The following is a 48,928-nucleotide window of genomic DNA, read 5'->3' on the forward strand; positions in this document are numbered from 1 at the left end:
TGGCCTGGGGGCTTGCGCAGGCCCAGGTGGGGGAGGAGGTGGGGGTGAGCGCGGGCGAAGCGTTCCACGCCGCGCAGGGAGTCCACGCGGCTGAGGAAGGCCACCAGGATGAGGGCCAAGAGGCCCCACAGGGGGTATCGCCGGTTGCGGGCCCTAGGGTCGGGGACTTGGGACAAGGCTTCGCGCAAGGTCATGCCCTTTGTATACCCGGGGGATACATATCGGTCAAGTCTGCTTGGCCCAAAATAGACCCGGTGCACCGTTGCAGTGAAGTGGTATAATGCCCTCGTCCGGGCACCCGGACGGGGATCTTGAAAGCCAGTTTTTCCCTTGGGGAAGGCGAATATGCGTTTTTACCTTCTCATCGCCCCTTTCTCCTGTGGCTTTCCATCGGCCTAAACCCCTCAAAACCCCCGTTATTCGCCGTGTGCATATTCCAAGCTTCATCTTTCTCACAAACCCCCCCCTCCGGGAGGCCTCTCCAGGACGAGGTTCTTAGGGGGGTACAGTTGCAAACCACTTAGCCCCGCAAGGGGATTGCGACACCGGGTGGTGGCGCGGGTCTACCGCCGGACCCTGGTTGCAAACCACTTAGCCCCGCAAGGGGATTGCGACAGCCTACCGTGTCGGTAGACAGTACCGCATTCCGCAGGGTTGCAAACCACTTAGCCCCGCAAGGGGATTGCGACTGGAGCCCCCCCCTTCGGCGATATCCCGCCCGTACTTGTAAGTTGCAAACCACTTAGCCCCGCAAGGGGATTGCGACTCTGCCCCCCTGAGGCGGGTACCGGGTTGGTGACCGCGTGTTGCAAACCACTTAGCCCCGCAAGGGGATTGCGACTCTTGGTTTGGGAGATGCGCCTGCCGCACCGCCATACGGTTGCAAACCACTTAGCCCCGCAAGGGGATTGCGACAGGGCCGCCCGCGCCAGGGGCTCCCCTTCCTCCCGCCACCTGTTGCAAACCACTTAGCCCCGCAAGGGGATTGCGACCAGAGTAATTGCGAGAGCACCTTTCGATACGCTATAACACAGTTGCAAACCACTTAGCCCCGCAAGGGGATTGCGACTCTCCATTCTGCAGGACTAGCTCGTACCCCTTGCCAACCTGGTTGCAAACCACTTAGCCCCGCAAGGGGATTGCGACCCCATGCGCCCGCCCGGTGAGGGGGATGGGCGCTTGGGGCCGGGCTTCCCCGTCCCGCGGCCCCCCTTGGGCTCCCCGCCGCGTGGCGGCCAGGCCCGGGGCCGGTGGGGGCTTGGGTAACATGGGGCCATGGAGATCCTGGTGTCCACCCTCGAGGCCCTTCCCGGCTACCGCGTCCAGGTCCTGGGCGTGGTGAAGGGGAGCACCGTGCGCGCCAAGCACCTGGGCAGGGACCTCTTGGCGAGCCTCCGGAACCTGGTGGGCGGGGAGCTTCGCGAGTACACGGAGATGCTCCAGGAGGCCCGGGCGGAGGCGGAGGCCCGGATGCTGGAGGAGGCGAGGAGGCTCGGGGCCCACGCCGTCTTAGGCGTGCGCTACGCCACGGTGAGCGTCACGCAGGGGGCGGCGGAGATCCTGGCCTACGGGACGGCGGTGCGGCTGGAGCCCGTCCGAGAGGGGTAGTGCGCCTCGCCGCCTTCTTCCTCATCCTCCCCTTCTTCCTCCAGCTTCTGGGCCTGGGGGACACCCCCTTGGGCGGAGGGCTTTGCGGGGAGGTATTCCGGGCACAAGACCCCGCCCTGGCCCTGAAGACCCCGGGCTTCTGGTACGGCCTCCTCTTCATGGTCCTCTTGGCCCTGCAGCTGGGCTATGGCCTCTCCCTCCTCCTCCTTCCCCTCCTCGAGGTGCCCCTGGGCCCGGGGTGGCTCCGGGGAGGGCGGTACCTGGTGGGGACGCTTTTTGTCCTCTTCCTCCTCACCCGCACCACGGGCCTGCCCGCCCCCGGGCCCGGGGGCCTGGTGCTGGAGCGGGCCCCCCTTGACCCCCTCTCCCTCCTCCTGGTGGGCCTCTCCCTGGCGGGGGGCCTCCTCCTGAAGGAGAATGGGGGGCATGGAACGCCTGCTTGAGGTGATGCGCCGCCTGAGGGGACCGGGGGGGTGCCCCTGGGACCGGGCCCAGACCCACGAAAGCCTCGTCCCCTACCTCCTGGAGGAGGCGAGCGAGGCGGCGGATGCCCTCCTCCAAGGGGACCCCAGGGCCATGGCCGAGGAGCTCGGGGACGTGCTCCTGCAGGTGGCCTTCCACAGCGTCATCGCCGAGGAGGAGGGGCGCTTCACCTACGGGGACGTGGAGCGCGCCATCGTGGAGAAGCTCGTCCGCCGCCACCCCCACGTCTTCAAGGCCCGCTTGGGCGTGACCGGGGAGGCCACCGCCAGGACCCCCGAGGAGGTGAAGGCCCGCTGGGAGGACCTCAAGGCCCAGGAGGGCAAGAGGGAGGACCCCTGCGGCCTGCCTAAGGGGCTTCCCACCCTGCTTCGGGCCTACGAGCTCCAGAGGAAGGGGATAGACCCGGGAAGCGAGGAGGGCCTGAGGAAGGCCCTGGAAGCGGGCGACCTGGAGGAGGCGCTTTGGCACCTGGTGGGGCTTTTCGCCAAGAGGGGCCAGGACCCCGAGAGCGCCTTAAGGCGGCGCTCCCTCAGGGCCTGCCGCCAGGGCTGACCCTTCCCCAGGGGTTCCGCCTGGCGGCGGTGGCCGTTCCCCTCCTGGGGGCGCACCTCCTCTTCACCCGAAGAAGCCCCCACCTCCCCACCCACGCGGGCCAGGTGAGCTTCCCCGGGGGGGTGGTGGAGCCGGGGGAGAGCGTGGTGGAGGCGGCCTTGAGGGAGGCTGAGGAGGAGGTGGGCCTGGTGGGGGTGGAGCCCTTGGGCTTCCTCTCCCCCGCCTACTCCCCCCAGGGCTTCCTGGTGCAGCCCGTGGTGGTCTACCGGGGGGACCTTCCCCCCCTAAAGCCCAACCCCCAGGAGGTGGCCGAGGTCCTCCTCGCCCCCTTAGGGGAGCTCCTCGGGGTGGAACCCTGGAAGGAGGTGCGCCTGGGCCGCACCGTGTGGCACTTCCCCTGGCGCGGGGTGGACATCTGGGGGGTCACGGGGAATATCCTGAGGGAGTTTCTGGAGGTGTGGCGTGGAGCGCATCGGGATTCTCCTGGCGGACCCCTTTGACGAGCGGGAGTTCCTCCCGACCTTTATGCGGGCCTTCCTGGACCTATTCAGAGGGTGAAGCGGGTTCCCGCCTCCCCGGCGAGCACCCGGGCGAGAACCCCCCTTTCCCCCTTGGCGATGGCGGCCCAGGGGGCGCCCGCCCGGAGGGCGGAGAGGGCCGCCTCCACCTTGGGGATCATGCCCCCCTGGATCACGCCCTCCTCCTTTAGGGCCTCCACCCCCTCCGGGGTGAGGTGGGGGAGGCGGCTTTGCGGGTCCTTGGGGTCCCGGTAGACCCCCTCCACGTCCGTGAGGAAGACCGCAGGCCAGCCCAAGGCCCCGGCCACGGCCCCGGCGGCGGTGTCCGCGTTTACGTTGAGGGGGCCCTCCGCGTCCAGGGCGATGGGGGCGAGAAGGGGGGTGTAGCCCTTCTCCAGGAGGTCCAGCAAGACCCGTACCCCCACCCCCACCACCTCGCCCACCCGGCCAAGCCCCGGGAGGGCCCGCCCCTCGAGGCAAAGGGCGTCCCGGCCCGAGAGGGCCACTGCCTTCCTCCCCCTGCGGGATAGCCCCTCCGCCAGGCGCTTTCCCGTGAGGTAAAGGGCCATCTCCACCACCTCAAGCTGCTCCGGGGGCGTCACCCTAAGCCCCCCCACGAAGCGGCTCTCGTACCCCAGGCGCTTTAGCCAGGCCCCGATCTCGGGGCCACCCCCGTGCACCAGGGCCAGGGGACCGGGGTACTGGGCGAGCTCGTCCAAAAGGGCCTCGGCCCCCCTCAGGCTTCCCCCCACCTTCACCAAGAGGGCTTCACGCAAGGTAGACCACCTCCTCGGGCAAGGCCCCTTCCTCCTCGGCCTCCAGGAGGTCCAGGAAGCCCAGAAGGGCGTGGTCGGGGTGGAGGCCGAAGTGGGCCGCCAGGGCCTGCACCGCGCTTAGGGGAGGCATGGCGGAGGCCCTTTCTAGAAGGGGAAGGAGGTCCGGGGGGGCCTGGAGGGCTTCCCCAAGCTCCGGGCCCCTTCGGAGTTCCGCCTTCTTCGCGCCCCCTTCCGCCAGGAGGAAGAGGAGGTCCTCCTCGGCCAGCACCAGAAAGGCCAGGGCCCGGCCCAGGCGGGAAAGCTCCAGGGTAAAGGCCCGGATGGCCTCCGGGTCCTCCGCCGCCTCGAGGTCCTCGTGGTAGAGGCTCGTCCACGGGGGGTCGGGCACCAGGTAGACCCCGGCCCCCCCCGTGCGCCCCTCGGCCCAGGCGGCCACCCCCTCCAGGGGGGCCTCCACGTGGAAGGAGAGAAAGCTCCGCACCAAGCCCTATACTAGCCTCTGTGAGCGCCCTCTACCGCCGCGTGCGCCCCCTCACCTTCCAGGAGGTGGTGGGCCAGGAGCACGTGAAGGAGCCCCTGCAGAGGGCCATCCGGGAGGGGAGGCTGGCCCAGGCCTACCTCTTCTCCGGGCCCAGGGGGGTGGGCAAGACCACCACGGCGAGGCTCCTCGCCATGGCGGTGGGGTGCCAGGGGGAAAGCCCCCCCTGCGGGGCCTGCCCCCACTGCCAGGCGGTGCAGCGGGGAGCCCACCCCGACGTGGTGGAGATTGACGCCGCCAGCAACAACTCCGTGGAGGACGTGCGGGAGCTAAAGGAGAGGCTCCACCTCGCCCCCCTCGCCGCCCCCAAGAAGGTCTTCATCCTGGACGAGGCCCACATGCTCTCCAAAAGCGCCTTCAACGCCCTCCTCAAGACCCTGGAGGAGCCCCCGCCCCACGTCCTCTTCGTCTTCGCCACCACGGAGCCCGAGAGGATGCCCCCCACCATCCTCTCCCGCACCCAGCACTTCCGCTTCCGCCGCCTCAGGGAGGAGGAGATCGCCTCTAAGCTCCGGCGCATCCTGGAGGGGATGGGCCGGGAGGCCGAGGAGGAGGCCCTCCTCCTCGTGGCCCGCCTGGCGGACGGGGCCATGCGGGACGCGGAAAGCCTCCTGGACCGCCTCCTGCTCCTGGAAGGCCCCCTGACCCGGGAGGCGGTGGAAGCCTCCCTGGGCCTTCCCCCCAGGGAGGCCCTCCGCCGCCTGGCGGAAAACCTCCTCCGAGGCCGCAGCCAGGAGGCCCTGGAGGAGGCGAGGCGGCTCTACGGGGAGGGCTTTGCCCCCAGGAGCCTGGTGGGGGGGCTCATGGAGGTGCTGCGGGAAGCCCTCCACGCCGCCTACGGCCTTGGGGGGAGGCCCCTTCCCGCTTCGCCCGAGGCCCTCCTCGCCGCCCTGGGGGACCTGGATGAGGCCCTGGAGCGCCTCTCCAAGCGCTCGGACCTCCTTTCCCTGGAGGTGGCCCTCCTGCGGGCCCTTGCTCCCCCGGCCTCCCCGGCCAGGGACCAGGAGCCCGCACCCCCCCCGTCCGAAGCCCCCAAGGCCCCGGAGGCCCCCCAGGCCCAGGCCGACCTCTCCGGGCCGTGGCGGGCCTTCCTGGAGGCCCTTAAGCCCACCCTCAGGGCCTTCGTGCGGGAGGCGAGGCCTCACCTGGAGGGCACCACCCTGGTCCTCCGCTTTCCCGAGGACAAGGCCTTCCACCACAAGAAGGCCGAAGAGCAAAGGGCCTCCCTTCTCCCCCTGGCCCAGGCCCACTTCGGGGTGGAGGGGCTGGCCTTCGTCCTGGAAAAAAAAACGCCGGTCCCTAGCCCGGCCGAGGCCCCAGGGGGGGCCAAGGCCGTCCCGAAGGGACCCTCTCCGCCCCCACCCAGGCCGGTCCCTCCCCCGGAGGAGGACGTTCCGCAAGACCCGCCCCCAGGGGGGGAACCGGGGGAGGGTGATCCCGGCCAGCGCCTGGCCCAGATCGCCCGCCTCCTCGGGGCCAAGCTCCTCTGGGTGCGTGGGCCTAAGGCCCAGGAGGTGGAGGAACCCGTGAGCGAAGACGAGATAGGGGGTACTGGTATATAATGCCCCCATGACCAAGACCACCGAGCTCGGGCAAGAGACCGTGGAGAACATCCTGAAGCGGCTACGGCGCATAGAGGGGCAGGTGCGGGGCTTGCAGAAGATGGTGGCCGAGGGCCGTCCCTGCGACGAGGTCCTCACCCAGATGACCGCCACCAAGAAGGCCATGGAGGCGGCGGCCACCCTGATCCTGCACGAGTTCCTGAACGTTTGCGCCGCGGAGGTCTCCGAGGGCAAGGTGGACCCCAAGAAGCCCGAGGAGATCGCCACCATGCTGAAGAAGTTCGTCTAGGGGCTTGAGGGGTTTCGGCCGGAAGCTAAGGAAGCGATGGCTCCGCCTCCTCCGCGCCCTTTCCCCCAAGGGGGAGGCGCCGGACGATGCTTTCGCCCTGGCCTTTCTCCAGGGGGAGGAAAGGGCCCTTTACCTGGCCATGGACCCCCGGGACCGGGCCCATGCGGTGCGGGTAGCCAAAGGGCTCCTTAGGGACCACCCCAGCGCCCCGGCCTTCGTGGTCCGGGCGGCCCTTCTCCACGACGCGGGCAAGGCCTTAAGGCCTTACCGCCTCCTGGAGCGGGTGCTCACCGGCCTCTACGCCCCTCCCGTACCTCCCTACCCCTTGCGGCGGGGGCTCCTCGGGGCTTTTCAGGTGCGCCGGCACCATCCCCTCTACGGGGCGGCAGGGATCCAGGACCCCGAGGTGCGGGCCCTGGTCCTGGAGCACCACGCCCCCCGAAGCCCCTGGGGGAGGCGGCTCCACCAGGCCGACCAGGAGGAATAACGGGGCCTGTCCTGGAGGCAAGGGGGTAAATGCCCCTAGTCAACCCCGGCCCATTAGGAGTAGGGTATCGGAGAACGGAGGAGGCCTTATGGACGAGTTCACCTGGCGAGTCGGCGGCCCCCAAGGGGGCGGCATAGAGACGGCGGCCACCCTCTTCGCCCGGGCGGTGGGCAAGGGGGGCTGGTGGGTGGCCACCAAGCGGGAGTACCACTCCAACATCATGGGGCGGCACTCCTACCTGGACGTGCGGCTAGGGCGAAAACCCGTGCTGGCCTTCCGAGAGCAGGTGGACTTCCTGGTGGCCCTGGACGGGGAGACCCTGGCCCGCCACTTAGGGGAGGTGCGGGAGGGGGGGGTGCTCCTCTACGACCCCCGGGTCTTGGACCTCACCCTGCACAAGCTCCCCATGCTGGACCACCGGGTGGCGGACGCCCTCTCCCAGCGCTTCGGCAAGGCCGACCCCGGCCTGAAGGAGATTCTCCAGGCCCACGTGGAGGCTGGGGTCCAGCCCCTGCCCTACCCCTTTGAGGAGGTGGCGGACCGGATCGGGGCGGAGCTCGGGGTGCCTTCCCTGCAGGCCCGGCGCACCCTGAACACCATCGCCGTGGCCGCGAGCCTGCACCTTTTGGGTTTTCCCTTAGAGCCTCTCCTCGAGGCCCTGGCCCTCCAGTTTAGGGGCAAGGTGCTGGAGCTGAACCAGAAGGTGGCCGAGGCCGTCTACAAGGAGGAGGTGCCCCGCCTCTCCTTCCAGCTCAGGCTGAACGGGTACGAGCCCGGCCGGGTCTACCTCACCGGGGCCCAGGCGGCCGCCCTGGGCAAGCTGGCCGGGGGCCTCCGCTTTCAGACCTACTACCCCATCAGCCCGGCCACGGACGAGAGCGTCTACCTGGAGGCCCACACCGCCTTCCAGGGGGCGGACGTGGCCGTGGTCCAGACTGAGGACGAGATCGCCGCGGTGACCATGGCCGTGGGCGCCGCCCTCACGGGGGCCAAGGCCGCCACCGCCACCAGCGGCCCCGGCTTCAGCCTCATGGCCGAGGGGCTGGGGTTCGCCGGGATGATCGAGGCGCCCTTGGTGGTGACCCTCTACCAGCGAGGGGGGCCCTCCACGGGCCTGCCCACCCGCACGGAGCAGGGGGACCTGATGTTCGCCCTAAGGGGCGGGCACGGGGAGTACCCGAGGCTCGTCCTGGCCTCCGGGGACATCCAGGACGCCTTTTTGGATGCCCAGAAGGCCTTGGCCTGGGCCTGGCGCTACCAGACGGTGGTGGTCCACCTTTTGGATAAGTTCCTGGCCTCCATGGCCCAGAGCCTGCCCAAGGAGGCCCTAGAGGTGCTCCGGCTGGACGGGGAGAAGCGGGCCCTGCCCCGGGGCGAGGGCTTTGGCCCCTACGAGCGCTACGCCCCTTCCGAGGACGGCATCTCCCCCTTCGTTCCCCTCGGCACCCCCGGGGGCTTTTACTGGATGACCTCGGACGAGCACGACCTTGTGGGCCACATCACCGAGGACCCCGCCCTCCGGGAGTACCAGATGGAAAAGCGCATGCAGAAGCTCCTCACCGCCCGGAAGGAGATCCCCCTTGCCGACCAGTACACCCTCTACCGGGACGGGGAGGTCCTGGTGTTGGGCTTCGGCACGGTGAAGGGCACCCTCCTCGAGGCCCTGGACCACCTGGAAGGGGTGGGCTACCTCCACCTCCGCCTCCTCTGGCCCTTCCCCGAGATCGGCCACCTCCTGGAGGGGAAGCGGCTGGTCACCGTGGAGCACAACTACTCGGGGCAGCTGGCGGACCTGGTGCAGCAGGAGACCCTGAAGCGGGTTCACCACCGGGTGGTGAAGTACAACGGCCGCCCCATCACCCTGGACGAGGCGGTGGGGGCCTTGAGGCAGGTGCTCAGGGCGGAGGCGCCGGAGCGCCTGGTCTTGCGGAAAGGAGTCTAGGATGCTGGAGCTGAAACTTGCCGATTACAAGGCGGAGAAGCAACCGGACTGGTGCCCGGGCTGCGGGGACTACGGGATCCTCTCCGCCCTGCAGATGGCCCTCTTCGAGCTGAAAAAAGACCCCAGCCAAACCGCGGTCTTCTCGGGCATCGGCTGCTCGGCCAAGACCCCCCACTACCTGAACGTCTACGGGGTCCACACCCTCCACGGGCGGGTGCTCCCCACCGCCCAAGGGGCCAAGCTCGCCAACCCCCACCTCACGGTGGTGGCGGTGGGCGGGGACGGGGACGGCCTGGGCATCGGGGCCGGGCACTTCGTGGCCGCGGGCCGCCGGAACGTGGACATGCTCTACATCCTCTACGACAACGAGGTCTACGGCCTCACCAAGGGGCAGGCGGGGCCCACCTTGGGCCTGGGGGAGAAGACCAAGAGCCTGCCCAAGCCCAACCCCCAGGGGCGCATCAACCCCCTCCTCCTGGCCTTCGCCTCCGGCTACACCTGGATCGCCCGGGGCTACGCCTACGACGTGAAGGGCCTGAAGGAGCTCATCAAGGAGGGGATCCAGCACCGGGGCCTGGCCTTCCTCCACGTGCTCCAGCCCTGCCCCACCTACAACGACCTGCACACCAAGGAGTGGTTCGCCCCCCGCCTCTACAAGCTCCAGGACGAGGGCTATGACCCCCATGTTCCCGAGGGGATTTCCCCGGAGGCCTTGGACCAGAAGATGGCGAAGTTCCAGGAGAAGGCGGCGGAGTGGGGGGAGAGGATCCCCGTGGGGGTTTTCTGGAAGGCGGAGGTGCCCACCTTTGAGGAGCGGCTTAAGGCCTACCTCCCCCGCTACCCCGAGGTGTACCCCGCCTTGGGGCAAGGGGAGGCCTTGGACCTCGAGGGGCTCCTGAAGGAGTTCGCCCTCTAAGGCCGGACCAGCCTTTGAGGGGTGGCGATCAGGTCCACCCGCCTTTCCGGCTCCACGGGGAGGCGGGGGTAGACCATCACCGGGTGGGCCAGGGTGGCGAAGGGGGCCTCTACCCGGAGCCAGCCCTGGGGGAAGCCGTAGCCCTTGCCCACCCACCCCCCCTCCTCGTCCACGGCCACGGCCCCGATGAGGACCAGGTCAATGGCCTGGCCCTCCAAGGGCACCCGGACCCCGAAGCGGTAGGCCTCCCGCACCCGCCTGAGCCGCCTCGGGTCCACGTCCTTGAGGAGGAGGAACTCCCCCGGGCGGTCGGGGTGGGGGAGGAGGAGGGCCTTCCCCTGCCGCAGGGCCTCCTCCCTGAGGGGCTTTAGCACCGCGTCCAGCCCCGCCAGGATGAGGCGGGCCCCCTGGAACTCCGGGGTCTTGAGGAGTTTTTCCGCCGCCCGCCTTGCCCCCAGGAAGTTGGGGTGGTGGCCGTGGGGGGGCGTGGGGTGGAGGGCGAGGTCGTAGCGGGCCAGGGTGTTCCAGACCTCTTCCCGAAGTTCGCCCAGGGTCATGCTTCCAGGAGGTGAAGGGAAACGCCGGGGAGGAGGCCTTGGGCCTGGCCCTCGAGGGCGCTTTGGTGCAGCCTTTTGTCGGCGGTCCAGAAGGCCCCCCGAAACCCCTCGGCCAGGGCCAGGTAGTGGGCGTCGTAGGCGGCCTTTAGGCCCAAGGCCCAGGCCAGTTCCAAGGCCCGGGTGTGGGTCCAGGGCTCGGCGAAAAACCGGATCCCGAGCCTCTGGAGGTGCCCCAGGAGGATCTCGGCCTCGGCCAGGGTCATCTCCCCGGCGAGGGCGTAGCGGTAAAGGGCGTTGGCCGCCTCATACAGGGCCAGGGTGGGGGCGGCGAGGGGGCGGTCTTCCTGCCTCCAGCCCCGGTAGAGGCGTACGGCTTCGGCCTTTGGGTCTGCTGCCAAGAGCAGGCGGAGGAGGAAGCTAGCGTCCAGCACCACCCAGCTCACGGTCCCGCTCCTCCCTCAGGGCGGAAAGCACCTCCTCAGGGGGTGTGAGGGGCCTGCCCAAGCGGGCGCGGATGGCCCGGTTAAGGGAGAGGACGGCTTCCAAGGGGTCCTCCTTCCCCCCGGTGAGGTGGGCGTAGGCCTTCAGGGAGAGGATGACCGCCCGTGGCCTGCCCCGCCCCTCCACCACGATCACCTCCCCTTCCTCCACCCGCCTCAGCACCTCGCCGAAGTGGACGCGGGCCTCGGTGGCGCTTAGGGTGCGCTTGCGATGCATCATTTCATGCATTAGTTTACCTGCCCTGGTCCCTTCCCGCAATAAACTGAAGGGCATGGGCCGCAAACTCCGCTTCGCCCACCTCCACCAGCACACCCAGTTCTCCCTCCTGGACGGGGCGGCGAAGCTTTCCGACCTCCTCAAGTGGGTCAAGGAGACGACCCCCGAGGACCCCGCCCTGGCCATGACCGACCACGGCAACCTCTTCGGGGCGGTGGAGTTCTACAAGAAGGCCACCGCCATGGGCATCAAGCCCATCCTGGGCTACGAGGCCTACGTGGCGGCGGAGAGCCGCTTTGACCGCAAGCGGGGGAAGGGCTTAGACGGGGGCTACTTCCACCTCACCCTCCTGGCCAAGGACTTCACGGGCTACCAGAACCTGGTGCGCCTGGCGAGCCGGGCTTATTTAGAGGGTTTCTACGAAAAACCCCGGATTGACCGGGAGATCCTGCGCGAGCACGCGGAGGGCCTCATCGCCCTCTCGGGGTGCCTGGGGGCGGAGATCCCCCAGTTCATCCTCCAAGACCGCCTGGACCTGGCGGAGGCCCGGCTCAACGAGTACCTCTCCATCTTCAAGGACCGCTTCTTCATAGAGATCCAAAACCACGGGCTTCCCGAGCAGAAAAAGGTCAACGAGGTCCTGAAGGAGTTCGCCCGCAAGTACGGCCTGGGGATGGTGGCCACCAACGACGGCCACTACGTGAGGAGGGAGGACGCCCGGGCCCACGAGGTCCTCCTCGCCATCCAGTCCAAGAGCATCCTGGACGACCCCGAGCGCTGGCGTTTCCCCTGCGACGAGTTCTACGTGAAGACCCCGGAGGAGATGCGCCAGGCCCTTCCCGAGGCGGAGTGGGGGGACGAGCCCTTTGACAACACGGTGGAGATCGCCCGCATGTGCAACGTGGAGCTTCCCATCGGGGAAAAGATGGTCTACCGCATCCCCCGCTTCCCCCTCCCCCCGGGGCGCACTGAGGCCCAGTACCTCATGGAGCTCACCCTGAAAGGCCTCCTCCGCCGCTACCCGGACTGCATCACCGAGGGCTTTTACCGGGAGGTCTTCCGCCTTTTGGGCAAGCTTCCCCCCCACGGGGACGGGGCGGCCCTGGCCGAGGCCCTGGCCCAGGTGGAGCGGGAGGCCTGGGAGGGGCTCATGAGGGCGCTTCCCCCCCTGGAGGGGGTGAAGGAGTGGACGGCGGAGGCCATCCTCCACCGGGCCCTTTACGAGCTTTCCGTGATCGAGCGCATGGGCTTCCCCGGCTACTTCCTCATCGTGCAGGACTACATTAACTGGGCTAAGCAAAACGGGATCTCCGTGGGGCCGGGGCGGGGAAGCGCCGCCGGGAGCCTGGTGGCCTATGCGGTGGGCATCACCAACATCGACCCCCTGCGCTTCGGCCTCCTCTTTGAGCGCTTCCTGAACCCCGAGCGGGTCTCCATGCCCGACATTGACACCGACTTCTCCGACCGGGAGCGGGACCGGGTGATCCAGTACGTGCGGGAGCGCTACGGGGAGGACAAGGTGGCCCAGATCGGCACCTTCGGGAGCCTGGCCTCCAAGGCGGCCCTCAAGGACGTGGCCCGGGTCTACGGCATCCCCCACAAGAAGGCGGAGGAGCTCGCCAAGCTCGTCCCGGTGCAGTTCGGCAAGCCCAAGCCCCTTGCCGAGGCCATCCAGGTGGTGCCGGAACTGAGGGCGGAGATGGAGAAGGACCCCAAGGTGCGGGAGGTCCTCGAGGTGGCCATGCGCCTTGAGGGCCTGAACCGCCACGCCTCCGTCCACGCCGCCGGGGTGGTGATCGCCGCCGAGCCCCTCACGGACCTCGTCCCCCTCATGCGGGACCAGGAGGGGCGGGCCGTGACCCAGTACGACATGGGGGCGGTGGAGGCCTTGGGGCTTTTGAAGATGGACTTCCTGGGCCTCCGCACCCTCTCCTTCCTGGACGAGGCCAAGAGGATCGTGAAGGACTCCAAGGGGGTGGAGCTGGACTACGACCGGCTTCCCCTGGACGACCCCAAGACCTTCGCCCTCCTCTCCCGGGGGGAGACCAAGGGGGTCTTCCAGCTGGAGTCCGGGGGGATGACCAACACGGTGCGGGGCCTCAAGCCGCGGCGCGTGGAGGACATCATCGCCCTGGTCTCCCTCTACCGCCCGGGGCCCATGGAGCACATCCCCACCTACATCCGCCGCCACCACGGCCTGGAACCCGTGAGCTACGGCGAGTTCCCCCACGCGGAGAAGTACCTGAGGCCCATCCTGGACGAGACCTACGGCATCCCCGTCTACCAGGAGCAGATCATGCAGATTGCCGCCCAAGTGGCGGGGTACTCCCTGGGGGAGGCGGACCTCCTCCGGAGGGCCATGGGAAAGAAGCGCCTGGAAGAGATGCAGAAGCACCGGGAGCGCTTCGTCCGGGGGGCCAAGGAAAGGGGCGTGCCCGAGGAGGAGGCGAACCGCCTCTTTGACATGCTGGAGGCCTTCGCCAACTATGGCTTCAATAAGTGCCTGCCCGAAAGGGCCCGGGTGGTGGACTGGCGCACCGGGAGGGTGGTGCGCGTGGGGGAGATCGTCCGGGGGGAGGTGGAGGGGGTCTGGGTGGTCTCCCTGGACGAGGCCCACCTCCGCCTGGTGCCGAGGCCCGTGGTGGCCGCCTTCCCGAGCGGAAAGGCCCAGGTCTACGCCCTCCGCACCGCCACGGGCAGGGTTTTGGAGGCCACGGCCAACCACCCCGTCTACACCCCGGAGGGGTGGCGGCCCCTGGGGGCCTTGGTGCCCGGGGACTACGTGGCCCTGCCCCGCCACCTGCCCTACCGGCCTTCCCTCCACCTCGAGGGCCACGAGCTAGACCTCCTGGGCTTCGCCCTCGCCGAGGGCAACCTGCGCCATCCCTCCGGCTTCTACCTGTACACCTCCTCTGAGGAGGAGCTCGCCGCCATGAAGGAGGCCCTGGAGGCCTTCCCCAACACCCGCCCCCGGGTAGCCTGGCGCCGGGGGGTGGCCCACGTCTACGTGGGCCGCACGGACCGGAGGGAAGAGGCGGGCGCGGTGGCCTTCTTAAGGCGGATGGGGCTTCTGGGGCTTGACGCAAGGGCGAAGCGCCTTCCGGAGGAGGCCTTTCGCCTGCCCCCGGAGGAGGTGGCCCGCCTGCTGGGGCGGCTTTGGACCGGGGACGGCGGGGTGGACCCCGAGGGGAGGCTCATCCACTACGCCACCGCCTCTTTGGAACTGGCCCGGGGGGTGCAGCACCTCCTCCTGCGCCTCGGCCTCCAGGCCCGCCTGGTGGAAAAGCGCTTCTCCGGGGGGTACAAGGGGTATGCGGTCTACCTCCTGGGGGGCCTGGAAGCGGCCCGCCGCTTCGCCGAAACGGTGGGCCCCTACCTCGCGGGCAAGCGGAAGCGGGATCTCGAGGCCCTCCTCGCCTCCTGGGAAAGGGCAGGCCGGAGCACCAAGGACGTCCTCCCCCTCGCCTTTCTGGGGGAGGTGAGGGAGGCGGTGGCCGAGGCGGCCCAAGGGCAAGCGGCGGCCCTTCTCCGGGAAGCGGGCTTGGCCGAAGGGCTCCTCCGTCCGGGCAGGGGGCGGCGAGGGCTTTCCCGGGCCACGCTAGGGCGGCTTGCCGCCCTCACGGGGAGCCTAGCCCTCCTGCGCCTGGCCCAGGCGGAGGTCTACTGGGACCGGGTGGAGGCGGTGGAGCCCTTGGGCGAGGAGGAGGTCTACGACCTCACCGTGGAGGGAACCCACACCTTCGTGGCCGAGGACGTCATCGTCCACAACTCCCACGCCGCCGCCTACAGCCTCCTCTCCTACCAGACCGCCTACGTGAAGGCCCACTACCCCGTGGAGTTCATGGCCGCCCTCCTCACCGTGGAGCGGCACGACTCCGACAAGGTGGCGGAGTACATCCGCGATGCCCGGGCCATGGGCATAGAGGTGCTTCCCCCCGACATCAACCGCTCGGGCTTTGACTTCAAGGTGGTGGGGGAGGAGATCCTCTTTGGGCTCTCGGCGGTGAAAAACGTGGGGGAGGCCGCGGCGGAGGCCATCCTGCAGGAGCGGGAGCGGGGCGGGCCCTTTAGGAGCCTGGGGGACTTCCTCAAGCGCCTGGACGAGAAGGTGGTGAACAAGCGCACCCTGGAGTCCCTCATCAAGGCGGGGGCCTTCGATGCCTTCGGGGACCGGGCCCGGCTTCTCGCCTCCTTGGAAGGGCTCCTCAAGTGGGCGGCGGAGAGCCGGGAGCGGGCCAGGTCCGGGATGATGGGCCTCTTTGCCGAAGTGGAGGAGCCGCCCCTTTTGGAGGCCGAGCCCCTGGACGAGATCACCCGCCTGCGCTACGAGAAGGAGGCCCTGGGGATCTACGTCTCCGGCCACCCTGTGCTCCGTTACCCCGGCCTGAGGGAGGCGGCGAGCTGCCCCCTGGAGGAGCTTCCCGAGTTCGTCCGGGGGCTTCCCCCGCGGTCCCGGGTGCTCCTCGCCGGCATGGTGGAGGAGGTGGTGCGGAAGCCCACCCGCTCGGGGGGGATGATGGCCCGCTTCACCCTCTCCGACGAGACCGGGGCCCTGGAGGCGGTGGTCTTCGGCCGGGCCTACGAGGGGGTTTCCCCCAAGCTCAAGGAGGACACGCCCCTTCTGGTCCTGGCGGAGGTGGAGCGGGAGGAGGGGGGCCTCCGGGTCCTCGCCCAAGGGGCCTGGACCCACGAGGAGGTGGCCGAGGCCTCCAAGGCCTTGGAGGTGGAGGTGGACCACGCCCTTTTGGACGAGAAGGGGGTGGCCCTCCTCAAAAGCCTCCTGGACGAGCACCCCGGCACCCTCCCCCTCTACTTGCGGGTGCAGGGGCCCTTTGGGGAGGCCCTCTTCGCCATGCGGGAGGTGCGGGTGGCGGAAAGGGCCTTGGGGGCCCTGGAGGCCGAGGGCTTCCGGGCCTACCTGGTGCCCGACCGGGAGGTCTTTCTGCAGGGGAATGGGGGGAACGGGAACAAGGAGGAGGTGGTGCCCTTTTAATCCCGCCCTGGCAGGAGGGCCCGGTGGGGATTTCCGGAGCCTAAAGTTGGCAGGCCCCTTTTTGGGGAAGAAACTGGGGGCAGGGCTAAAAGCCCTGCCCCCAAGGCTTCCCTGGACTAGAAGTCCATGTCCCCGCCGCCAGCGGGCGCGGGCGTGGACTCCTTCTTCTCGGGCTTCTCCGCCACCACCGCCTCGGTGGTGAGGATCAGGGAGCCGATGGAGGCAGCGTTCTGCAGGGCGGAGCGGGTCACCTTGGCGGGGTCCACGATGCCCGCCTCCACCATGTCGCGGTACTCGCCGGTGGCGGCGTCAAAGCCGTAGCGGAGGTTCTTGGTTTCCGCCAGGATCTTCTGCACGATGACGGAGCCCTCGTACCCCGCGTTCTCGGCGATCTGGCGGGCAGGCTCCTCCAGAGCCCGGCGCACGATCTTAGCCCCCGTGGCCTCGTCCCCCTCCAGCTTGGCGATGAGCTCCTCCACGGCGCCGATGGCCCGGAGGAGGGTCACGCCGCCGCCGGGGACGATGCCCTCCTCCACCGCGGCCCGGGTGGCGGAAAGGGCGTCCTCAAAGCGGTGCTTCTTCTCCTTGAGCTCGGTCTCGGTGGCGGCCCCCACCCGGATCACGGCCACGCCGCCCGCCAGCTTGGCCAGGCGCTCCTGGAGCTTCTCCTTGGCGTACTCGCTGTCGGTGGTCTCCAGCTCCTTCTTGATGCCGTTGATCCGGGCCTCGATGTCCTCCTTCTTGCCCTTGCCGCCCACGATGGTGGTCTCGTCCTTGGTGATGCGCACCCGCTCGGCCCGGCCCAGCATGGAAAGGGTGGCGTTCTCCAGCTTGAAGCCGAGCTCCTCGGAGATGACCGTGCCCCCGGTGACGGCGGCGATGTCCTTGAGCATCTCCTTGCGGCGGTCGCCGAAGCCGGGGGCCTTCACCGCGGCCACGTTCAGGGTGCCCCGGAGCTTGTTCACCACCAGGGTGGCGAGGGCCTCACCCTCCACGTCCTCGGCGATGAGGAGGAGGGGCTTGCCAGTCTGGGCCACCTGCTCCAGGATGGGGAGGAGTTCGCGGACGTTGGAGACCTTCTTCTCCACGATGAGGATGAAGGCGTCCTCGAGGACCGCCTCCATCGCCTCGGGGTTGGTGACGAAGTAGGGGGAGATGTACCCCTTGTCGAACTGGTACCCCTCCACGAACTTCAGCTCGGTCTCCAGGCTCTTGGACTCCTCGACGGTGATTATGCCCTCCTTCCCCACCTTCTCCATGGCGTCGGCGATGAGCTTGCCGACGTCAGGGTCGTTGGCGGAGATGGTGGCCACCTCCTCGATGGCCTTGCGGTCCTCCACGGGGATGGCCAGGGCCTTGATCTTCTCCACCGCGGCCTCCACCGCCTTCTCAATGCCCCGCTTGAGGGCGAGGGGGTTGGCCCCGGCGGCCACGTTCTTCAGGCCCTCCCGCACGATGGCCTGGGCGAGGACGGTGGCGGTGGTGGTCCCGTCACCGGCCACGTCGTTGGTCTTGGAGGCCACCTCCTTGAGGAGCTGGGCCCCGATGTTCTCCAGGTGGTTCTCCAGCTCAATCTCCTTGGCCACGGTCACCCCGTCCTTGGTGATGGTGGGGGAGCCGAACTTCTTCTCCAGGACCACGTTCCGGCCCCGGGGGCCAAGGGTGACCTTCACCGCGTCGGCCACGGCGTTCACGCCGCGCTCCAGCGCCCGGCGAGCCGCCTCGTCAAATACCAGGATCTTCGCCATCGCTTACCTCCTACTGCAGAACCGCGAGCAGGTCGCGCTCGGAGAGGATCACGTACTCCTCGCCATCAATCTCGATCTCGGTGCCGCCGTACTTGGCGAAGACCACGATGTCCCCCTCCTTGACCTCGAGGGGCACCTTCTGCCCGTTCTCCAAGATGCGGCCCGAGCCCACCGCGATCACCTTGCCCTTCTGGGGCTTCTCCTTGGCGGTGTCGGGCAGCACGATGCCGCCCTTGGTCTTGGGCTCTTCCTCAATCCGCTTCACCACCACCCGGTCGCCTAGGGGTTTGATCACGGTCTTCACCTCCGCTGCCATATCCCACTCCCTCCTTTGACGCTCAAAGGGTGAGAGTGTCAAACCGAGGGTTATTATTTCTGACCCCCTTTCCCTTGTCAAGGGGGGGCTCAGCTAACCTCCCATCGCCCTTCCCAGGGGCGGTCCTACCCCCCCCGTCCTTTGCCGCAGGGCCTCGTAGAGGAGGAGGGCGGCCGCCACGGAGACGTTGAGGCTGTCCGCCTGGCCCCGCATGGGGATCCGCACCCGGCGCTGGGCCTTCCTTAGCCAGGCCTCGGGCAGCCCCTCGTCCTCGGCCCCCAGGAGGAAGGCCACCCCCCGGCGGTAGTCCTCTTCCCAGTAGGTCTTCTCCCCCCTGGGGGTAGCGGCCACCAGGAGAAGCCCCTTTCCTTCCAAAAAGCGCAGGGCCTCTTCCTCGGCGGCGGGGTAAACGGGGAGGGAGAAGACCACGCCGGTGGAGTTCCGGATCACCTGGGGGCTGTAGAGGTCCACCCCTTCGGCCACCAGCACCAGATGGGCCCCCGCCGCGTCCGCGCTCCGCAGGATGGCCCCCAGGTTCCCGGGCTTCTCCAGGCCCAGGAGGACCAGGACCAGGGGGGCCTCCGGCAGGCGCACCCCCTCCAGGCGCCTTTCGGGGATGCGGAAGACCCCGATGAGGGGAGGGGGGTTTTCCCGCACGGAGACCCTTTCCAGGGCCTCCTGGGAAAGCTCCAGGACGGGGGCCCTTCCCGCCAGGAGGCGGTCTTCCGGGGCCGCCTTCGGCCCCAGGAGGAGGGTTTCCAGGGTGAGGCCCGCCTTCAGGGCCCGGGCCACCTCCCGCCTGCCCTCCACCAAAAAAAGCCCCGTCCGCTCCCGCTCCTTGCGCTCCTTGAGGGCGGCGAGGGCCTTCACCTTGGGGTTAGCGGGGCTTTGGATCCGCATGGAGGCGCACCTGAAAGCGGGCCACGCGGGGGCCCGCCAGCTCCAGGGTGACCCCTTCCACCTGGGGAAGCTCCTCCAGGAGCCGGGAGAGGCGGAGGGCCATATCCCGGTAAGGGGCGGGGTCTTCCTTCCCCTCCAGGGGCCTAAAGAGTTCCCGGGCGTCCTTCTCCGTGAGGGGGGAAAGCCTTTGCCCCAGGACCTGGTCCCCCAGGGGGGTGGGCAGGGAGAGGGTGAGGACGGGGCCGAAGAGGGGGTGCGGGCTGGCGGTGAGCCTGAGGGCCAGGCCCGGGCCCTCCCCCAAGGGCAGGCCGAAGGCCTTCAGGAGCGCCCCCGCCTCCTCGGGCGACAGGGCCTTTTTGCCCTCCAGAAGCCTCCGCGCCTCCTCCAGGGCCAGGTCGGGGAAGTCGGGGAAGAGGAGGGGTTCCTCCCGCCACACCTTGTAGGCCCAGGCCCGGCTTAGGGCGATGGCCGCCGACTCGGGAAAGCGGTAAAAGGCCCCCTGGCCCATCACCCGGGCCCGGGGGCCGGGCGCCCCCATGGCGCAGGCCAGGATGAGCTTATTTCCGCTCGCCCTTTCCACCAGGGCCAAGAAATCCTCCTCGGTGGCGAAGCCCATGGGGACGAAGAGGAGAAAGACGCTTCCCGCCTCCCCCTGCAGGGCTTCCTCCAGGGCCTGGGCGAAGTCCTCCACCTTGGCCGTGGAGCCCAGGTCCACGTGCTCCACCGCTAGCCCCCCCTCCTTCAGGGCCTCGAGGGCCAGGTTGGAGGGGCCGGAGGCGTTGGAGATGAGGCGCACACGCCCGTTTTCCGGCAGGCGGCCCAAGGCGAGGAGAAGGGCCACGTCAAAGGCCTCCTCCAGGTCGTTGGCCCGGATCACCCCCGCCTGGGCGAAGAGGGCCCGCACCAGGGGGTCGCGGGAGGGGTGGACGGCCAGGATGGGCTTCTTCTTGCCGATCCGGCGGGCCAGGCGGGAGAAGCGCCTGGGGTTGCCGAAGCTCTCCAGGTAGAGGAGGATCACCCCGGTGCGCTCGTCCTCCTCCCAGAACTGCAGGAGGTCGTTGGAGGAGATGTCGGCTTTGGCGCCTAAGGAAGCGAAGGCGGAGACCCCAAGCCCCATGCTCTCCGCGTAGGCCATCACCGCCCGCCCCAGGGTCCCCGACTGGCTGGAGATGGCGAGAGGGCCCCCCTTGGGCAGGGGGGCGAGGGCCGCCGCCAGGCGGACCCCGGGGTGGGTGTGCACCAGGCCCAAGGAGCCGGGGCCCAGGAGGCGCATGCCGAAGCGCCGGGCCTTGTCGGCGAGCTCCCGGGCCTCCTTCTCCGTGAAGCCCGTGGTGAGGACGATGGCCCCCCTCACCCCCCGCCGCCCACAGGCCTCCAGGGCCCCCATCACCCGCTCCTTGGGCACGGCGAGGACCGCCAGGTCCACGGGGCCTGGGATGCTCTCCAGGCTGGGGTAGGCCAGCAAGGGGCCCACCGTGCCCCCCTCCTGGCCGATGGCCTCGTTGACCGGGTACACGGGCCCCTGGAAGCGGCCGAAGATGAGGTTCTCCAGGACCCGGTAGCCCACGCTCTCCGGGTCGCGGCTCGCCCCCACCACCGCCACCCCCCGGGGGAAGAAGAAGGGGTGGAGGCTGGCGATGGTGGAGACCTTCTCCCGCCACTCAAAGCGCTCCGCCGTCTTCTCCTCCAGGAGGATCTCAAACTCCACCTCCACCTCCCCCCCGTCCCGGTGGGCCCGCACCTGGAAGCCGCTTTCCTGGAAGACGCTCAGCATCTGCTTGTTCTCCGCCAGGACGAAGGCCTGGAAGCGGCGCACCCCCCGCTTGGCGGCGAGGAGGGCGAGCCTTTCCAAAAGCAGGGTGCCGAGGCCCTTCCCCTGGAAGGCGTCGTCCACCAGGAAGGCCACCTCCGCGGTGTCCTCCCCCTTGAGGCGCACGTACTCCCCCGTGGCCACGATCCTCGGGGGTTCCCCCGCCAGGACCACCAGGGTCACCTTCTCCTCCTCGGGCTTGGCGGAAAGGAGGAGCTCCGCCGCCTTCTCCGGGGAGATGGGGGAGAAGAAGCGCATGCGCAAGGAGGTGGGGGAAAGCCGCCTCAGGAAGTCCACGAAGAGGGGGAGGTCCTTCCTCGTGGCCCGCCTCAGGAGGGCGGTGCGCCCGTCCTTGAGGAGGACGGGGCCCTCCTCGAGGCCGTGCTGGGGAGTGGGGGTGGGCACGTAGCCCATGCCCCTATTTTCCCCCAAAAGCCTCGTGCCCCCGCACCACCCGAAGCCGCACCCCGTGGGCGGCGAGGAGGGCCCTGGAGCGGAGGGCCCGCTCCAGCCCGGGGGGCCTGCCGTGCACGGGCCTCCCCTTCTCCCCGGGGAAGAGGAAGTAGCCCTCGGGCAGGAGGATGAGGTGCCCCTCCCGGGCCCGGTGCGCCCCCCTTAGGACCCCCTGGAGGAAGGCCTCCTCCGCCCCTTGGGTCACCAGGACGTAGGTGGTTCCCCAGGGGGCGGGGGGCGGGAGGGCGGGGTGGGGGGTGGGGCCTAGGCGGGCAAGGAGCCCTAGGGCCCTTTCCAGGTGCGCCTTCCCCCGGCCCAAGGGCAGGACCTCCCCGGCGGAAAGCCCGTACCGTTCCCCCCGCTTTTCCGCCTCCAGGAGGAGCCAGAGGGCGAGGCTTGCCGCGTGGTCCAGGTAGCTCGGGTGGAGGCTTTGGGTGTCAACGTGGAGGAAGAGGCCCCCGAGGAGGGTCTTCTCCACCTCCCGCACCATGGGCTGGCCCAGGCGGGAGGTGGCCTTCCGGGCGAGGAGCCTTGGGGTATCCCCGGGGGCGAAGGGCCGGAGGCCCTTGGCCTCCAGGGGGTCGGCGAGGCCCGTGGGGGTGGGGCTCCCCTCCAGGAAGTAGCTGGGGGCGGGCCTCGAGGGGGGAAGGGGTCTCAGGGCGGGGTAGACGAGGGCGCTTCCCGCCGTAAGGGAAAGGACCCTCTCCCCCAGGCCCAGGGGGCTCGTGAGGCGGAGGGAGAGGCGTAAGGAGTGCTCCCCCCTCCGGCGGTAGCGGTAGGGGAGGGGGAGGAGGAGGCGGGTCCTTCCCCAGGCCACCCCCGCGAGGGCCCTGGGTCCTAGGCCCAGGGGGGCCGAGGGGAGGGCCTCGAGGCGGAAGAGGACGGGCAGGGGGCTAAGGAGCCTCACTTCCGCCCTCCCTTCCCCTTCCTTTCCGGGAAACCCCGGGGGGAAGCCCTGGACCCGGGCCTCGGCCCGGGCCAGGCGGGGGGCCAGGTGGAGGAGGGCGAGGAGGAGGAGGGCCAAAAGCCCGAGGAGGCCCATGGGGCTAGCCCACCTCCAGGGGGACGGGCACCGACCTAAGGGCCTCCTCCACCAGGGCATCCGGGGTGGCTCCGGCAAGCTCCGCCTCGAGCCTAAGGAGGAGCCTATGGGGGATGGCGGCCCAGAAGGCCCGCTTGAGGTCCTCGGGCACCAGGAAGTCCCGCCCCTCCAGGTGGGCCAGGGCCTGGGCCAGGCGCTCCACCTGGAGGAGGGCCCGGGGGGAGGGGCCAAGCCGCACCTCCTCCCGGGCCCGAAGCCAGGCGGCGAGGGCGAGGAGGTAGTCTAAGAGTTCCTCGGCGACCCGCACCCGCCGCACCCTCCGCCTCAGGAGGAGGATCTCCTCCGCCCCTGTGACCGCCCCCAGGCTCTCCAGGGGGTCTTGCTCCCGCAGGGCCTCGAGGAGGGCCTTCTCGTCGGGGTAGCCCAGGGAGAGCCGGGCGGCGAAGCGGTCCCTTTGGGCCACGGGCAGGGGGTAGGTCCCCTCCTCCTCCACGGGGTTTTGCGTGGCCAGGACGAAGAAGGGCTCGGGGAGGGGGTGGGTCTTTCCCTCCAGGGTCACCTGGCCTTCCCCCATGGCCTCGAGGAGGGCCGACTGGGTGCGGGGCGTGGCCCGGTTGAGCTCGTCCACCAGGAGGACCTGGGCGAAGAGGGGGCCCTTCTCCCAGACCAGGCTCCCCTCCCGGTAGAGGTAGACCCCCGTGAGGTCCTGGGGCAGGAGGTCCGGGGTCATCTGGATGCGGCCATAGCTCAACCCCAGCACCCGGGCCAGGGCCTTGGCGAAGGTGGTCTTCCCCGTCCCCGGCACATCCTCCAGGAGGAGGTGCCCCCCGGAAAGGAGGGTGGCCAGGGCGAGCTTCAGGGTCTCCTCCTGGAGGAGGACCCGGCCCTCTAGGGCCTTTTGGACGCGCTGGTGGAGCATAGCTTAAAGATAGCCTCTAGGTGGGCTTCCGCCTCTTCCGCGGCCCCTTCCCCCGTTCTCCCCCCGTAGCGCACGGGGAGGTAGAGCCGGGTCAGGCCCTCCAGAAAAGGGGCGGCCTCGGGCCAAAGCCCCCAAAGCCGCCCCAGGTACTCCAGGGGGCCTTCCTGGGGAAGGTGGGGAAAGCCTTTCCCCTTCAGGGCCCTCAGGGCCAGGGCGTAGGCCCGGCGCACCCGGTCCTCGGGAAGGGGCTTTCGGAAGGCCCTTGGTTCCTTGCGGGGCCTGGGGTCCTGGACCCCTTCTCTCCCCTGGAGGCGGCCCCGCCAGAGGAAAAGCCCGAGGCCGAGGAGCAGGGCCAGGGTGGCGAGGGCGGAAAGCCCGGCGAGGGCGAGGCCAGTTTCCGCCAGCCGCCTGGGGCCGGGAACCACCTCCCTTGGCCCGGGTTCGGGGGCGGGGGGAACCGGGCTTGAGGGGGCACCTGGGGAAGCGCCCACCTCCCCGCCCCCCAGGGTCCCCAGGTAGAGGAAGAGGAGGCCGAAGGCCAGAAGGGCGAGGAGTACGGGAAGGAGGTGGCTTCCCCGGTAGGGTAACCGCCCGCCCCGGCCGAGGAGGGAGAGGAGGACGAGGAGGAGGAGGGCCAGGGTCAGGGGCCAGGCGTAGGCGAGGGCGCGGTCCACCCAGAGGGCCCAGGGGGAAAGGCCCCCTTCCGGCCTCCCGTAGACCACCCCTTCCCCCAAAGCCTCCGGGGCTTGCCCCCTGGCCTCCAGGCCGGGCCCCGTCCAGGCGGGAAGGGGAAAGAAGGGGGCGGGGTGGGGGAGGAAGGCAAGCCCGCCCAGGGCGAGGCCCAGGAGGGGGGGAAGGAGGAGGGCCCGGGGAGGGGCTTGGAAGGCCTCCCCCCGCTCCGCGCTCCGCCTCCTTTCCTCCTCCAGGAGGACCGCGCCGTGGACGATGCCCAGGAGAAAAAGCCCCAAGGGGCCCAAGTAGAGGGCTGGGGGCAGGAGGAAGAGGCTTCCCCAGCGCCCCCAGGAGAGGAAGAGGCCGTAGAGGAGGAGAAGCCCCGAGGCGAAGGCCCAGTCGGGAAGCCAAAGGGCCAGGGGCTTGGCCCAAAACCCCCAGGCCCCGGGCAGGAAGGCGCCCCAGAGGAAGGCCCCGGGGTATAGCCGCCTTCCCAAGAGGAGGAGCCCCACCCCCAGGGCCAGGGCGGGCCAGAGGGCCTTAGGGGCGCAAAGGAAGAGGGGTAAAGCCCCTAGGAAGGGAGAAATCCCCAAGAACCCGCCTCGCATCCCCGAACCCCGGCCCCCACGGGCCCGAATGGGCAAACCTTTGCGTCCAGACCGCCTCCGGTGGGCCGGGTTGGCGGGAGCGCCCCGCCACCGGAAGGGCGGGCTTCCCACGCCCCAAGGGCGAAAGGCTCCATCCTGGCCATGGCAGCAGGATAAGCCCTTCCCTTCCCTTTCGCGATGACGCCCGCCACAGCCCCCGCGCTGGCCCCGGGGTGGAAGGGAGGGCCCCCGGGGGAAGGGGTAAGATGAGCCCATGCTCCGCCTGGACACCCGCTTCCTCCAGGACTTCCCGGAGGCCCTAAGCCGCCACGCCCCCCTCCTCCTGGAAGCCCGGGAAAGCCTCCTAAAAAAGCGCCAGGACCCGGGGAATATGCTGGGCTGGATGGACCTCCCCGAGGACACGGAGACCCTGAGGGAGGTCCGCCGCTACCGGGAGGCCAACCCTTGGGTGGAGGACTTCGTCCTCTTGGGCATCGGGGGAAGCGCCCTGGGGCCCAAGGCCCTGGAGGCCGCCTTCAACGAAAGCGGCGTTCGCTTCCACTACGTGGACCACGTGGAGCCCGAGCCCGTCCTCAGGCTTCTCCGCACCCTGGACCCCGGCAAGACCTTGGTGAACGCCATCTCCAAATCGGGGGCCACCGCCGAGACCCTGGCCGCCCTCCTCGTCTTTTTGGACTGGCTGAAGGGCCACCTGGGGGAGGCCTGGCGGCGCCACCTGGTCCTCACCACCGATCCCCGGCGGGGGGCGCTCAGGGCCTTGGCGGAGCGGGAGGGCCTGGTGGCCTTCCCCATCCCCGAAAACGTGGGGGGGCGCTTCTCCGTCCTCTCCCCCGTGGGGCTCCTCCCCCTGGCCTTCGCGGGGGCCGACCTGGACGCCCTCCTCATGGGGGCCCGGAAGGCGAACGAAACCGCCTTGGCCCCCCTGGAGGCGAGCCTCCCCCTGAAGACCGCCCTGATCCAGCACCTCCACCGCCACCTGCCCGTGGTGGTCTTCATGGTTTACTCCGAGCGGCTTAAGCACCTCCCCGCCTGGTTCGTCCAGCTCCACGACGAGTCCTTGGGCAAGCTGGACCGGGAGGGAAGGCGGGTGGGCACCACCGCGGTCCCCGCCCGGGGCCCCGGGGACCAGCACGCCCAGGTGCAGCTCTTCCGGGAGGGCCCCCGGGACAAGCTCATCCAGCTCCTGGTCCCCGAGGGCCCCACGGAGGACCTCCTTCTGCCCCGGGTGGAGGGCCTCGAGGGGGAGGCGGGCTACCTCTTCGGCAAGGGCCTCTTCCAGCTCCTGAGGGCCGAGGCCGAGGCCACCTACCGGGCCCTGGCGGAGGCGGGCCAGGCGGTTTACACCCTTTACCTCTCCCAAGTGTCCCCCTATGCGGTGGGTTGGCTCCTGCAACACCTCATGTGGCAGACCGCCATCCTGGGGGAGCTTTGGGGAGTCAACGCCTTTGACCAGCCCGGGGTGGAGCTGGGCAAACGCCTCACCTTCGCCCTCTTGGGTCGGCCGGGTTTCGCCGATGGAAGCGTGGAAATAAGTTCGTGATATCCTCTACTTTAGGAGGCCCGTATGGACCGCCTGAGCTATATTGGCATCCAACCCAAGAAACAGGTTTTTTGGAACACGGTTTCCCCCGTCCTGGTGGAGCACACCCTGGCCCGAGGGGAGGGTTTTTTGGCCCACAAGGGGGCCCTGGTGGTGGACACCACCCCCTACACCGGGAGAAGCCCCAGGGACAAGTTCGTGGTGCGGGAGCCCGAGGTGGAGGGGGATATCTGGTGGGGGGAGGTGAACCAGCCCTTTGCCCCGGAGGCCTTCCAGGCCCTCCTCTCCCGGGTGGCCGAGTACCTTTCCCAGCAGGACCTCTACGTCCAGGACCTCTACGCGGGGGCCGACAAGCGCCACCGCCTGGCGGTGCGGGTGGTCACGGAAAGCCCCTGGCACGCCCTCTTCGCCCGCAACATGTTCCTCCTGCCCCGCCGCTTCCCCGATGACGACGAGGTGGAGCGCTTCACCCCCGGCTTCACCGTGGTCCACGCCCCTAACTTCCTGGCGGACCCCGACCGGGACGGCACCCGAAGCGAGGTCTTCGTGGGCATCAGCTTTCAAAGAAAGCTCGTGCTCATCTTGGGTACCAAGTACGCCGGGGAGATCAAGAAGAGCATCTTCACCGTGATGAACTACCTCATGCCCAAGCAGGGGGTCTTTCCCATGCACGCCTCCGCCAACGTGGGGAGGGAGGGGGACGTGGCCGTCTTCTTCGGCCTTTCCGGCACGGGCAAGACCACCCTCTCCACCGATCCCCACCGCCCCCTCATCGGGGACGACGAGCACGGTTGGGGCGAGGAGGGGGTCTTCAACTTCGAGGGGGGATGCTACGCCAAGGTCATCCGCCTTTCCCCGGAGCACGAACCCCTCATTTTCAAGGCCGCCAACCAGTTTGAGGCCATCCTGGAGAACGTGGTGGTGAACCCGGAAAGCCGCCGGGTGGAGTGGGACGACGACACCAAGACGGAAAACACCCGGGCCTCCTACCCCATCGCCCACCTGGAGAACGTGGTGGAAACGGGGATGGCAGGCCACCCCAAGGCCATCTTCTTCCTCTCCGCCGACGCCTATGGGGTCCTTCCCCCCATCGCCCGGCTTGCCCCGGAGGAGGCCATGTACTACTTCCTCTCCGGCTACACCGCCCGGGTGGCGGGCACCGAGCGGGGGATCACCGAGCCCAAGGCCACCTTCTCCGCCTGCTTCGGGGCGCCCTTTTTGCCCATGCACCCCGGGGTGTACGCCAGGATGCTGGGGGAGAAGATCCAAAAGCACGCGCCCCGGGTCTACCTGGTGAACACCGGCTGGACCGGGGGGCCTTACGGGGTGGGGCGGCGTTTTCCCTTGCCCGTGACCCGGGCCCTCCTCCAGGCGGCGCTTTCCGGGGCCCTCGAGGGGGTCCCCTACCGCAGGGACCCCGTCTTCGGCTTTGAGGTGCCCCTGGAGGTGCCGGGCGTTCCCCAGGAGCTTCTGGACCCCCAGGCCACCTGGGCGGACAAGGAGGCCTATGAGCGCCAGGCCCGGAGGCTGGCCCGGCTCTTCCAGGAAAACTTCCAGAGGTTTGCCGATGGGGTAGAAGAGGCGGTGCGCCGGGCCGGGCCGCGGGTGGGGTAGGGGCTCCGGCCCTTGCAAATAGGGCCTGGGGGTATTAGGCTCCTAGGTGGCGGAAATGGAAGGGACAAATGTACTTCACCCCGGGCCGACCCCTTCTGGCAGAATGGTAAGCGTTACCGTCTGGGGGACGGGGTCCGTATGATCCAAGCACGGTTCGGCCACTACGCCTGGGGGGTCCTCCTGTGGAACATCCTGGTGGCCCTTTGGGGCGCCTACGTGCGGGCCACGGGTTCGGGGGCTGGGTGCGGCTCCCACTGGCCCACCTGCAACGGGGAGATCATCCCGAGGAGCCCGCAGGCGGAGACCCTCATAGAGTTCACCCACCGGGCCACCTCGGGGCTTGCCTTCCTCTCCGTGCTCCTCCTCCTCTTCCTGGCCCTCCGCCTTCTCCCCAAGGGGCACCCCGCGCGGCTGGGGGCTGGGCTTTCCTTCCTCTTCATGGTGACGGAAAGCCTGGTGGGCGCTTCTTTGGTCCTTTTCGGCTGGACGGCCCACAACGTGAGCGCGGCCCGGGCCGTGGTCCAGATGATCCACCTGGCCAACACCTACTTCCTCCTGGCCTCCTTGGCCCTCACCGCCTGGTGGGCCTCCGGGGGGAGCCCTTTGCGCCTAAGGGGACAGGGGGCGGTGGGCGTGGCCCTTTTCCTGGGGCTTTTCGCCCTCCTCTTCCTGGGCATGAGCGGGGCGGTGACCGCCCTCGGGGATCTGCTTTTCCCGGTGCGGAACACCCTCGAGGCCCTGGAGCGCTCCCTGACCCCGGGGGAGCACTTCCTGGTGCGCCTAAGGGTCCTCCACCCCCTGATCGCGGTGAGCGTGGGGCTTTACGTGGTCTTCGCCGGCTTTTTGGTGGCCCACCTTCGCCCCTCTTTCCACACCGTACGCCTGGCCCAGGCCCTGGCCTACCTCTACGGCCTCCAGCTCCTGGTGGGCCTGGTGAACGTCTGGCTCAAGGCGCCGGTGGGGATGCAACTCCTGCACCTTCTCCTGGCCTATGCGGTCTGGCTCGTCTTCGTCCTCCTTTTGGCGGCGGCCCTAGCCCAGGGGGCCAGGCGGGTGGAGCTGGGGGAGGGGCCTGGGGCTAAGGAGGTGCACCGGGGCACGGGCGGGGCCACCTGGAAGGACTACCTGGCCCTCACCAAGCCCCGGGTCATCAGCCTCCTCCTCTTCACCACCCTCTTCGCCATGTTCATCGCCGCCAGGGGTTGGCCCGGAACCGGGCTCTTCCTGGCGGTGGCCCTGGGCGGGTACATGATGGCGGGAGCGGCCAACGCCATCAACATGGTGGTGGACCGGGATATAGACGCCCGCATGCGGCGCACCGCCAAGCGCCCCACCGTGACCCAGAGGATTTCCAGCCGGGATGCCCTCCTCTTCGCCTTGCTCCTGGCCCTCGCGGCCTTTTTCCTCCTCTGGTGGGGGGCGAACCTGCTCGCGGCCACCCTGGCCCTCATGGGCCTTATCTGGTACGTGCTGGTCTACACCCTCTACCTGAAGCGGCGCACCTGGCAGAACATCGTCATCGGGGGGGCGGCGGGGGCCTTCCCGCCCCTGGTGGGCTGGGCGGCGGTGACGGGCGATTTGAGCCTCTTCGCCTGGTACCTCTTCGCCCTCATCTTCTTCTGGACCCCGGTGCACTTCTGGGCCCTGGCCCTCATGATCCAGGACGACTACCGGGCCGTGGGCGTGCCCATGCTGCCCGTGGTCTTGGGGGAGCGGGTCACGGTGATGCAGATCGCCCTCTACGCGGTCCTCACCGCCCTGATCTCCCTCATGCCCCTGCTTCTGGGCGAGCTGGGCCTGGTCTACCTCCTCCTCAGCCTCGCCCTTAACGGTTTGCTTATCCTTAAGAGCCTTGCCCTCTACCGCCAGCCCGAGCGGAGGACGGCGGTTTCGCTGTATAAGTACTCCATGCTCTACCTGGCCCTCTTGTTCGTGGCCATGGCGGTGGATCGGGTGCTTTAGGGAGGGAAGTGGATGAAGAAAGGCATGGCGGCGCTCAGTCTTTTTGGTCTGGCCCTGGCCCAGGAGGCCCACCGGGTGGCCATCACCCACCCCTTCTCCCCCGTCAACCGGGAGACCAACTTCCTTCTGGTCTGGGTCTTGGTTTTCTCGGTGCTCATCTTCGGGGTGGTGGCGGGGGCCTTGGCCTACATCACCCTCCGCTTCCGGGCCAAGCCTGGCCAGGAGGGGGAACCCCCGCAGATCCACGGCAACGACCGGCTGGAGGTGGTCTGGACGGTGATCCCCATCCTTATCATCTTTATCCTCTTTGGCCTCACCGCCCGGAGCCTCATCCTGGTGCACCAGCCCATCCCCGGGGCCATGAAGGTGGAGGTCACTGGCTACCAGTTCTGGTGGGACTTCAACTATTCCGGGCTGGGCTTCCGTAACTCCAACGAGCTCATCCTGCCGGTGGGTGTGCCCGTGGAGCTGGAGGTCACCTCTAAAGACGTGATCCACTCCTTCTGGGTGCCGGGGCTTGTGGGCAAGCAGGACGCCATTCCGGGACAAAAGACTCGGATAAGGTTTGTAGCGGAGAAGCCGGGCAACTACTACGGCTTCTGCGCCGAGCTCTGCGGGCCCAGCCACGCCCGCATGCTCTTCCGGGTGATTGTCCTACCCGAGGAGGAGTTTGCCCGCTTCGCCGAGGCCGCCAAGGGCTACACCCCTCCCGTGGCCGATGCCCGGGGGCAGGAGGTCTTCCAGCAGAACTGCATGGCCTGCCACGGGGTGCAGGGCCAGATGCCCCCGGCGGTCATCGGCCCCGAGCTGGGCTTCTTCGGCAACCGCACCAGCCTGGCGGCGGGTATCGTGGACAACACCCCAGAGCACCTGAAGGCTTGGATCAAGGACCCCGCTTCCATGAAGCCGGGGACGAAAATGCCTGGCTTCCCCCAGCTTTCCGAGGAAGACCTGAACGCCTTGGTGCGCTATTTGGAGGGGCTTAGGGTGGAGGGCCTGGACTTCAAGGCCCTGCCCAGGTTCTAGGGAGGATAGAAGGATGGCGATCGCGACCAAACCCAGGGCTGGCGTGTGGGCGGTCCTTTGGGACTTGCTCACCACCGTAGACCACAAGAAGATCGGCCTGATGTACACCGCCACCGCCTTCTTCGCCTTCGCCTTGGCGGGGGTTTTCTCCCTCCTCATCCGGGCGCAGTTGGCGGTGCCCAACAACCACCTGCTCACCGGGGAGCAGTACAACCAGGTCCTCACCCTGCACGGGGCCACCATGCTCTTCTTCTTCATCATCCAGGCCGGGCTGACCGGCTTTGGCAACTTCGTGGTGCCCCTCATGCTGGGGGCCCGGGACGTGGCCCTGCCCCGGGTGAACGCGTTTAGCTACTGGGCCTTCCTGGGGGCCATTATCCTTGCCCTCATGAGCTTCCTCTTCCCCGGTGGGGCGCCCAGCGTGGGCTGGACCTTCTACTATCCCTTCTCCGTCCAGTCGGGGAGCGGGGTGAGCTTTTACATGGTAGCCATCCTCCTCCTGGGCTTTTCCAGCCTCCTGGGCAACGCCAACTTTATCGCCACCATCTACAACCTGCGGGCCCGGGGGATGAGCATGTGGAAGATGCCCATGTACGTGTGGAGCATCTTCGCCGCCAGCGTCCTTAACCTCTTCTCCCTGGCAGGGCTCACCTCCGCCACCCTCCTCGTCCTCCTGGACCGGAAGATCGGCCTCACCTGGTTCAACCCCGAAATCGGCGGGGATCCGGTTCTCTTCCAGCAGTTCTTCTGGTTCTACTCCCACCCCACGGTTTACGTGATGCTCCTCCCCTACCTGGGCATCCTGGCCGAGGTGGCCTCCACTTTCGCCAGGAAGCCCCTCTTCGGCTACAAGCAGATGGTCTGGGCCCAGATGGGCATCGTGGTGCTGGGCACCATGGTCTGGGCCCACCACATGTTCACCGTGGGCGAGTCCACCATCTTCCAGATCGCCTTCGCCTTCTTCACCGCCCTCATCGCCGTGCCCACGGGGGTGAAGCTCTTCAACCTCATCGGCACCCTGTGGGGGGGGCACCTCCAGATGAAGACCCCCCTCTACTGGGTGCTGGGCTTCATCTTCAACTTCCTCCTGGGGGGGATCACGGGGGTCATGCTCTCCATGACCCCCTTGGACTACCAGTTCCACGACTCCTACTTCGTGGTGGCCCACTTCCATAACGTGCTCATGGCGGGGTCGGGCTTTGGGGCCTTCGCCGGCCTGTACTACTGGTGGCCCAAGATGACGGGGCGCATGTACGACGAGCGCCTGGGGAGGCTTCACTTCTGGCTCTTCCTGGTGGGCTACCTGCTCGTCTTCCTGCCCCAGTACGCCCTGGGCTTCCTGGGGATGCCCCGGCGCTACTACACCTACAACGCCGACATCGCCGGCTGGCCCGAGCTGAACTTCATCTCCACCGTGGGCGCCTTTATCCTGGGCCTGGGCGGCTTGGTCTGGATCTACGCCATGTGGAAGAGCCTGCGCTCCGGTCCCAAGGCCCCGGAGAACCCCTGGGGCGGCTACACCCTGGAGTGGCTCACCAGCTCCCCGCCCAAGGCCCACAACTTTGATGTGAAGCTCCCAGCGGAGTTCCCCTCCGAAAGGCCCCTTTACGACTGGAAGAAGAAGGGGGTGGAGCTCAAGCCCGAGGACCCGGGCCACATCCACCTGCCCAACAGCTCCTTCTGGCCCTTCTACTCGGCGGCTACCCTCTTCGCCTTCTTCGTCTCCGTGGCCGCCCTGTCCGTGCCCAACGTCTGGATGTGGGTCTTCCTGGCCCTCTTCGCTTATGGCCTCGTGCGCTGGGCCCTGGAGGACGAGTACAGCCACCCCGTGGAGCACCACACCCTCTCGGGCAAGTCCAACGCCTGGATGGGGATGGCCTGGTTCATCGTCTCGGAGGTGGGCCTCTTCGCCATCCTCATCGCGGGCTACCTCTACCTGCGCCTCTCCGGGGCGGCCACGCCCCCTGAGGAGAGGCCCGCCCTTTGGCTGGCCCTCCTCAACACCTTCTTCCTGGTGAGCTCCTCCTTCACCGTCCACTTCGCCCACCACGACCTCAGGCGGGGCCGCTTCAGCCCCTTCCGCTTCGGCCTCCTCATCACCATCCTTCTGGGCGTCCTCTTCTTCCTGGTCCAGTCCTGGGAGTTCTACCAGTTCCACCACCACTCCTCCTGGCAGGAGAACCTCTGGACGGCGGCCTTCTTCACCATCGTGGGCCTCCACGGGCTGCACGTGGTGATCGGGGGCTTTGGCCTGATCCTGGCCTACCTCCAGGCCCTCCGGGGCAAGATCACCTTGCACAACCACGGGACCCTCGAGGCCGCCAGCATGTACTGGCACCTGGTGGACGCCGTGTGGCTTTTCATCGTGACCCTCTTCTACATCTGGTAACCCTGTTCCCCCATGAGGCCCCTGCCTTCGGGCAGGGGCTTTGCTATTTCTTGAGTAAGGGATGCGCCTTTTGGTGGTGGACTTTGATTACTTCTTCCCCGTCCCCCAGGACCCTGGGGATCCCCAGGCGTTTCTCTACGCCTGGGCCCAGTTTGAAACCCCCTATTACCTCGGGGAGGCCTGGGAGGAGCGGGCCTTTAGCTTCCTCCTCCGGGGGCTTCCCCTGCCTCAGGCCCGGGGGTGGGAGGGGTTTTGGGGGCGCTTCACCTTCGCTTTAGGAGCGGTTCTCTACTACGCCGACTCCAACGCCCTGGCCTTCCATCCCGAGGTGCGGGAAGGGGTAGAGGAGGTGGTCCTTTTTGACGCCCATCACGATGCGGGCTACCGTCCCCTGGGGGAGGAGCCCGCCTGCGACGACTGGATGGTCTTCTATCACCGCCAGGGGGCGCGGCTTCGGGTTTTCTACCCCTCCTGGCGGGACCCTTCTTTGGAGCCCGAGCCCCAGGTGCCCGTGGCCCGGGAGGTGGACCCCGGGGGAAGGGTGGAAGGCGTTTTCCATCGGGTCTTCCTATGCCGCAGCGGGGCCTGGGTGCCCCCTTGGGCGGACGCCGCCTTCTTCGCCCTTTTAGAGGAAGCCCCCCTGCCCAAGGTGGGCCTGGAACCCCTGGGGCCCAGGCCCTTGGACCTCGCCGCGCTCGAGCGGAGGGCCCGGGAGGAAGCCTTTGGCCTGGCCTTCCTGGAGTCCTTAAGGGGCTTACGGCGCTCCTGAGCCTTACCTGCGCCTCCGGCACCGGAGGTACCCGATGGCTCCTCCCACCAGGAGGAAGGGAACGGGGGCCATGATCAAGACCCCCCACCACGCGGGACCCAGGTCCGTGAGGTGGGTTTCGGTGTGGTGGGCCAGGGCCAGGCTAAGGGCCGCCAAAGAAGATGTGCCGCACCGTCGCCACATACTGCCCCTCGGGGAGGAGGATGGCCACCAGCGCCAAAAGGAGCAGGGGAGGCAGGAGAATGGCGTAGATCAAGCCCACCCGCTCAAAGCGCAGGTGCATGAAAAAGGCCACGATCAGACCCGCCTTGAGGAGGGCGAAGGCGGTGATGAGGAAGCGCCTTAAGCCCAAGGGTTCCACCTTGAAGTAGTCCAGGAGATAAGACAGGGTGCTGAGCACAAAGAGGAGCCCCCAGACCGCCAGATAGGTGCCGATGGGCTGGTGCTGCTCGCCCCGTTGAATTTCCCTGCCGTGGCCCATGCCAACCTCCTAGAACAAGTAGAAGAAGGCGAAAATGAAGACCCATACCAAGTCCACAAAGTGCCAGTAAAGCCCTGCGACCTCCACCCCTACGTAGCTCCCCGCCCGGTCGTAGACCCCCCGGAGAACCCGTAGGGCCACCGCGCTCAGGTAGATGACCCCAGCGGTGACATGCAGGCCGTGGAAGCCGGTGAGCATGAAGAAGGAGGAGCCGAACTGGGGAGCCCCCAGGGGGTTGCCCCAGGGACGGAAGCCCAGGTCCTTGATGAGGTGGGTCCACTCGTAGGCCTGCATGCTCACAAAGCTGAGGCCCAAGAGGGCAGTGAAGGAGAGGAAGAGGGCAGTAAGGGGTTTGTTGCGGCTATAGGCGTGGTAGACGGCGATCGCCATGGTGCCGCTGGAGCTAATCAGGACCACCGTCATGATGGCGATGAGGAGGAGGGGCACCTCACGCTCGCCGAGGTGCAAGGCGAACACCTTGCCGGGGTCTGGCCAAGGCATGGTGGCGGAGAGGCGGGCTGCGGCGTAACCGGTGAGGAAGCAACCAAAGATGAAGGTGTCGGAGAGGAGAAAGATCCACATCATGGCCTTGGCCCAGACCACCTTGAAGGCCGAGAGGTCGCTCCCCCAGTCTCCCACCAAGGCCTCGAGGAAACGCGGCAAGCGCAGGGTTTTATCCTCCATGCTGCCTCCTTAGGTCCAAAGGAAAAGGGCGAAGAGCAGGAGCCAAACGCTCAGAAGATAGTGCCAATACCAGGCGCAAAGCCGGAGGCCCCGGCCTTTTTGGGCCAGAGTCCAGGCCAGCGCTACCCCGCCGCCCAGGAGGTGTAGGCCGTGGAGGCCGGTGACCAGGTAGAAGAAGGCGCTGGCAGGGTTGCCTGCGGGTGCGTAGCCCAGGCGGAGCAGAAGCTCCCAGGCCAGGAGTTGGCCCGAGAGGAACCCCAGCCCCAGAAATCCACCGGCCCAGGCCCAGGGCCTAGCTTTGACCCAAGCCTCCTGCCGGGCGGCCCTTTCCAGGGCCAGACTGGCCAAGAGGAGCAGAAGGGTATTGAACCAGAGAAGGGAAGGCTTGGGTAGGGCCTGCCAGTCAGGAAGCCCTTGGCGCACCAGGTAGGCGCTCACCAAGGCAGCGAAGAGGCTGGTGATGGCGGCGAGAAGGACCAAAAGACCCACTTCCCCCGGGGCTAGAGGAAAGGTTCCCCCGTTCTCTTCCCCGCCGAGGCCCTTTCCCGGCCCGTCTATGGGGGGCTTAGGCCTTTCCACCACCCTAGGCACAGTCCTCCTCCCCTCCGCCCCCCGCCACCACAGGAGGGGTGTTTTGGGGGATAAAGTCCTCCTGGGCTCCGGGGGGGCTGTACTCGTAGGCCCAGCGGTAGACCACGGGGGGCGGTTCGTGCCCCCAGTTGCCATGGGGTGGGGGCGTGGGGGCCTGCCACTCCAGGGTGGCCGCCCGCCAGGGGTTATCCGGGGCCCTGGCCCCCCGGAAGTAAGAGTAAACGAGGTTGAAGCCGAAAAGGAGCTGGGCTGCGCCCACGAGAAGGGCTACCACCGTGATGAACTCGTTTAGGGCGTGGACCGAGGGGGGAACAAAGGTGAGGCCCTCAAAGGTGCTGTAGCGTCTGGGTACCCCTAGGAGACCGAGGAAGTGCATGGGAAAGAAGATGAGGTAGGTGCCCAGGAAAGTAACCCAAAAATGGATCCGACCCAGGGTCTCGTTGAGCATCCTCCCCGTGGCCTTGGGGTACCAGTGGTAGATGCCTCCAAAGATGGCCACGATGGCTGCCACCCCCATCACCATGTGAAAGTGGGCTACCACGAAGTAGGTGTCCTGGAGTGGAAAGTCCACGATGACATTGCCCAGGAACAGGCCGGTGAGCCCCCCCACCACGAAGGTGTTGAGGAAGGCGATGGCGAAGAGCATGGGGACGGTGAGCTGGATCTTTCCCCGCCAGAGGGTGAGCAACCAGTTATAGGTCTTGATGGCCGAGGGAATGGCCACGATTAAGGTGGTGGTGGCGAAGAAGAAGCCGAAGTAGGGGTTCATGCCGCTGGTGTACATGTGGTGGGCCCAGACGAGAAAGGAGATGGCGGCGATGGCCACCAGGGAGAACACCATCATCCCGTAGCCAAAAATGGGCTTGCGGGCGTGTACGGAGACCAGCTCGGAGATAACTCCCATGGCGGGCAGGATGACGATGTAAACCTCCGGGTGGCCGAAGTACCAGAAGAGGTGCTGCCAGAGGAGGGGGCTTCCCCCCTCGTAGGGCAGGCGCTGGCCGAACTGCATCACCGCGGGCATGAAGAAGCTGGTATGCAGGGTACGATCAAGAAGCATCATCACGCCACCCACGAAGAGGGCGGGGAAGGCTAGGAGGGCCATGATGGAGGCGATGAAGATGCCCCAGATGGCCAGGGGCATGCGCATCAGGGTCATGCCCTTGGTCCGGAGCTGCAGCACGGTGGTCACGTAGTTGAGCCCGCCCATGGTGGCGGCCACGATGAAGAGAAGAAGGGAGACCAGCATAAGGACGATTCCCCAGTCGTACCCCGGGGTACCCCGGGTGATGGCCTGGGGCGGATAGAGGGTCCAACCTGCCCCCGTGGGTCCCCCGGGGACGAAGAAGGAAGCCAAAAGGACCAGGACCGAGAGCAGGTAGACCCAGTAGGAGAGCATGTTGACGAAGGGATAGGCCATGTCCCTAGCCCCCAGCATCAGGGGGATTAGAAAGTTGCCGAAGCCCCCGAGGAGCAAGGCGGTGAGCAGGTAAATGACCATGATCATGCCGTGGAGGGTCATGGCCTGGTAGTAACGCCCCGTATCCAGGGTCCCCGGGAAAGCGAGTTCCAGACGCATGGCCCAGGAGAGGGCCATGCCGATAGCACCCACCAGGAGGGCGGTAGCTGTGTACTGAATGGCGATGACCTTGTGATCCTGGCTGAAAATATAGCGGCTCCAGAAGCTTCGCGGCTCGGGACCGATGCGGTGATCGTGGTAACCGGGGAACTCCATGGGCTCCTCCTTACTGGCCCAGGGTTTGGGCCACGCTGGGCTGGGTCTGCAGCCAGGCTTGGAATTCCTCGGGCCTCAGTACCAGAACCTGGCCCAGCATCCGAGGATGGCCGATGCCGCAGTACTCGGCGCAAATCACCTGGAACTGGCCGAGGGTGGTGGGGGTGAACCAGATGCGGGTTACCATGCCGGGGACCGTATCCATCTTCACCCGAAACTCGGGCACGTAGAAGCTATGGATTACATCGTTGGCACGGAGGAGAAGCAGGACGGGCTCTCCCAAAGGCAGGCGCAGGGGGCCCCCGATGACCACGATGTCATCCCGGGCGGCGGGGTCCTCGAGGTCTAAGCCGAAGGGGTTGGCGGGGGAGGCCTTCTGGACGGTGGCCCTCCCTAGCTTCCCGTCCAGCCCCGGGTAACGGTAGCTCCAAAGCCATTGTTGGGAGAGTACTTCCACTGTGACCCCCACCTTAGGGGGGTGGACCAGGTGAGCATAGAAGTAAAGCCCTGGGGCCAGGAGGATCACGATCCCTAGGGTGGTGAGCCATATAAGCCTTCGCTCTAAGGTGCGCTCTTCGGGAATGTACTGGGCTGGACCCTTTTGGTAGCGGTAAACGCAGAAAGCTAGGAAGAGATTGACCCCGGCATAGGCTAACCCGGTAAGCAGCAGGGAAAGAAGGATGATCTGGTCTATGGAACTCCAGTTAGAGGCCAAGGGGGTGAACCACCAGGGCCGGACCAGGGCTAACCCCACGGCACCGAGCACCATAAGCGCCAGGGCTACTGCCAAGAAAGCCCGCTGCATTGTCCCCCTTCTTTTAGGGTAGCACCGGATGCTACCGCAAGTGGAAGGGACATTTGTCCCTAAAGACCCCGCCCCCTTACCTGGACAGGGCTTCCCCCTTCCCCTATAATCACTAAGGCTGTGGGGCCGTTAGCTCAGCTGGCAGAGCAACCGACTTTTAATCGGTAGGTCGCAGGTTCGAATCCTGCACGGCCCACCAAAGTTAGGCCCCATCGTCTAGCGGTTAGGACGCGGCCCTCTCAAGGCCGAAACGGGGGTTCGATTCCCCCTGGGGTCACCATGGGCGGCTAGCTCAGTTGGTCAGAGCGCTCGCCTTACAAGCGAGAGGCCAGAGGTTCAAATCCTCTGCCGCCCACCACGTCAGGGACACAAAGCCTCCCCCCACGGTAGCGTGGGGGGAAAGCCTTTGGGGGGCTTATTGGGGGGCTTATGGGGGTTAAGCCTGGGGTCTTGTCTTGGGGCTTCCTAGAAGTTCGCTAAGGTTCAGCACGTACCCCCGGCGCTCCTCCTCCAGGAGGTGGCGGTAGGTGCTCAGGGTGATGGTGGGGGAGGCGTGGCCTAAGCGCTCACTCACCACCTCCAGGGGGATGCCCCGGGAGAGGGCCAGGGTGGCCCAGGTATGCCGGAGGTCGTGGACCCTCACCCGGCCAAGCCCCGCCTTCTGGGCCAGGCGGCGCAGGTAGTGGTTGAAGGCGTCAGGGTCCACCGGCTTATTCCCGCCCACCAGGAAGAGCCCGGCCACCTCCTCCGGGGTGAGCTTTTCCAGTAGCTCCTCCTTTCGGGCCCGGAGGAGGGCCATGAGGTCTGTGGGCAGGGGGATGACCCGGCGGGCCCTCGGGGTCTTGGGGGCGGTAAACTCCCCCCGGTCGCCCACCTTGGCCCAGGCTCGCCACACCCGCGCCTCCCCGCGCTCCAGGTCTATGTCCTGCCATTGCAGGGCCAGGGCTTCCCCCCTCCTCAGCCCCGTGGAGAGGATGAGCCGGAGGAGGAGGGCCATGTCCTGGGACCTGGAGGCTTCGGCGGCCTCGAGGAGGCGGGCCACCTCGGAGGGCTCCAGGGCCCTTGCGGCCCTCTCCTCGTTAGGGAAGCGCACCCGCACCGCCTCCACGGGGTTCCTGGCTACAAGCTCCAGGTGCAGGGCTTCCCGGAAGAGCCCCCGAAGGTGCCCCACCACCTTCTTCACCGTCCTGGGGGCGTAGCGTTCTGCCAGGGCGTCCACCACCGCCCGGATATGGGCGGGGGCCACCTTCTGCAGGGGCATGCGGCCCAGGGGGTCATGGGCCTGGGGGTCTTTGAGGGAAGGGAGGGCATAGGCCAGCTCGTGGCGAAGGAGCCGAAGCGTGTTGGGCCGCACCCCTTCCCGCTCCTTGCGGGCCAAGTGCTCCAGGGCGAAGTCCCGCACCGTGAGGCGGGAAGGAGAGGAGAGGAGCCCCCGGGCCTTTTGGGCGGTTAGCTCCCCCAGGATGGCTTCCGCTTCCCGGCGGCTAGCCGCGTACCTGCGAAGCTTGACCAGCTTCCCGGTAAGCTCGTCAACCCACCTCAGTTCGGCAACCCACTTCTCCTTGGCGGGGTCGTAGTAGGTCGTGCCCCCGCCCTTACCCCTCCTTCCCTTCGCCATCCTTCACCTCCTTCGCCCATCCCAAAACCTTGAGCCCGGCCATGAGGGCTTCCCCCCTCTGCTTCGGGCTAAGATGCTCAAGAAGCTGGAAAAGCTCCTCCGGGCCGCGCACGCGCACCTTCTCTGAACGCTCCCCCGGGCCCAGGGGCTCCACGCCCAGGGTCCTAAGGCGCACCTCTAAAGGAGGGGGTTTGCGCATGTCCCTATCCTACACCTACCACGCGGGCCGCGTGTTCATTCGCGAAAGATAAGTTTCGCGAAGGAGGAGCCCAGGGGGTGGTGCGCTCGGGGGAGGGGTGAGTCATCGGCGCTCAAATCGCCTTCTACGGATGCGGAAGAACCAGCGGAAACTGTTTCCGCTGGTTCTTCATCACCGGACTCAACTTTGATGAGAGAACCTACCCGTTGCGCTATGTTGCGAAACCTTTTGGGGGGACAGATAACGACACGGTGTTGCGCCATTTGCCCCTATCCCAGGTAGTCCTAAAAACGGGGCAACGGCCCCCTGGAGGGCCGCGCGTCCTGCACCGGGCTATCGGGAACCCAGGCCCAACCCGGTGGGTTAGACCCTAGTCTACACCCCCCTTGCGGTAGAGCGCAAGTGCGGCTGGCCCATTTAGAAACTTCCCGTATAAACCTCCCACACCTCGCCCCCGTACTTCTTGGCCAACTCCCTAGCCAGCTCAAGAGCCTCCGGAGCAAAACCCACCGCCCTTACCACGTTTCCATCCTCATCCTTGAAGTAGACGACATAAACTGGGGTTTCCCGCTCCTCGTAAGCGTCTTCACCCTTTGCTCCGGTGAGCCTTTCCTCTTTCATGGGGTCCTCCTTTCTTTCTTCCCTTGGCCAAAGTCTACCAAGTAGCGCTCAACCCACCTCAATCGCCTTCATCCCCAAGCGGGAGAAGATGGCCTCCAGTCCCTCCCGCATGTCCTTAGCCAGGTCCTGGGCCAGGGCCTCAGGGAGCCCCTTCAGGGCATAGCGCCCCCAGAGGGGTAGCCCTAGCTCCAAGGGCTGGCCCTTCTTCCTGGCCTGGGAGAGGTACCCGAGCCTCCCACACTTCCGGCAGAGGAGCCCCCGGCGGGTCAGGTACAACACCCGGCGCACGCCTCCGCACCCGGGACAGAGGAAGGCCCACTCCACGCCAAAGGGGCGCTTGACCCCCACCAGCCGCACCTCTTGCTCCCCGTAGGTAAGGGAGAGGGGCGGCCTCTCGGGAAGGGGGCGGCCCGTCTTCATGCGCCAGTATTCGGCAAGCCACACGGCCCAAACCTGAGGGGTCCTTTCCGCAATCCCCTCCCAGGGTCTTCCCGGGCCGCGTCCTTCTCCCGGGAGGGGGCCGCGTCCTCCTAGCCCAAGCGCTGCCCTAAGGTTTATCCTTCCCATCCTCTAACCTCCTTGCCTAACCTGCTTGGTTCTCCCGTCCTCAATCGCCCCGCCTCGGTTCCCACATCCACAGGGTCTTGGGCGGGTCAGTCCACACCACCCCGAGGGGGCCAAGGTCAACCCCCTCCCGGAGGGTCCTCCCCTCGAGGTGGGGCCACATCCGGGCCGTGATGCCCCCAAACCTGGCCCAGGGCCACATGGCCGCTACCCACCGGGCCACGGCATGAAGAGGGGAGGGGTCTTCAGGGCCGGGCTCGGGGTACGGGACCTCCGGCGGTCCCGCACCCTCTTCAAGTGGCGGTTTTGCCGTCCCGGTCATGGTTCCTCCCTCACACCCCCCGGGGGGTAGCCACCTCCAAGTGGTCCGTTATGGGCCGTTTCGCCAGGGGGCGGCCCTTTTCGTCCATCTGCCCCAGGGCGAGGAGGGCGGCGGCTAGGGCCACCACTTCCCCCGGGGTGAAGAGCCGGGCATAGTCCCCGTCTCGCACCACCAGGTGGCCCGGGGGGTCCCAGGGCGTGGTGGACACGTCCAGCCCCTCCTCCCACAGGTAGCGGGCCAGGGCGTCAACGGGGCGCATGGGCCACCTCCTCCCGCCCCAGCCGGGGGGTCCTTTTCGCGTGCGCTATCTCCCCGAAAGCGCGTGCGCGTTCCCCCTCAAAACGCGGGAAAACGCCCTCCAGGACGGGTAAAACCATCGCGCACGCTATGCGCATGGACGCGCACGCCACTCCCCGGAATGCCGTCCTGAACGGGACAAAGGGCGTGCGCGTTGATTTTCTCGTGCGGGACGGCGCTCCCGGCAAAACGCGCACGCGCCTCACGCCCCCACCTCCTCAACCCGCCTCTTCACCCGGGCCCGGGCGATGGGCTCAAGACGGGGCGGGTCCCCGGCCCAGAGGCCAAGGAGCTCCACCTCCCTGACCCCGGGCCACCCCCCCTCCAGGAAGGTCAAGCGCTCCACGAGCCACGCCTCCAGGCTCGGGGCGTTCTGGCCGGGCCACATCCCATGCGCCTCCAGGTCCTCAATGTGTTCTCCTGACGGAGAAGCAACCTCCCCGGGCACGGCCAGGGCCCAGTAGAGCACCCGGCCATCGGCCACCACCCGGAGCTTGGGCGGGCGCGTCGTGCGCACCTTGGCCGCGAGCTCCGGGGCCAGGGCGATGAGCTTCCGCCACGGGCTCACAGCTCCACCTCCACCTCGTCCTCCTCGGGCCGGGGGCGGGAGCCGGTGATGTGAAAGACGCGCCCCCCCAACCCTTGGACCACCTCCGCCAGGTCAGGGCGTGCGCGTTCCTCCGAGTCTTGCGATGGGGAAGGGACTTCTGAACGCGCACGGGGTTTTCCCCCTACAGGACGGGGTTCCTCGGGTGGGCGTGCGCGGTCGTGCGCGTGGCGTGCGCGTTGGTTTTCCTCGTCCAGGACGGGGTTCTCCCCGGTTTTTGGGGAGAACGTGCACGCGGTTTCGGGAAGATAGAGCGCGCACGTTTCCCCGGTGATGGGGTGCACGTAGCGCCCCCCCTCCCTGAGCTCCCGGGCCAGGCGCTCGGGCTCGGGGAGGAGGCGGAAGGCCGCTTCCTCCAGGGGGGCCCCCTCCACGGGCCGGAGGGCCAGCCGGTTCCCGTCCCTCTGCACGTCCACCAGCCCGGCGGCCTCGGCCAGGTCTACCCACTTGTGCACGGTGCGCTTGGCCCAGCGGAGATGGCGGGCCAGGTCCTTCACGTAGACGGCCACGGCCCCCTCGGGGAGGTTCTTCTCCCTGGCCTCCTCCACCTTGTCCTCGTAGACTTGCCGCACGGCCACGGCCAGGGCCAGGGCCTGGGGGCTCACGGTGTGCACGCTCCGGGCCAGGGGGCGGGCGGCCAGGTGATAGGCCAGGGCGTAGTCCTCCAGGGTGGCCACCAGCTTCCCGCCCCTCTCCTCCCTCCGGGCGTGGTGGAGGAGGGCCACCACCTTGACCAGGGTCAGGAAGCGGCCAAAGTCCCGGCGGAGGCGGGTCAGGTCCTCGGGGAGGTCCTGGGCCTCCAGGAGCCGGGCGATGGCGGGGGCGTAGGGCACCACCACCTCCTTCCGGGGCAGGGCCTCGTAGAGGGCGTGCCAGGGGGCGGGGTCCACCTCGGGGCGTGCCCCCAGGGCCTCCCGCTCCGCCAGGGCCTGGACCACCCGGAGGGTGTGGTCCTTGGAGTCGTCCATGTAGAGGCTGAAGGTGCGGGTTTCGTTGTCCTCCTTGGTCAGCCCCTTGGTGAGCGTGGTGATGAGGGCGGTGGGGCCGGGGCGGAGGATTTCCCGGGCGGCCATGCGCCCCTGGGGGGTCTTCTCCACGGTCAGGTAGCGGATTTGCCCCTCGGAGAGGAGGGTGCGCACCAGGTACAGGACCTCCTCCGAGGCCAGGCCGTCCTCCTCGTAGAGGATGAGGTGGCGGTGGCGGAAGTCCAAATCCGCGTACACCAGGGCCTTGGCGCTCATGCTGGAGAGCTCGTAGTAGCCCCGGGGCGGGATGAGCCGCAGGACCGTCCCCACCAGGAAGGACTTGCCGGAGGAGGAGCGCCCCTTGACCAGGACGCTGATGGGGGCTTCCGTTCGGGCGGAGAGGAGGGCCAGGTAGAGAAGTCCCCGGTTCTCCTCCTCCCCCACCACCCCGAGCTCCCCGAGGGTGCGGATGGCCCGGTGGAGGAGGGCGGGGTCCTCCGAGAGCTCCCGGGCGGCCTCCAGGGCCTCCGGGGTCAGGGGCGGGGCGGCCTCCTCCCGGGCCTGGGCGTCCCGCGTGGCCCGGTAGCGGGCCCAGTCCTTGCGGAGGGCCCCCACGCTCACCCCGGTCTTCTTCTTGAGGGCCAGGAAGAGGCTTTCCACCTCGGTATCCAGGAAGCCCCCCTCGTAGACGGCCTTGAAGAGCTCGGGGAGGAGGGCGGGGAGGGTTTCCGCCTTGGCCCCCTCCACCATCTTGAGGAGGTCCTGGAAGGTCATGCCCACCTCCTCAGCCGGGCGTAGACGCGGCCCCGGTAGGTGCGGGGCTCGGGGGTCTTGGGGGGCTCAAGGGGCAAGGGTTTGGCCTCTCCCACTTGCCGCGCCCAGCGCAGGACCTCCATGGCCTCCCGCTCGGGCAATCCCGAGGCCAGGGCGGCCTGCATCAGGGAGGCCTCCGCCTCCTCGGGGGAGAGCCCGTGGCCCACCAGGCCGAAGGCGGCCACCGCGTAGGCCAGGAGGGTGTTGTGTCTACTACCCTCGGGAGCCCGGGCCACACGCTCCGCGTAGCTGGCCAGGAGGGCCTGGAGCCGTCTTGGGCTGGCTCCCTCCACCGGGGTCCACACCTCCCTGGGGGGCGGTGGCGGGGGGAGGAGCCGGGCCAGGAGGGGCGTGGGCACCGGGGGGAGGCCTTCAGGCTCCACCAAAGGCACCTCCCACTCGTAGCGGCCATGGGGAAGAGAGGTAGGCGCGGCCACCACGTAGGCCCGCCCCATGCCCCGGAGGTCCACCCCCTCGAGGGCCCGGGTGGAGGCGGAAAGCCTCACCCCCTCGGGAAGCCGGAGGAAGACGTGGACCCCACCCCTTGGTGTTTTCTGGCGGGAAGCCTGGTCAAGTTCAGGAAAATCCCGGCGTAAAGCCTCCCAAACCTCGGGGCCATCCACGTCCAAGACCAAGACCCCCTCCGGGGGCAGGAGCCCCACCCCGCACCTCGGGCAGGCCCGCCACCACGCCGCGATGACCACGGGGTCCCGGGTAGCGTCCCGCAGACCGCGCGGGGCCAGTCGGGGGTGAGGGCGCTTCTGGCCTTCGGCCAATGGCAGGATGGCGTAGCCCAGCCGCGCGTAGCGGATGGCGGCGGGGTAGAATGGGCTCGTAGCCGCCACGGCAACCTCCTACCGCCCCCGGGCCTCCTCCCCGGGGGTAAGCTCCTCCAGGCGGCCCTCCAAGAGGGCGTCCACCACCCGGGAGGGGACCAGGAGCCGCTTCCCGAGCCGCACCCCGTACTTCCGGGCAACCTGATACGCCAGGTCCCGCCCCACCCGGTCAGGTCCCAAAACTTCCCTAAGCTCCGCCACCGTGAGGAGTTTTGCCCTTCCAAACTCGTTCATGCCCCCAGGGTGGCGGTCAGCCCGTTCACCTAGGAAGGGGGCCTCCTAGGTGAACATAAGTGCTGGGGTTCACATGCTGGGAGTGTGGGCTATACCAAGACTTTCCTCAAGCCGGGCTATGGCCTTGGCAATCGCGCTCGGGCTGGCCTCCTCAAGCAGGACGCGCCCTTCCTTGTCCACCAGCCCTTCCAGTCGCGCCCTCTTGGCCAGGGTGCGAAGGCTCCACCCCTTCACCTTGTGGGCTACCCACCAATGGGCATGCTTCCACAACTCCCGATGAGGGAGGGCCCACTCCTCGTACAGGGCCCGGTACTCCTCTAGCCACTCCTCAAAAACTTGGCGGAGGCGGGCCTCCACCTCGGGCCAGCTTCCCCCCTTTGTCCCGTACACCGGTGGGGAAAACTCCGGCGGGCGGAAGGGAGGCGGTGGAGGGACGTCCACCATCGGGCTGGTGTAGACCAGAGGTTTGCCTCCGAGGTCCGGCGCTTGAGCCCACACCCGAAGATTTTCCAGGGCCCAGCTCAGGGGCTCGGGGTGGACCAGGTTCCACCTTCCTGCCCAGGCGAGAAGCGCTTCCCGGAGGTCCCTCAGCCTCACCAAGGCTTCTTCAAGGCTAGGTATGCCCTCCAGAGTTTCTATGGCCTCCTCCAGGCTTTCCCAGTCGTAGATGTACCACCCGGGGCGGTCCATTTGAGGGGCGGCCTCCCGGTACACCGGTGCCAGCCGGGCCAGGTCCTCCAGGACCTCCGGCGCTATTCGCTCCACAGCGTGAAGGACATAGCGCCAGGCGTTCCACCTACGCCAGCGCCCAGCGTACTCCATACCCACAGCATACGCCCTCTTGCGGTATCCTACGGGTATGCGCACCCTCAAGGTGCTGGCCGTATGGGACGGGGAGGCGGGGGTGTGGGTAGCGGAGAGTGAAGACGTGCCCGGCCTCGCCACGGAGGCCCCCACCCTGGAGGAGCTTCTGGCCAAGCTCGCGGTGATGGTGCCGGAGCTTATGGAGGAGAACGGGGTGGCCGTGGAGCCCCCGGTGGAGCTTCACCTCGAGGCCACCCGGCCCCTGGCCCTTTCCTGATGGCGGATTACGCCCCCGAGGTCAAGCGCCTCCTCCGGGAAGCGGGGTGCTACCCCGTGCGCCAGGGCAGGGGGGACCATGAAATCTGGTACAGCCCCATCACGGGGCGCAAGTTTGTGGTGGACGGCAAGATAAAGTCCCGCCACACCGCTAACGGCGTACTCAAGCAGGCGGGATTGCCGAAAAGGTTTTGATGGAGTCCTGAAAAGTTCCAAAGACCGGGGGGCTTATCGGGGGGCTTATGGGGCCGGAAGTACCCGTATTTAGCGGTGTATTCCAAGAAACGCCATCGGAGAAAACCCCTTACGGACGGGCATTTTCGGAAGATTGAGGGCATTCTAGCCCCGCCTTACAAGCGAGAGGTCAGAGGTTCAAATCCTCTGCCGCCCACCACGTCAGGGACGTGAGAAGTCCCCGGGGTTTTTCCCCGGGGCTCGTCTTCTTACCCCTTGACTACCCCTTGTCCTTGCCGAGGGGGTCGAGGTGGCGGAGGGTCTGTTTGAGGTCTTCCTCGGAGACGCAGGTGTAGTGCTGGAGGGCCACGGCGAGGCTCTTGTGGCCGGCGAGGGCGGCGGCGAGCTTGGGGTTCTTGGTCTCCCGGACCACGCGGGTGAGGCCCATCCTGAACCAGATGGGAGCGGCGGAGTGGGCGGGAGCCAGAAGGTCCTTCCCCTGCTCCGGAGGGAGCTGGCTTGCGTGCAGGGGCCTCAGGTGGCGGCGGCGGTCCTGGCCCTTTTGCCCCGGCACCTCTGGGGGCGGGCCAAGGCGGCGGCCTCGTACGCGGGGCTGATCCCGGAGCGGGAGGAGTCGGGGAAGAGCCTGGCGAGGAGCCGGCTTTCCAGGAAAGGCCCCCCGCTTTTGCGCAGGAAGCTCTACATGGGGGCCTTGGTGGCGGTGCGGCATGACCCGGGGATGCGGGCCGTCTACAAACGCCTGCTTTCTCGGGGAAAGAGAAAGAAGCAGGCCCTTCTCGCCGTGGCGCACAAGCTGCTCAGGGATGATGGGAAGGCTCAGGGACTACTACGCCACTCGGCTAAGCCAACAGGTTGCTTGACAAGAAAAGCAGCATCAAAACTGCGGGTTTGAGGGCCCGGGGTAAAAGGCGGTTGCCCCTCCCTCGGGAGCAAGATACATGAGTTTCGCAAACGCTGGACCAAGGGCCTACTTAGAAAGAATCTGGAGAAGCTTGTAGGCCGTCATCACCACGATCAGCACGCCAAAGCCCTGCTTCAAGCGCTTGCCAGGCACATACAAACTGGTGATGCGCGCACCCAAGAACGAGCCCATCGCGGCCACAACGATCAGAGCCGCGGCCAGCGGCGGATCGACTTTGGCCGTGGCGATATGCGGGATAAGCGCCGAGAAAGAAGGTGGTGTGACCGCAAGCGCATTGGTGGCGGCTGCACGTTTTGGTTCAAATCCAACTAGGATGAGCGTGGGCATCAGCAGAAAACCAGGGCCAACGCCGAGCATACCCGCTGTGACCGAGATCGGTACAGCAAGCAGCAGCGCCAGTTTCAAATTGGGCTCATCCGCGTAGGCAGTGCCAGGCTTCTCCGGCAGGAACATGCGCCACGCAAGAAAGGCAACGGCAGCGAAATAGAATGTCCACAAAAAACGTGCATCCACGTGTAAAGCAAGCCACGAACCGAACGGTGCGCCCAGCGTGGTGACGATGGCGAGCAGGATCGCCGGCCGCCACGCTACCAGTCCGCTGCGCGCAAATCCGAACAGCGAGAACAGCGCCGTGATGCCGTTCAGGAACAGGGAAAGCGGCTGTACCTCATGCACAAGGTCGTGCAGGAAGAAACCGAGAAACGGTACCGCTGCGAACGCCACGCCCAAGCCAAGCATGCCCGAGGCGATGGATAGCACGGCCAGGCCGATGATCATGATGAAAGTTGCGTTACCCACGATTGCCCTCCAAAGAAAGCACAAATCCACCTTTCCTCAGCACCACCCGGTGGACCTTCCTCCAGGCCCCCTTGGGCAGGTCCCCGATCCCCCCGGGGCAGTCCAAGGTGCGCACCAGGTGGGAGCGCTTGGGGTTCAGGCCCAGGTACTCCCCGGGGAAGGCCCCCTCCTCCCCTTCGGCCACGCAGGACCTCCCCGGCTCCGGGGGCTCCCCCCGGCGGAAGAGGTAGAGCCAACTTCCGTGCCTCAGGGCCGTCAGGCCCGGGAGCCCCAGGACCAGGTGGACCTCCTCCTCCCCGTAGACGGGCACCTTGTAGAGGGGGACGCCCGGCGCGGCCTCCCCGTCTACCCCCGCCCTCTCCGAGAGCCCCGGGAGGGGCACCCCGGTGGCCAGGGTGAACTCCTCCGGGGTCCACCGGAGCACCTTGAGGAGCCCCCCGATCTTCGGCAGGGGCACGTTCTGGAGGTTGATGAGCCCCTGCTCCAGCTTCCACACGTACCCGTCCGAGGTGCCCACGGCCCGCGCCACCTCTCCCAGGGTCAGCCCCAGCTTCTTTCGCTGCTCCTCAGGGCCTCTCCCACCTCCGCCCGGTCCAGCGTCGTCATGAGGCAACTATATACTAACCCAAGTTGCTACCTATCCCCTGGATCTGAAAAAATAGTGGCCGCTATGCTTTCCCGTCTCATAGCGGCCTTTTGCATTATAGACGACGCCCTGCAAGCCATGGGCTACAAGGATGACCCCCAAGCCAAAACGCCCGCCTCCGCCATCCTCACCCTCGCCCTCCTTGCCGCCCTAGAGTTCGGCGGCAAGCACAACAAGGCCCTGGCCCTCGCCAAAGACCTCGGCCTCTT

49 protein-coding genes, 3 tRNA genes, 2 pseudogenes and 1 CRISPR repeat array are annotated in these 48,928 nt (G+C 67.7%); of the genes and pseudogenes, 23 read left to right on the forward strand and 31 right to left on the reverse strand.

Going from position 1 to position 48,928, the window contains the following annotated elements; all coding sequences use genetic code 11:
• Positions 1-194 (reverse strand): transposase family protein (locus ACYQ0J_RS13195; RefSeq protein ID WP_460172548.1); only part of this gene is annotated, 194 nt, incomplete at its 3' end.
• Positions 195-508: 314 nt separating this feature from the next.
• Positions 509-1,146: direct repeats of the CRISPR family, unit length 36 nt; unit sequence GTTGCAAACCACTTAGCCCCGCAAGGGGATTGCGAC.
• A gap of 129 nt (positions 1,147-1,275) precedes the next feature.
• On the opposite strand from ACYQ0J_RS13195, the gene ACYQ0J_RS13200 reads away from it, so the two are divergent.
• The 4 genes from ACYQ0J_RS13200 to ACYQ0J_RS13215 are packed head-to-tail and all read left to right on the forward strand — an operon-like array spanning position 1,276 to position 3,143.
• Positions 1,276-1,608, forward strand: a complete 333-nt coding sequence (locus tag ACYQ0J_RS13200) for a YbjQ family protein (protein WP_460172568.1) — start codon at positions 1,276-1,278, stop codon at positions 1,606-1,608.
• Complete coding sequence (locus ACYQ0J_RS13205) at positions 1,608-2,051, forward strand: hypothetical protein (protein ID WP_460172569.1); 444 nt, start codon at positions 1,608-1,610, stop codon at positions 2,049-2,051. The genes ACYQ0J_RS13200 and ACYQ0J_RS13205 overlap by 1 nt, the downstream gene beginning before the upstream one ends.
• On the forward strand, positions 2,026-2,643 hold the full coding sequence (locus tag ACYQ0J_RS13210; RefSeq protein WP_460172570.1) for a MazG nucleotide pyrophosphohydrolase domain-containing protein: 618 nt from the start codon (positions 2,026-2,028) through the stop codon (positions 2,641-2,643). Before ACYQ0J_RS13205 ends, ACYQ0J_RS13210 begins: the two co-directional genes overlap by 26 nt.
• A gap of 29 nt (positions 2,644-2,672) precedes the next feature.
• The gene (locus ACYQ0J_RS13215; protein WP_460172571.1) at positions 2,673-3,143 is read left to right on the forward strand and encodes an NUDIX hydrolase; all 471 of its coding nucleotides are present in this window, start codon (positions 2,673-2,675) and stop codon (positions 3,141-3,143) included.
• Between the two features lie 47 nt (positions 3,144-3,190).
• Here ACYQ0J_RS13215 and argB read toward each other — a convergent pair whose 3' ends face one another.
• Together argB and ACYQ0J_RS13225 are read right to left on the reverse strand one after the other, a co-directional pair.
• Positions 3,191-3,937 carry an acetylglutamate kinase gene (gene argB, locus ACYQ0J_RS13220; protein ID WP_460172572.1) on the reverse strand — a complete coding sequence of 249 codons (747 nt, stop codon included), beginning with the start codon at positions 3,935-3,937 and terminating at the stop codon, positions 3,191-3,193.
• Positions 3,930-4,421, reverse strand: coding sequence for a hypothetical protein (locus tag ACYQ0J_RS13225; RefSeq protein ID WP_460172573.1), 492 nt, complete (start codon positions 4,419-4,421; stop codon positions 3,930-3,932). The genes argB and ACYQ0J_RS13225 overlap by 8 nt, the downstream gene beginning before the upstream one ends.
• Positions 4,422-4,438: 17 nt before the next feature.
• On the opposite strand from ACYQ0J_RS13225, the gene dnaX reads away from it, so the two are divergent.
• The 5 genes from dnaX (at position 4,439) to ACYQ0J_RS13250 (ending at position 9,671) form a co-directional block, all read left to right on the forward strand.
• Entirely contained in the window at positions 4,439-6,037 is a 1,599-nt protein-coding gene (gene dnaX / locus ACYQ0J_RS13230) for a DNA polymerase III subunit gamma/tau (protein WP_460172574.1), read from the forward strand.
• Between the two features lie 7 nt (positions 6,038-6,044).
• Positions 6,045-6,326, forward strand: coding sequence for a metal-sensitive transcriptional regulator (locus tag ACYQ0J_RS13235; RefSeq protein ID WP_460172575.1), 282 nt, complete (start codon positions 6,045-6,047; stop codon positions 6,324-6,326).
• 4 nt (positions 6,327-6,330) lie between these two features.
• Positions 6,331-6,813 carry a phosphohydrolase gene (locus ACYQ0J_RS13240; protein WP_460172576.1) on the forward strand — a complete coding sequence of 161 codons (483 nt, stop codon included), beginning with the start codon at positions 6,331-6,333 and terminating at the stop codon, positions 6,811-6,813.
• Positions 6,814-6,901: 88 nt separating this feature from the next.
• The gene (locus ACYQ0J_RS13245; protein WP_460172577.1) at positions 6,902-8,755 is read left to right on the forward strand and encodes a 2-oxoacid:acceptor oxidoreductase subunit alpha; all 1,854 of its coding nucleotides are present in this window, start codon (positions 6,902-6,904) and stop codon (positions 8,753-8,755) included.
• 1 nt (position 8,756) lies between these two features.
• Entirely contained in the window at positions 8,757-9,671 is a 915-nt protein-coding gene (locus ACYQ0J_RS13250) for a 2-oxoacid:ferredoxin oxidoreductase subunit beta (RefSeq protein WP_460172578.1), read from the forward strand.
• On the opposite strand, the gene ACYQ0J_RS13255 is transcribed toward ACYQ0J_RS13250, so the two are convergent.
• Genes ACYQ0J_RS13255 through ACYQ0J_RS13265 form a run of 3 tightly spaced genes read right to left on the reverse strand, consistent with a single transcriptional unit; the run spans position 9,668 to position 10,948 of the window.
• On the reverse strand, positions 9,668-10,228 hold the full coding sequence (locus ACYQ0J_RS13255) for a 5-formyltetrahydrofolate cyclo-ligase (protein ID WP_460172579.1): 561 nt from the start codon (positions 10,226-10,228) through the stop codon (positions 9,668-9,670). The genes ACYQ0J_RS13250 and ACYQ0J_RS13255 overlap by 4 nt on opposite strands.
• The gene (locus ACYQ0J_RS13260; RefSeq protein WP_460172580.1) at positions 10,225-10,671 is read right to left on the reverse strand and encodes a type II toxin-antitoxin system VapC family toxin; all 447 of its coding nucleotides are present in this window, start codon (positions 10,669-10,671) and stop codon (positions 10,225-10,227) included. The genes ACYQ0J_RS13255 and ACYQ0J_RS13260 overlap by 4 nt, the downstream gene beginning before the upstream one ends.
• Complete coding sequence (locus ACYQ0J_RS13265) at positions 10,646-10,948, reverse strand: type II toxin-antitoxin system prevent-host-death family antitoxin (protein WP_460172581.1); 303 nt, start codon at positions 10,946-10,948, stop codon at positions 10,646-10,648. The genes ACYQ0J_RS13260 and ACYQ0J_RS13265 overlap by 26 nt, the downstream gene beginning before the upstream one ends.
• 52 nt (positions 10,949-11,000) lie before the next feature.
• Between ACYQ0J_RS13265 and dnaE the strand changes: the two genes are divergently transcribed.
• A complete protein-coding gene (dnaE, locus tag ACYQ0J_RS13270) occupies positions 11,001-15,938 on the forward strand; it encodes a DNA polymerase III subunit alpha (protein ID WP_460172582.1) in 4,938 nt (1,645 codons plus the stop codon).
• Positions 15,939-16,054: 116 nt separating this feature from the next.
• Here the strand turns inward: dnaE and groL are convergent, their stop codons facing one another.
• The 7 genes from groL to ACYQ0J_RS13305 form a co-directional block, all read right to left on the reverse strand.
• Positions 16,055-17,686: a chaperonin GroEL gene (gene groL / locus ACYQ0J_RS13275; protein ID WP_460172583.1), complete on the reverse strand. Its 1,632-nt coding sequence runs from the start codon at positions 17,684-17,686 to the stop codon at positions 16,055-16,057.
• Positions 17,687-17,696: 10 nt separating this feature from the next.
• Positions 17,697-18,002, reverse strand: coding sequence for a co-chaperone GroES (gene groES / locus ACYQ0J_RS13280; protein ID WP_243027890.1), 306 nt, complete (start codon positions 18,000-18,002; stop codon positions 17,697-17,699).
• Between the two features lie 93 nt (positions 18,003-18,095).
• Positions 18,096-18,902 (reverse strand): TrmH family RNA methyltransferase, encoded by an 807-nt coding sequence (locus ACYQ0J_RS13285; RefSeq protein WP_460172584.1) that lies wholly within the window; start codon positions 18,900-18,902, stop codon positions 18,096-18,098.
• On the reverse strand, positions 18,880-21,126 hold the full coding sequence (locus tag ACYQ0J_RS13290) for a GNAT family N-acetyltransferase (RefSeq protein WP_460172585.1): 2,247 nt from the start codon (positions 21,124-21,126) through the stop codon (positions 18,880-18,882). Before ACYQ0J_RS13290 ends, ACYQ0J_RS13285 begins: the two co-directional genes overlap by 23 nt.
• Positions 21,127-21,130: 4 nt before the next feature.
• Entirely contained in the window at positions 21,131-22,207 is a 1,077-nt protein-coding gene (locus ACYQ0J_RS13295) for a DUF58 domain-containing protein (RefSeq protein ID WP_460172586.1), read from the reverse strand.
• 4 nt (positions 22,208-22,211) lie between these two features.
• On the reverse strand, positions 22,212-23,126 hold the full coding sequence (locus ACYQ0J_RS13300; protein WP_460172587.1) for an AAA family ATPase: 915 nt from the start codon (positions 23,124-23,126) through the stop codon (positions 22,212-22,214).
• Complete coding sequence (locus ACYQ0J_RS13305; protein WP_460172588.1) at positions 23,096-24,406, reverse strand: DUF4129 domain-containing protein; 1,311 nt, start codon at positions 24,404-24,406, stop codon at positions 23,096-23,098. The genes ACYQ0J_RS13300 and ACYQ0J_RS13305 overlap by 31 nt, the downstream gene beginning before the upstream one ends.
• A 253-nt stretch (positions 24,407-24,659) precedes the next feature.
• On the opposite strand from ACYQ0J_RS13305, the gene pgi reads away from it, so the two are divergent.
• From pgi to ACYQ0J_RS13335, 6 genes are all read left to right on the forward strand, one after another.
• On the forward strand, positions 24,660-25,946 hold the full coding sequence (pgi, locus tag ACYQ0J_RS13310) for a glucose-6-phosphate isomerase (protein ID WP_460172589.1): 1,287 nt from the start codon (positions 24,660-24,662) through the stop codon (positions 25,944-25,946).
• A gap of 24 nt (positions 25,947-25,970) precedes the next feature.
• On the forward strand, positions 25,971-27,560 hold the full coding sequence (gene pckA / locus ACYQ0J_RS13315; RefSeq protein WP_460172590.1) for a phosphoenolpyruvate carboxykinase (ATP): 1,590 nt from the start codon (positions 25,971-25,973) through the stop codon (positions 27,558-27,560).
• Between the two features lie 138 nt (positions 27,561-27,698).
• Positions 27,699-29,522, forward strand: a complete 1,824-nt coding sequence (locus tag ACYQ0J_RS13320; protein WP_460172591.1) for a heme o synthase — start codon at positions 27,699-27,701, stop codon at positions 29,520-29,522.
• Between the two features lie 12 nt (positions 29,523-29,534).
• Entirely contained in the window at positions 29,535-30,548 is a 1,014-nt protein-coding gene (gene coxB / locus ACYQ0J_RS13325) for a cytochrome c oxidase subunit II (RefSeq protein WP_460172592.1), read from the forward strand.
• 13 nt (positions 30,549-30,561) lie between these two features.
• On the forward strand, positions 30,562-32,937 hold the full coding sequence (gene ctaD / locus ACYQ0J_RS13330; protein WP_460172593.1) for a cytochrome c oxidase subunit I: 2,376 nt from the start codon (positions 30,562-30,564) through the stop codon (positions 32,935-32,937).
• A 61-nt stretch (positions 32,938-32,998) separates the two neighbouring features.
• Positions 32,999-33,706 carry a hypothetical protein gene (locus tag ACYQ0J_RS13335; protein WP_460172594.1) on the forward strand — a complete coding sequence of 236 codons (708 nt, stop codon included), beginning with the start codon at positions 32,999-33,001 and terminating at the stop codon, positions 33,704-33,706.
• 142 nt (positions 33,707-33,848) lie between these two features.
• Here ACYQ0J_RS13335 and ACYQ0J_RS13340 read toward each other — a convergent pair whose 3' ends face one another.
• From ACYQ0J_RS13340 to ACYQ0J_RS13360, 5 genes are read right to left on the reverse strand one after another with little or no spacing between them, the layout of a single operon-like run.
• Entirely contained in the window at positions 33,849-34,187 is a 339-nt protein-coding gene (locus ACYQ0J_RS13340) for a cytochrome C oxidase subunit IV family protein (protein WP_460172595.1), read from the reverse strand.
• Between the two features lie 9 nt (positions 34,188-34,196).
• Positions 34,197-34,871, reverse strand: coding sequence for a cytochrome c oxidase subunit 3 (locus ACYQ0J_RS13345; protein ID WP_460172596.1), 675 nt, complete (start codon positions 34,869-34,871; stop codon positions 34,197-34,199).
• A gap of 9 nt (positions 34,872-34,880) precedes the next feature.
• Positions 34,881-35,462: a cytochrome c oxidase subunit 3 family protein gene (locus tag ACYQ0J_RS13350; protein ID WP_460172597.1), complete on the reverse strand. Its 582-nt coding sequence runs from the start codon at positions 35,460-35,462 to the stop codon at positions 34,881-34,883.
• Complete coding sequence (locus ACYQ0J_RS13355; protein WP_460172598.1) at positions 35,455-37,197, reverse strand: cytochrome c oxidase subunit I; 1,743 nt, start codon at positions 37,195-37,197, stop codon at positions 35,455-35,457. Before ACYQ0J_RS13355 ends, ACYQ0J_RS13350 begins: the two co-directional genes overlap by 8 nt.
• Positions 37,198-37,207: 10 nt before the next feature.
• Positions 37,208-38,002: a cytochrome c oxidase subunit II gene (locus ACYQ0J_RS13360; protein ID WP_460172599.1), complete on the reverse strand. Its 795-nt coding sequence runs from the start codon at positions 38,000-38,002 to the stop codon at positions 37,208-37,210.
• A 123-nt stretch (positions 38,003-38,125) separates the two neighbouring features.
• Here ACYQ0J_RS13360 and ACYQ0J_RS13365 point away from each other — a divergent pair.
• The 3 genes from ACYQ0J_RS13365 to ACYQ0J_RS13375 all read left to right on the forward strand — a co-directional run bounded on the left by ACYQ0J_RS13365 (position 38,126) and on the right by ACYQ0J_RS13375 (position 38,360).
• Positions 38,126-38,201 (forward strand) — tRNA-Lys (locus tag ACYQ0J_RS13365).
• A 6-nt stretch (positions 38,202-38,207) separates the two neighbouring features.
• Positions 38,208-38,282, forward strand: a tRNA-Glu gene (locus ACYQ0J_RS13370).
• 1 nt (position 38,283) lies between these two features.
• Positions 38,284-38,360: transfer RNA gene (locus ACYQ0J_RS13375), tRNA-Val, on the forward strand.
• A gap of 78 nt (positions 38,361-38,438) precedes the next feature.
• Here the strand turns inward: ACYQ0J_RS13375 and ACYQ0J_RS13380 are convergent.
• The 10 genes from ACYQ0J_RS13380 to ACYQ0J_RS13425 all read right to left on the reverse strand — a co-directional run bounded on the left by ACYQ0J_RS13380 (position 38,439) and on the right by ACYQ0J_RS13425 (position 45,900).
• Positions 38,439-39,620 (reverse strand): tyrosine-type recombinase/integrase, encoded by a 1,182-nt coding sequence (locus tag ACYQ0J_RS13380; protein ID WP_460172600.1) that lies wholly within the window; start codon positions 39,618-39,620, stop codon positions 38,439-38,441.
• On the reverse strand, positions 39,598-39,819 hold the full coding sequence (locus tag ACYQ0J_RS13385; protein WP_460172601.1) for a hypothetical protein: 222 nt from the start codon (positions 39,817-39,819) through the stop codon (positions 39,598-39,600). The genes ACYQ0J_RS13380 and ACYQ0J_RS13385 overlap by 23 nt, the downstream gene beginning before the upstream one ends.
• Before the next feature lie 417 nt (positions 39,820-40,236).
• The gene (locus ACYQ0J_RS13390) at positions 40,237-40,440 is read right to left on the reverse strand and encodes a hypothetical protein (protein ID WP_460172602.1); all 204 of its coding nucleotides are present in this window, start codon (positions 40,438-40,440) and stop codon (positions 40,237-40,239) included.
• A 48-nt stretch (positions 40,441-40,488) separates the two neighbouring features.
• On the reverse strand, positions 40,489-40,884 hold the full coding sequence (locus ACYQ0J_RS13395) for a hypothetical protein (RefSeq protein ID WP_460172603.1): 396 nt from the start codon (positions 40,882-40,884) through the stop codon (positions 40,489-40,491).
• A 452-nt stretch (positions 40,885-41,336) separates the two neighbouring features.
• Entirely contained in the window at positions 41,337-41,585 is a 249-nt protein-coding gene (locus tag ACYQ0J_RS13400) for a hypothetical protein (protein WP_460172604.1), read from the reverse strand.
• A 240-nt stretch (positions 41,586-41,825) separates the two neighbouring features.
• A complete protein-coding gene (locus tag ACYQ0J_RS13405) occupies positions 41,826-42,191 on the reverse strand; it encodes a hypothetical protein (RefSeq protein ID WP_460172605.1) in 366 nt (121 codons plus the stop codon).
• Positions 42,188-43,969 carry a hypothetical protein gene (locus tag ACYQ0J_RS13410; protein WP_460172606.1) on the reverse strand — a complete coding sequence of 594 codons (1,782 nt, stop codon included), beginning with the start codon at positions 43,967-43,969 and terminating at the stop codon, positions 42,188-42,190. Before ACYQ0J_RS13410 ends, ACYQ0J_RS13405 begins: the two co-directional genes overlap by 4 nt.
• Positions 43,966-44,853, reverse strand: a complete 888-nt coding sequence (locus ACYQ0J_RS13415) for a bifunctional DNA primase/polymerase (RefSeq protein WP_460172607.1) — start codon at positions 44,851-44,853, stop codon at positions 43,966-43,968. The genes ACYQ0J_RS13410 and ACYQ0J_RS13415 overlap by 4 nt, the downstream gene beginning before the upstream one ends.
• Before the next feature lie 9 nt (positions 44,854-44,862).
• The gene (locus ACYQ0J_RS13420) at positions 44,863-45,078 is read right to left on the reverse strand and encodes a hypothetical protein (protein ID WP_460172608.1); all 216 of its coding nucleotides are present in this window, start codon (positions 45,076-45,078) and stop codon (positions 44,863-44,865) included.
• 69 nt (positions 45,079-45,147) lie between these two features.
• A complete protein-coding gene (locus tag ACYQ0J_RS13425) occupies positions 45,148-45,900 on the reverse strand; it encodes a hypothetical protein (protein ID WP_460172609.1) in 753 nt (250 codons plus the stop codon).
• A gap of 37 nt (positions 45,901-45,937) precedes the next feature.
• Between ACYQ0J_RS13425 and ACYQ0J_RS13430 the strand changes: the two genes are divergently transcribed.
• Together ACYQ0J_RS13430 and ACYQ0J_RS13435 are read left to right on the forward strand one after the other, a co-directional pair.
• Positions 45,938-46,159, forward strand: coding sequence for a DUF1902 domain-containing protein (locus ACYQ0J_RS13430; protein ID WP_460172610.1), 222 nt, complete (start codon positions 45,938-45,940; stop codon positions 46,157-46,159).
• Positions 46,159-46,353 (forward strand): type II toxin-antitoxin system HicA family toxin, encoded by a 195-nt coding sequence (locus ACYQ0J_RS13435; protein WP_460172611.1) that lies wholly within the window; start codon positions 46,159-46,161, stop codon positions 46,351-46,353. The genes ACYQ0J_RS13430 and ACYQ0J_RS13435 overlap by 1 nt, the downstream gene beginning before the upstream one ends.
• A gap of 259 nt (positions 46,354-46,612) precedes the next feature.
• Here the strand turns inward: ACYQ0J_RS13435 and ACYQ0J_RS13440 are convergent, their stop codons facing one another.
• Positions 46,613-46,780 carry a hypothetical protein gene (locus ACYQ0J_RS13440; protein WP_460172614.1) on the reverse strand — a complete coding sequence of 56 codons (168 nt, stop codon included), beginning with the start codon at positions 46,778-46,780 and terminating at the stop codon, positions 46,613-46,615.
• Here ACYQ0J_RS13440 and ACYQ0J_RS13445 point away from each other — a divergent pair.
• Positions 46,767-47,213: pseudogene (locus ACYQ0J_RS13445) on the forward strand (transposase); the annotation flags it as partial. The gene ACYQ0J_RS13440 and the pseudogene ACYQ0J_RS13445 sit on opposite strands and share 14 nt — an antisense overlap.
• Before the next feature lie 107 nt (positions 47,214-47,320).
• Here ACYQ0J_RS13445 and ACYQ0J_RS13450 read toward each other — a convergent pair.
• Both ACYQ0J_RS13450 and ACYQ0J_RS13455 read right to left on the reverse strand, forming a co-directional pair.
• A complete protein-coding gene (locus ACYQ0J_RS13450; protein ID WP_460172612.1) occupies positions 47,321-48,052 on the reverse strand; it encodes a sulfite exporter TauE/SafE family protein in 732 nt (243 codons plus the stop codon).
• A gap of 13 nt (positions 48,053-48,065) precedes the next feature.
• Positions 48,066-48,602: an XRE family transcriptional regulator gene (locus ACYQ0J_RS13455; RefSeq protein ID WP_460172613.1), complete on the reverse strand. Its 537-nt coding sequence runs from the start codon at positions 48,600-48,602 to the stop codon at positions 48,066-48,068.
• A gap of 141 nt (positions 48,603-48,743) precedes the next feature.
• On the opposite strand from ACYQ0J_RS13455, the pseudogene ACYQ0J_RS13460 reads away from it, so the two are divergent.
• Positions 48,744-48,928 (forward strand): annotated as a pseudogene (locus ACYQ0J_RS13460) (IS982 family transposase); the annotation flags it as partial.

The sequence above is a fragment of the Thermus sp. FJN-A genome, from assembly GCF_054655095.1.

Bases quoted from the DNA above. Each gene is read 5' to 3' on its own strand.
- ACYQ0J_RS13200 (WP_460172568.1), top strand. From the start codon at position 1,276: ATGGAGATCCTGGTGTCCACCCTCGAGGCCCTTCCCGGCTACCGCGTC.
- ACYQ0J_RS13210 (WP_460172570.1), top strand. From the start codon at position 2,026: ATGGGGGGCATGGAACGCCTGCTTGAGGTGATGCGCCGCCTGAGGGGA.
- ACYQ0J_RS13235 (WP_460172575.1), top strand. From the start codon at position 6,045: ATGACCAAGACCACCGAGCTCGGGCAAGAGACCGTGGAGAACATCCTG.
- ACYQ0J_RS13245 (WP_460172577.1), top strand. From the start codon at position 6,902: ATGGACGAGTTCACCTGGCGAGTCGGCGGCCCCCAAGGGGGCGGCATA.
- ACYQ0J_RS13250 (WP_460172578.1), top strand. From the start codon at position 8,757: ATGCTGGAGCTGAAACTTGCCGATTACAAGGCGGAGAAGCAACCGGAC.
- ACYQ0J_RS13255 (WP_460172579.1), bottom strand. From the start codon at position 10,228: ATGACCCTGGGCGAACTTCGGGAAGAGGTCTGGAACACCCTGGCCCGC.
- ACYQ0J_RS13265 (WP_460172581.1), bottom strand. From the start codon at position 10,948: ATGATGCATCGCAAGCGCACCCTAAGCGCCACCGAGGCCCGCGTCCAC.
- dnaE (WP_460172582.1), top strand. From the start codon at position 11,001: ATGGGCCGCAAACTCCGCTTCGCCCACCTCCACCAGCACACCCAGTTC.
- groL (WP_460172583.1), bottom strand. From the start codon at position 17,686: ATGGCGAAGATCCTGGTATTTGACGAGGCGGCTCGCCGGGCGCTGGAG.
- groES (WP_243027890.1), bottom strand. From the start codon at position 18,002: ATGGCAGCGGAGGTGAAGACCGTGATCAAACCCCTAGGCGACCGGGTG.
- ACYQ0J_RS13285 (WP_460172584.1), bottom strand. From the start codon at position 18,902: ATGCGGATCCAAAGCCCCGCTAACCCCAAGGTGAAGGCCCTCGCCGCC.
- ACYQ0J_RS13290 (WP_460172585.1), bottom strand. From the start codon at position 21,126: ATGGGCTACGTGCCCACCCCCACTCCCCAGCACGGCCTCGAGGAGGGC.
- ACYQ0J_RS13295 (WP_460172586.1), bottom strand. From the start codon at position 22,207: ATGGGCCTCCTCGGGCTTTTGGCCCTCCTCCTCCTCGCCCTCCTCCAC.
- ACYQ0J_RS13300 (WP_460172587.1), bottom strand. From the start codon at position 23,126: ATGCTCCACCAGCGCGTCCAAAAGGCCCTAGAGGGCCGGGTCCTCCTC.
- ACYQ0J_RS13305 (WP_460172588.1), bottom strand. From the start codon at position 24,406: ATGCGAGGCGGGTTCTTGGGGATTTCTCCCTTCCTAGGGGCTTTACCC.
- pgi (WP_460172589.1), top strand. From the start codon at position 24,660: ATGCTCCGCCTGGACACCCGCTTCCTCCAGGACTTCCCGGAGGCCCTA.
- pckA (WP_460172590.1), top strand. From the start codon at position 25,971: ATGGACCGCCTGAGCTATATTGGCATCCAACCCAAGAAACAGGTTTTT.
- ACYQ0J_RS13320 (WP_460172591.1), top strand. From the start codon at position 27,699: ATGATCCAAGCACGGTTCGGCCACTACGCCTGGGGGGTCCTCCTGTGG.
- coxB (WP_460172592.1), top strand. From the start codon at position 29,535: ATGAAGAAAGGCATGGCGGCGCTCAGTCTTTTTGGTCTGGCCCTGGCC.
- ctaD (WP_460172593.1), top strand. From the start codon at position 30,562: ATGGCGATCGCGACCAAACCCAGGGCTGGCGTGTGGGCGGTCCTTTGG.
- ACYQ0J_RS13335 (WP_460172594.1), top strand. From the start codon at position 32,999: ATGCGCCTTTTGGTGGTGGACTTTGATTACTTCTTCCCCGTCCCCCAG.
- ACYQ0J_RS13340 (WP_460172595.1), bottom strand. From the start codon at position 34,187: ATGGGCCACGGCAGGGAAATTCAACGGGGCGAGCAGCACCAGCCCATC.
- ACYQ0J_RS13345 (WP_460172596.1), bottom strand. From the start codon at position 34,871: ATGGAGGATAAAACCCTGCGCTTGCCGCGTTTCCTCGAGGCCTTGGTG.
- ACYQ0J_RS13355 (WP_460172598.1), bottom strand. From the start codon at position 37,197: ATGGAGTTCCCCGGTTACCACGATCACCGCATCGGTCCCGAGCCGCGA.
- ACYQ0J_RS13360 (WP_460172599.1), bottom strand. From the start codon at position 38,002: ATGCAGCGGGCTTTCTTGGCAGTAGCCCTGGCGCTTATGGTGCTCGGT.
- ACYQ0J_RS13380 (WP_460172600.1), bottom strand. From the start codon at position 39,620: ATGGCGAAGGGAAGGAGGGGTAAGGGCGGGGGCACGACCTACTACGAC.
- ACYQ0J_RS13385 (WP_460172601.1), bottom strand. From the start codon at position 39,819: ATGCGCAAACCCCCTCCTTTAGAGGTGCGCCTTAGGACCCTGGGCGTG.
- ACYQ0J_RS13390 (WP_460172602.1), bottom strand. From the start codon at position 40,440: ATGAAAGAGGAAAGGCTCACCGGAGCAAAGGGTGAAGACGCTTACGAG.
- ACYQ0J_RS13400 (WP_460172604.1), bottom strand. From the start codon at position 41,585: ATGCGCCCCGTTGACGCCCTGGCCCGCTACCTGTGGGAGGAGGGGCTG.
- ACYQ0J_RS13410 (WP_460172606.1), bottom strand. From the start codon at position 43,969: ATGACCTTCCAGGACCTCCTCAAGATGGTGGAGGGGGCCAAGGCGGAA.
- ACYQ0J_RS13420 (WP_460172608.1), bottom strand. From the start codon at position 45,078: ATGAACGAGTTTGGAAGGGCAAAACTCCTCACGGTGGCGGAGCTTAGG.
- ACYQ0J_RS13425 (WP_460172609.1), bottom strand. From the start codon at position 45,900: ATGGAGTACGCTGGGCGCTGGCGTAGGTGGAACGCCTGGCGCTATGTC.
- ACYQ0J_RS13430 (WP_460172610.1), top strand. From the start codon at position 45,938: ATGCGCACCCTCAAGGTGCTGGCCGTATGGGACGGGGAGGCGGGGGTG.
- ACYQ0J_RS13435 (WP_460172611.1), top strand. From the start codon at position 46,159: ATGGCGGATTACGCCCCCGAGGTCAAGCGCCTCCTCCGGGAAGCGGGG.
- ACYQ0J_RS13440 (WP_460172614.1), bottom strand. From the start codon at position 46,780: ATGGGCCTCACCCGCGTGGTCCGGGAGACCAAGAACCCCAAGCTCGCC.
- ACYQ0J_RS13450 (WP_460172612.1), bottom strand. From the start codon at position 48,052: ATGATCATCGGCCTGGCCGTGCTATCCATCGCCTCGGGCATGCTTGGC.